The 56822-nt window shown below is 66.7% G+C and carries 50 protein-coding genes and 1 pseudogene (2 of these 51 running past the window's edge); 33 read left to right on the forward strand and 18 right to left on the reverse strand.

The annotated features are described in order from the left end of the window. The 5 genes in view from N7I30_RS14840 to N7I30_RS14860 are tightly spaced (each overlapping or abutting the next) and all read right to left on the reverse strand, a layout consistent with a single transcriptional unit that may run on beyond the window. Positions 1-218, reverse strand: partial view of a molybdopterin molybdotransferase MoeA gene (locus tag N7I30_RS14840; RefSeq protein ID WP_498639877.1) — the 5' portion only. It extends 1024 nt beyond the left edge of the window; only the first 218 of its 1242 coding nucleotides appear in the window; the start codon lies at positions 216-218; the stop codon falls past the left edge of the window. Continuing rightward, a complete protein-coding gene (moaC, locus tag N7I30_RS14845; protein WP_370192310.1) occupies positions 215-715 on the reverse strand; it encodes a cyclic pyranopterin monophosphate synthase MoaC in 501 nt (166 codons plus the stop codon). The genes N7I30_RS14840 and moaC overlap by 4 nt, the downstream gene beginning before the upstream one ends. Then, positions 712-1527 (reverse strand): indole-3-glycerol phosphate synthase TrpC, encoded by an 816-nt coding sequence (gene trpC, locus N7I30_RS14850; RefSeq protein WP_498639880.1) that lies wholly within the window; start codon positions 1525-1527, stop codon positions 712-714. The genes moaC and trpC overlap by 4 nt, the downstream gene beginning before the upstream one ends. After that, entirely contained in the window at positions 1524-2555 is a 1032-nt protein-coding gene (gene trpD / locus N7I30_RS14855) for an anthranilate phosphoribosyltransferase (protein ID WP_498639882.1), read from the reverse strand. The genes trpC and trpD overlap by 4 nt, the downstream gene beginning before the upstream one ends. Then, on the reverse strand, positions 2552-4441 hold the full coding sequence (locus N7I30_RS14860; RefSeq protein WP_498639884.1) for a peptidyl-prolyl cis-trans isomerase: 1890 nt from the start codon (positions 4439-4441) through the stop codon (positions 2552-2554). The genes trpD and N7I30_RS14860 overlap by 4 nt, the downstream gene beginning before the upstream one ends. Before the next feature lie 182 nt (positions 4442-4623). Here N7I30_RS14860 and tpiA point away from each other — a divergent pair, with 182 nt between their 5' ends. The 6 genes and pseudogenes from tpiA (at position 4624) to eno (ending at position 11172) form a co-directional block, all read left to right on the forward strand. Continuing rightward, positions 4624-5379, forward strand: a complete 756-nt coding sequence (gene tpiA, locus N7I30_RS14865; RefSeq protein ID WP_498639886.1) for a triose-phosphate isomerase — start codon at positions 4624-4626, stop codon at positions 5377-5379. A gap of 116 nt (positions 5380-5495) precedes the next feature. Next, positions 5496-5990 (forward strand): annotated as a pseudogene (secG, locus tag N7I30_RS14870) (preprotein translocase subunit SecG); the annotation flags it as partial. A gap of 287 nt (positions 5991-6277) precedes the next feature. Next, a complete protein-coding gene (gene pyrG, locus N7I30_RS14875; RefSeq protein ID WP_024350618.1) occupies positions 6278-7906 on the forward strand; it encodes a CTP synthase in 1629 nt (542 codons plus the stop codon). A gap of 158 nt (positions 7907-8064) precedes the next feature. Then, a complete protein-coding gene (locus N7I30_RS14880) occupies positions 8065-8931 on the forward strand; it encodes a VOC family protein (RefSeq protein ID WP_498639889.1) in 867 nt (288 codons plus the stop codon). Further along, complete coding sequence (kdsA, locus tag N7I30_RS14885) at positions 8928-9764, forward strand: 3-deoxy-8-phosphooctulonate synthase (RefSeq protein ID WP_024350621.1); 837 nt, start codon at positions 8928-8930, stop codon at positions 9762-9764. Before N7I30_RS14880 ends, kdsA begins: the two co-directional genes overlap by 4 nt. 127 nt (positions 9765-9891) lie before the next feature. Beyond that, positions 9892-11172, forward strand: coding sequence for a phosphopyruvate hydratase (gene eno / locus N7I30_RS14890; protein ID WP_498639891.1), 1281 nt, complete (start codon positions 9892-9894; stop codon positions 11170-11172). 81 nt (positions 11173-11253) lie between these two features. On the opposite strand, the gene N7I30_RS14895 is transcribed toward eno, so the two are convergent. Both N7I30_RS14895 and N7I30_RS14900 read right to left on the reverse strand, forming a co-directional pair. After that, the gene (locus tag N7I30_RS14895; RefSeq protein ID WP_187389734.1) at positions 11254-12162 is read right to left on the reverse strand and encodes a formate/nitrite transporter family protein; all 909 of its coding nucleotides are present in this window, start codon (positions 12160-12162) and stop codon (positions 11254-11256) included. Positions 12163-12275: 113 nt separating this feature from the next. Then, entirely contained in the window at positions 12276-13253 is a 978-nt protein-coding gene (locus N7I30_RS14900; RefSeq protein WP_498639894.1) for a formate/nitrite transporter family protein, read from the reverse strand. Between the two features lie 190 nt (positions 13254-13443). On the opposite strand from N7I30_RS14900, the gene N7I30_RS14905 reads away from it, so the two are divergent. The 10 genes from N7I30_RS14905 to N7I30_RS14950 all read left to right on the forward strand — a co-directional run bounded on the left by N7I30_RS14905 (position 13444) and on the right by N7I30_RS14950 (position 22622). Further along, the gene (locus tag N7I30_RS14905; RefSeq protein ID WP_187389733.1) at positions 13444-13752 is read left to right on the forward strand and encodes an FtsB family cell division protein; all 309 of its coding nucleotides are present in this window, start codon (positions 13444-13446) and stop codon (positions 13750-13752) included. A gap of 380 nt (positions 13753-14132) precedes the next feature. Then, positions 14133-15158, forward strand: coding sequence for a pyruvate dehydrogenase (acetyl-transferring) E1 component subunit alpha (gene pdhA, locus N7I30_RS14910; protein WP_498639980.1), 1026 nt, complete (start codon positions 14133-14135; stop codon positions 15156-15158). An 11-nt stretch (positions 15159-15169) separates the two neighbouring features. Further along, complete coding sequence (locus tag N7I30_RS14915; protein WP_498639897.1) at positions 15170-16612, forward strand: pyruvate dehydrogenase complex E1 component subunit beta; 1443 nt, start codon at positions 15170-15172, stop codon at positions 16610-16612. Between the two features lie 4 nt (positions 16613-16616). Next, positions 16617-17099 (forward strand): SRPBCC family protein, encoded by a 483-nt coding sequence (locus tag N7I30_RS14920; RefSeq protein ID WP_498639900.1) that lies wholly within the window; start codon positions 16617-16619, stop codon positions 17097-17099. A gap of 13 nt (positions 17100-17112) precedes the next feature. Further along, complete coding sequence (locus N7I30_RS14925) at positions 17113-18516, forward strand: pyruvate dehydrogenase complex dihydrolipoamide acetyltransferase (protein ID WP_498639902.1); 1404 nt, start codon at positions 17113-17115, stop codon at positions 18514-18516. Positions 18517-18525: 9 nt separating this feature from the next. Then, a complete protein-coding gene (locus N7I30_RS14930) occupies positions 18526-19173 on the forward strand; it encodes an SGNH/GDSL hydrolase family protein (protein ID WP_024350630.1) in 648 nt (215 codons plus the stop codon). Positions 19174-19296: 123 nt separating this feature from the next. Further along, the gene (lpdA, locus tag N7I30_RS14935; protein WP_498639905.1) at positions 19297-20751 is read left to right on the forward strand and encodes a dihydrolipoyl dehydrogenase; all 1455 of its coding nucleotides are present in this window, start codon (positions 19297-19299) and stop codon (positions 20749-20751) included. An 82-nt stretch (positions 20752-20833) separates the two neighbouring features. Continuing rightward, positions 20834-21088 (forward strand): GlsB/YeaQ/YmgE family stress response membrane protein, encoded by a 255-nt coding sequence (locus N7I30_RS14940; RefSeq protein ID WP_024350632.1) that lies wholly within the window; start codon positions 20834-20836, stop codon positions 21086-21088. Positions 21089-21159: 71 nt separating this feature from the next. Next, positions 21160-22134, forward strand: a complete 975-nt coding sequence (gene lipA / locus N7I30_RS14945) for a lipoyl synthase (protein ID WP_188076789.1) — start codon at positions 21160-21162, stop codon at positions 22132-22134. Positions 22135-22145: 11 nt separating this feature from the next. After that, the gene (locus tag N7I30_RS14950) at positions 22146-22622 is read left to right on the forward strand and encodes a type II toxin-antitoxin system RatA family toxin (protein ID WP_187389727.1); all 477 of its coding nucleotides are present in this window, start codon (positions 22146-22148) and stop codon (positions 22620-22622) included. Here N7I30_RS14950 and N7I30_RS14955 read toward each other — a convergent pair. Further along, complete coding sequence (locus N7I30_RS14955) at positions 22607-23116, reverse strand: CinA family protein (protein WP_498639907.1); 510 nt, start codon at positions 23114-23116, stop codon at positions 22607-22609. The genes N7I30_RS14950 and N7I30_RS14955 overlap by 16 nt on opposite strands. Further along, positions 23113-24303: a bifunctional 2-C-methyl-D-erythritol 4-phosphate cytidylyltransferase/2-C-methyl-D-erythritol 2,4-cyclodiphosphate synthase gene (locus tag N7I30_RS14960; protein ID WP_498639909.1), complete on the reverse strand. Its 1191-nt coding sequence runs from the start codon at positions 24301-24303 to the stop codon at positions 23113-23115. Before N7I30_RS14960 ends, N7I30_RS14955 begins: the two co-directional genes overlap by 4 nt. A gap of 181 nt (positions 24304-24484) precedes the next feature. On the opposite strand from N7I30_RS14960, the gene dusB reads away from it, so the two are divergent. From dusB to hflX, 8 genes are all read left to right on the forward strand, one after another. After that, positions 24485-25510 (forward strand): tRNA dihydrouridine synthase DusB, encoded by a 1026-nt coding sequence (gene dusB, locus N7I30_RS14965; protein WP_498639982.1) that lies wholly within the window; start codon positions 24485-24487, stop codon positions 25508-25510. Positions 25511-25513: 3 nt separating this feature from the next. Then, complete coding sequence (locus tag N7I30_RS14970) at positions 25514-26656, forward strand: two-component system sensor histidine kinase NtrB (RefSeq protein ID WP_498639911.1); 1143 nt, start codon at positions 25514-25516, stop codon at positions 26654-26656. Between the two features lie 9 nt (positions 26657-26665). After that, positions 26666-28111, forward strand: a complete 1446-nt coding sequence (gene ntrC / locus N7I30_RS14975) for a nitrogen regulation protein NR(I) (protein WP_024350639.1) — start codon at positions 26666-26668, stop codon at positions 28109-28111. Between the two features lie 78 nt (positions 28112-28189). After that, positions 28190-30409 carry a sensor histidine kinase NtrY-like gene (locus tag N7I30_RS14980; RefSeq protein WP_498639913.1) on the forward strand — a complete coding sequence of 740 codons (2220 nt, stop codon included), beginning with the start codon at positions 28190-28192 and terminating at the stop codon, positions 30407-30409. Between the two features lie 19 nt (positions 30410-30428). After that, complete coding sequence (gene ntrX / locus N7I30_RS14985) at positions 30429-31793, forward strand: nitrogen assimilation response regulator NtrX (protein ID WP_187389723.1); 1365 nt, start codon at positions 30429-30431, stop codon at positions 31791-31793. A 141-nt stretch (positions 31794-31934) separates the two neighbouring features. Then, on the forward strand, positions 31935-33311 hold the full coding sequence (gene trkA, locus N7I30_RS14990) for a Trk system potassium transporter TrkA (protein ID WP_498639915.1): 1377 nt from the start codon (positions 31935-31937) through the stop codon (positions 33309-33311). A gap of 307 nt (positions 33312-33618) precedes the next feature. After that, positions 33619-33867 carry an RNA chaperone Hfq gene (gene hfq, locus N7I30_RS14995; RefSeq protein ID WP_024350643.1) on the forward strand — a complete coding sequence of 83 codons (249 nt, stop codon included), beginning with the start codon at positions 33619-33621 and terminating at the stop codon, positions 33865-33867. Beyond that, positions 33868-35256 carry a GTPase HflX gene (hflX, locus tag N7I30_RS15000; protein ID WP_188076785.1) on the forward strand — a complete coding sequence of 463 codons (1389 nt, stop codon included), beginning with the start codon at positions 33868-33870 and terminating at the stop codon, positions 35254-35256. It abuts the gene before it with no gap. Between the two features lie 21 nt (positions 35257-35277). Here hflX and N7I30_RS15005 read toward each other — a convergent pair whose 3' ends face one another. Then, the gene (locus N7I30_RS15005; RefSeq protein WP_498639918.1) at positions 35278-36840 is read right to left on the reverse strand and encodes a DEAD/DEAH box helicase; all 1563 of its coding nucleotides are present in this window, start codon (positions 36838-36840) and stop codon (positions 35278-35280) included. A gap of 144 nt (positions 36841-36984) precedes the next feature. On the opposite strand from N7I30_RS15005, the gene N7I30_RS15010 reads away from it, so the two are divergent. Beyond that, positions 36985-37689, forward strand: coding sequence for an alpha/beta fold hydrolase (locus tag N7I30_RS15010; protein ID WP_498639920.1), 705 nt, complete (start codon positions 36985-36987; stop codon positions 37687-37689). A 9-nt stretch (positions 37690-37698) separates the two neighbouring features. On the opposite strand, the gene N7I30_RS15015 is transcribed toward N7I30_RS15010, so the two are convergent. From N7I30_RS15015 to N7I30_RS15030, 4 genes are all read right to left on the reverse strand, one after another. Beyond that, positions 37699-38289 carry a hypothetical protein gene (locus N7I30_RS15015; RefSeq protein ID WP_024350647.1) on the reverse strand — a complete coding sequence of 197 codons (591 nt, stop codon included), beginning with the start codon at positions 38287-38289 and terminating at the stop codon, positions 37699-37701. A gap of 50 nt (positions 38290-38339) precedes the next feature. Next, positions 38340-40364, reverse strand: coding sequence for a DNA topoisomerase IV subunit B (gene parE, locus N7I30_RS15020; RefSeq protein ID WP_029703125.1), 2025 nt, complete (start codon positions 40362-40364; stop codon positions 38340-38342). A gap of 342 nt (positions 40365-40706) precedes the next feature. Next, complete coding sequence (gene glnA / locus N7I30_RS15025; protein WP_009209532.1) at positions 40707-42116, reverse strand: type I glutamate--ammonia ligase; 1410 nt, start codon at positions 42114-42116, stop codon at positions 40707-40709. Between the two features lie 52 nt (positions 42117-42168). Further along, positions 42169-42507, reverse strand: coding sequence for a P-II family nitrogen regulator (locus tag N7I30_RS15030; RefSeq protein WP_024350649.1), 339 nt, complete (start codon positions 42505-42507; stop codon positions 42169-42171). A gap of 291 nt (positions 42508-42798) precedes the next feature. Between N7I30_RS15030 and N7I30_RS15035 the strand changes: the two genes are divergently transcribed. Next, a complete protein-coding gene (locus tag N7I30_RS15035) occupies positions 42799-44328 on the forward strand; it encodes an NAD(P)H-hydrate dehydratase (protein ID WP_498639924.1) in 1530 nt (509 codons plus the stop codon). A 54-nt stretch (positions 44329-44382) separates the two neighbouring features. On the opposite strand, the gene N7I30_RS15040 is transcribed toward N7I30_RS15035, so the two are convergent. Together N7I30_RS15040 and uvrA are read right to left on the reverse strand one after the other, a co-directional pair. Then, positions 44383-45189 (reverse strand): DUF72 domain-containing protein, encoded by an 807-nt coding sequence (locus N7I30_RS15040; RefSeq protein WP_498639926.1) that lies wholly within the window; start codon positions 45187-45189, stop codon positions 44383-44385. A gap of 23 nt (positions 45190-45212) precedes the next feature. Then, on the reverse strand, positions 45213-48095 hold the full coding sequence (gene uvrA / locus N7I30_RS15045) for an excinuclease ABC subunit UvrA (RefSeq protein ID WP_498639928.1): 2883 nt from the start codon (positions 48093-48095) through the stop codon (positions 45213-45215). A gap of 271 nt (positions 48096-48366) precedes the next feature. On the opposite strand from uvrA, the gene ssb reads away from it, so the two are divergent. Beyond that, on the forward strand, positions 48367-48888 hold the full coding sequence (ssb, locus tag N7I30_RS15050) for a single-stranded DNA-binding protein (protein WP_498639930.1): 522 nt from the start codon (positions 48367-48369) through the stop codon (positions 48886-48888). Positions 48889-49047: 159 nt separating this feature from the next. Here the strand turns inward: ssb and N7I30_RS15055 are convergent, their stop codons facing one another. Next, a complete protein-coding gene (locus N7I30_RS15055; RefSeq protein ID WP_370194878.1) occupies positions 49048-49698 on the reverse strand; it encodes a MarC family protein in 651 nt (216 codons plus the stop codon). A 350-nt stretch (positions 49699-50048) separates the two neighbouring features. On the opposite strand from N7I30_RS15055, the gene gyrA reads away from it, so the two are divergent. Beyond that, complete coding sequence (gene gyrA / locus N7I30_RS15060) at positions 50049-52820, forward strand: DNA gyrase subunit A (protein WP_498639984.1); 2772 nt, start codon at positions 50049-50051, stop codon at positions 52818-52820. Positions 52821-52968: 148 nt separating this feature from the next. On the opposite strand, the gene N7I30_RS15065 is transcribed toward gyrA, so the two are convergent. Further along, positions 52969-53097, reverse strand: coding sequence for a hypothetical protein (locus N7I30_RS15065; protein WP_266102134.1), 129 nt, complete (start codon positions 53095-53097; stop codon positions 52969-52971). A 160-nt stretch (positions 53098-53257) separates the two neighbouring features. On the opposite strand from N7I30_RS15065, the gene coaD reads away from it, so the two are divergent. From coaD to tgt, 5 genes are all read left to right on the forward strand, one after another. Further along, complete coding sequence (coaD, locus tag N7I30_RS15070; RefSeq protein WP_498639934.1) at positions 53258-53740, forward strand: pantetheine-phosphate adenylyltransferase; 483 nt, start codon at positions 53258-53260, stop codon at positions 53738-53740. A 37-nt stretch (positions 53741-53777) separates the two neighbouring features. Then, entirely contained in the window at positions 53778-54335 is a 558-nt protein-coding gene (locus N7I30_RS15075) for a peptidylprolyl isomerase (protein WP_413773327.1), read from the forward strand. Positions 54336-54461: 126 nt separating this feature from the next. Continuing rightward, entirely contained in the window at positions 54462-54932 is a 471-nt protein-coding gene (locus N7I30_RS15080) for a peptidylprolyl isomerase (RefSeq protein ID WP_024350658.1), read from the forward strand. A 20-nt stretch (positions 54933-54952) separates the two neighbouring features. Continuing rightward, positions 54953-56044, forward strand: a complete 1092-nt coding sequence (queA, locus tag N7I30_RS15085; RefSeq protein WP_498639936.1) for a tRNA preQ1(34) S-adenosylmethionine ribosyltransferase-isomerase QueA — start codon at positions 54953-54955, stop codon at positions 56042-56044. Beyond that, positions 56041-56822, forward strand: partial view of a tRNA guanosine(34) transglycosylase Tgt gene (gene tgt / locus N7I30_RS15090; protein WP_498639938.1) — the 5' portion only. The gene runs 352 nt beyond the window's last position; the window shows 782 of its 1134 coding nt (coding positions 1-782); it begins with the start codon at positions 56041-56043; the stop codon falls past the right edge of the window. The genes queA and tgt overlap by 4 nt, the downstream gene beginning before the upstream one ends.

A 56822-nucleotide genomic window follows, 5' to 3' on the forward strand; every position in this document is an offset into this window, starting at 1 on the left:
AGGGAGGGGAAGGGCGCTTTGTCGCCAAGGTCGGCGGCGCGGACCGCGTAGCCGTCCATGGCGGAGGCGTCGAAGGCCGGCTGGGTGCGCAGCGAGGCAAGGTCCGCCGCCAGAATGCGGCCCGACGCGTCGCGCAGAGGGAGCGTCTCGGTGCGGACGAGGGGGCGGGCGTCCTCAACGAGGAGACGGTAGGCCTCCTCGACGGGTATGAGACTCACGACGCGGCGTCCGCCGACCAGTCGCCGGAGCGGCCGCCGGATTTTGCCAGGAGGCGGATGCCGCTGATGGTCATGGAGCGGTCGACCGCCTTGGCCATGTCGTAGATGGTGAGGCAGGCGACCGAGACGGCCGTCAGCGCCTCCATCTCGACGCCGGTCTTGCCGCCGACGCGCGCCGTCGCGGTGACCCGCAGGCCGGGCAGCGCAGGCTCGGCGGTGATCTCCACGCCGATCTTCTCCAGCATCAGCGGATGGCAGAGCGGGATCAGCTCGTGGGTCTTCTTGGCGCCCATGATGCCGGCAATGCGGGCAATGCCGATGACGTCGCCCTTCTTGGCCTCGCCGGCCAGGATCAGATCGAGCGTCGCCGGCTCCATCATCACGAAGCCTTCGGCCTCGGCGACGCGGCGCGTCCGCTCCTTGTCGCCGACATCGACCATGGACGCGGCGCCGGTGGCGTCGAGATGGGTCAGCGTGGCGTCGCGCGGATCGCTCATGCGGGCACCGTGACGGCGGGATCGCCGCCGATCAGCGCACGGGTCGCGGCCTCGACGTCGTCCTGACGCATCAGGCTCTCGCCGACGAGAAAGGTGCGGATGCCGTGCCCGGCAAGGCGCAGGCAATCGGCATGGGTGAAGATGCCGCTCTCGCCGACCAGGACGCGATCGTCGGGCACGAGGGCGGCGAGCCGCTCGGCGGTGTCCAGCGAGGTCTCGAAGGTCCGCAGATTGCGGTTGTTGATGCCCAGCAGCGGCGAGGCGAGGGCGAGCGCCCGCTCGGTCTCGGCCTCGTCATGCACCTCGACCAGCACGTCCAGGCCATAGGCGACGGCCGCGGCTTCGAGGTCGCGGGCGAGGGCATTGTCGACTGCGGCCATGATGATCAGGATCGCATCCGCGCCCCAGGCCCGGGCCTCGGCCACCTGATAAGTGTCGTAGAGAAAATCCTTGCGCAGCGCAGGCAGGCTCGTCGCCGCGCGCGCCGCCGTCAGAAAGGACGGATCGCCCTGGAAGGACGGGGTGTCGGTGAGGACGCTGAGACAGGCGGCGCCACCGCGCTCATAAGCGGCTGCGAGGGCGGGCGGGTCAAAATCCTCGCGGATCAGGCCCTTGGACGGGCTCGCCTTCTTCACTTCGGCGATAAGCGCAAACTCGCCGGCGCGGTGCCGCGCGCCGAGCGCCGCCGCAAAGCCGCGCGGCGGCTCGACGGCAGTGAATTGGCCTTCGAGATCGGCCTGCGAGATCCGCTGCTTGGCGGCGGCGATCTCCTCGCGCTTGTAGGCCTCGATCCGCTGCAGGATGTCGCTCATTTGGTTTCCCCCGCAATCGCCTGGGTGACCGCGGCCAGCCGCTCCAGCGCGGCGCGGGCGCGGCCGCTGTCGATAGCGTCGGCCGCCTTGGCGATGCCCTCGCGCAGATCGGCCGAATGGCCAGACATGACCAGGGCGCCGGCCGCGTTCAGGAGGACGATCTCGCGATAGGCATTGTCGGCCCCGTCGAGAACGGCGCGCAAGGCGGTTGCGTTGGTCGCGGCGTCGCCGCCCTTGATGTCGGCCAGCGGCCAGCGGCGCAGGCCGACATCCTCCGGCTCGATGGCGAACTGGCGGATTTCGCCATTCTCCAGCGCCGCGACTTCGGTCGTGCCGCAGACCGTCATCTCGTCGAGACCGTCGCCATGGACGAGCCATGCGGATTCGGTGCCGAGCGCGCGCAGCGTCTCGGCCATCGGCACCAGCCATTCACGCGAGAACGAGCCCAGAAGCAGCTTGCCGACGCCGGCGGGGTTGGACATCGGTCCGAGCAGGTTGAAGATCGTGCGGGTGCCGAGCTCGACGCGGCTCGGGCCGACGAACCGCATGGCGGCGTGGTGGGTCGGCGCGAACATGAAGCAGATGCCGGCGTCCGCGAGAGCCCGCGCAATGGCATCTGGCTTCAGGTCGACATTGACGCCGAGCGCCATCAGGACGTCGGCCGCGCCGGATTTCGACGACAGGGCGCGGTTGCCGTGCTTGGCGACGACAAGGCCGCAGCCGGCCAGAACGAAGGCGGAGCAGGTGGAGACGTTCAGCGTGCCGGCGTGATCGCCGCCGGTGCCGACGATGTCGACGGCTCCCGCCGGCGCCTCGACCCGCAGCATGTTGGCGCGCATGACGTCCACCGCGCCGGCCATCTCGTCGACGGTCTCGCCGCGCACGCGCAGCGCCATCAGGAAGCCGCCGATCTGCGACGGCGTCGCTTCGCCGGACATCATGACCGAAAAGGCCTCGCCGGCCTCGGCGCGGTCCAGCGTCTCGCCCGCCGCGACCTTGGCGATGTAGGGTTTCAGGCTCTGGCTCAACGGATCAGGGCCTTTGCCCGCTCGATGCCCGCCGGGTGAACGGCGATGGCGGTGTCGTTCTGGAGCAGCGACACGTAGGTCTTCAGAATGTCGTTCTCCAGCATGCCGGTCATCTGTCCGCGCTCGTTGGCGGCGACGTTGGCCGCAGGGTCTGCCGGCGGCGCAACCTCGACGACGCGCAGGACGATCTGCGAGCCGGCCTCGCGACCAGCGGCCGTGGCGACCGTGCCGGTTCCGCCGGAGAACGCCGCATTGACGCCCGCCTGGCCGAGTTCCGACACGCCGGACTGGCGCGAGATCGCCGCTGCCGTTCGGGCTTCGGCGTCGACCGCGGCCGCGGCATCCGCCATGCTCTGGCCGGCCTGCAGCTCAGTCTTCATCTGCTCGGCACGCTCGGCGAGCTGCCGGTCCGTCTCGGCGGCCTTCCAGTCGGCCACAACCCGGTCGCGCACCTCGTCGAGGGTGCGGTCGCGGGCCGGGTCGATGCTGATCACGTCATAGAAGACGTAGCCATTGGACTGGAAGTTGATCGGGACATTGTCGAGGCCGGGCTCGGTCTCGAAGACGCCGGGCAGGAATTCCTGCGCCGATGGCTGTTCGGCGACGGGCTGGCCGTCCGGGCCGTTGCCCTCGCGGTCGACGGCCGGGATCGTCTGCACCGTCAGGCCGGCACTCTGTGCCGCTTCGGCGAAGGTCGCGCCGCCGGCGCGGGCATCCTCGAAGGCGTTGTAGGCGCTGTTGGCCGTATCGCTGGCCGCCACGAGTGCCAGTGCCGAGCGAATCTCGTCGGAGACCTCTTCCAGCGTCCGCACGGTTTCCGGCTGGATTTCGGTAATCTGCAGGAGCACCGGGCCGAAGGCGCCGCTGACCACGTCCGATACTTCGCCCTCGGCGAGCGAGAAGGCCGCCTCGGCGACGGTCGCATCGGGGATCTGCGACCGGGTGACGAGGCCGAGATCGATATCGGCCGGGCTGCGACCGGCATCCCGCGCGACGTCGGCAAAGCTGGTGCCCGCCTCGAGCTTGGCCTTGGCCGCTTGCGCAGCCGCTTCGTCGGGGAAGGCGATCTGCTGCACCCGGCGCTGCTCGGCCGTGGTGTAGCGCTCCTTGTACTGCTCGTAATCCGCTGCGACCGCCTCGTCGGTGATCGTCGTCGGGTCGGCCATCGCCTCGGGCGTCAGCACCGCGTAGGCCACCGAGCGATATTCTGGCGCGGCGTAGGTCTCGCTGTTTTCCTGGAAATAGGTCGCCAGAACCTCGTCCGACGGGTCGGCGACGGGAGGAATGGTGGCGGGGGTCAGCGTCACATATTCGATCGTGCGCCGCTCGCCATTGTAGAGGCCGAGCGCCGTGGAGAAGGCGTCGGGAATGGCGATGCCTTCCGAGACCGCGTCGACGATCTGGCTGCGCACCGCCTGGTTCTCCTGGCCGCGAATGTAGTCGGCCTCGCTGATCCGGGCGTTGTAGAGCGCATTCTGGAACTGGGCGCGGGAGAAATTGCCGGAGGCATCCTGGAAGGTCGGGTCCTCGGCGATCACCTGGGCGAGGCGGTCCTGCGACAGGCCGAGATCGATGCGGCGGCCCTGCTCGTCGAGGACGGCGCCGGCGACGAGCTGGCTGATGACGGACTGGCCGATGCCGAACATCTCGGCTTCCTCGGCGGTGGGCCGCCGACCGATCTGCTGGGCGAGACGGGATTGAGCCCGGTTGTAGGCCAGCGCATAGTCCTGCAGCGACACTTCGGTCTCGCCGGCGGTCAGCACGGCATTTGCCACCCCGCCGCGAAAGACGTCGCCGATGCCCCAGACGGCAAAGCTGAGCACGAGAAGGCCGAGCAGGATCTTGGCCGTCCAGCCGGAAATGCTGCCGCGGAGCGTGTTGAGCATGATGGTCTCCCGTTCGCCCGACAAGGATCGTCGCGCGCGAGGCGATCCTGGGCATTCTGTTCCATGCCTTTTAGGAAACCGGGCCCATCGGACGCAAGCGACCCGCACGATTGATTTACGCCCTTCGATGCGTAAGGTCCGCGCGGGGCCGTGGGCACCTGACAAAGAGCTGAGGAAACACGATGGCACCGACGCCGCTGATTGCCGGAAACTGGAAGATGAACGGGCTCCTGAAGCAGCTGGGTGAGCTGCAGACGCTGGCCGAAGCCGCTGGCGCCGGCCTCAACCAGGGCCGCGACATCCTGATCTGCCCGCCGGCCACCATGCTGTCGGCGAGCTTCGGCATTCTCGGCAACCATGTCGCCGTGGGCGGCCAGGACTGCCATCCGGCCGAAAGCGGCGCCCATACAGGCGACATTTCCGCTGCGATGCTGAAGGATGTCGGCGCGCGCTACGTGATCGTCGGCCATTCCGAGCGCCGCGCCGATCATGGCGAGAGCGACGAACTGGTCCGCGCCAAGGCCGAGGCGGCGATGGCCGCGGGCCTGATTGCGGTGATCTGCATCGGCGAGACCGAGGCGGAACGCGATGCCGACGCGACGACGGACGTCCTGGCGCGGCAACTGGCCGGTTCGCTGCCGGACGACATGGACGGCGACCGGGTCGTCGTCGCCTATGAGCCGGTCTGGGCGATCGGCACCGGCAAGACGCCGACGGCGGACGATGTGCGGCACATCCACGACTTCATCCGGCGGACGCTGGTCGAGCGTTTTGGCGACACCGGAAACGGGGTCCGCATTCTCTATGGCGGGTCGGTGAAACCGGGCAATGCGGCCGAACTCCTGGCGATCGACAATGTCGATGGAGCCCTTGTCGGCGGGGCCAGCTTGAAGGCGTCGGACTTCATCGCGATATGTCAGGCGTCGCCGACAGCCTGACCGGAACGATACGGGCCGCGCGCCCAATCGCCCGCAAATGCCGAATACGGTTGGAAAGCGGGCGTCGCTTCTGTAGAAGGCGCGCAATTATCGAATAGACGCGTTGCGAAAGTTCCATGGAAACCATTCTCATCATCATCCACTTGATGATCGTCGTGACGCTCGTCGTCGTCGTTCTGTTGCAGCGTTCCGAAGGCGGTGCGCTCGGCATCGGTGGCGGTGGCGGCGGCATGATGTCGGCCCGCGGTGCCGCCAATGCGCTGACGCGCACGACCGGCATCCTGGCAGCGGCGTTCTTCGTGACCTCCCTGTCCCTCGGCATCCTGGCGCGCTACGGCGCCCAGCCGACCGACATCCTGGACCGCCTGCCGGTCAATCAGAGCGGCCAGAGCGCGCCGGCCGGCGACGGCAGCGATCAGGGCGGCAGCCTTCTGGATCAGCTGGGCGGTCTTCCCGAGCAGCCGCAGGCTCCCGCTGGCGGCGCCGCGACCGAGACGGCACCGGTCGCCGCCGACGCACCGAGCGCGGCTCCGTCGCTGCCCGACGAGGCGCCGGCAGCCCCGACCGGCGAGACCACCGCAGCTCCGGCGCAGCCGGCACCGGCGGCCGAGGCAGCTCCTGCACCGGCGACCGATGCAGCACCTGTCGAGGAAATTCCTGCCAATCCGGCCGAGGATGCACCGGGCGTCGAAGACGCGCCGACCGTGCCGCCCGTCGAGGAGCCGGCCGCAGGCACGACGCGTCCGTCCGACGAGCCGGCGACGCCGCAGAACGGCCAGTAGCGCTTCGTTCGCCCATTGAACGTCATCGGCGGGGCACCTTCGGGTGCCCCGCTGGTTTTTCGCATGTGTAAAAAGTGACTGGCGGAATCATCTCCGCCGCGATATCGGGAAGGCCCATGGCGCGATATATCTTCATCACCGGCGGCGTGGTCTCTTCTCTCGGCAAGGGCATTGCATCGGCCGCACTCGGTGCACTCCTGCAGGCACGCGGTTATCGCGTGCGGCTGCGGAAGCTCGACCCCTATCTCAACGTCGATCCGGGCACGATGAGCCCGACGCAGCACGGCGAGGTGTTCGTCACCGACGACGGCGCCGAGACCGATCTGGACCTCGGCCATTACGAGCGCTTCACCGGCCGCTCGGCCAACCGGATGGACAACATCACCACCGGGCGGATTTACCAGGAGATCATCGCCAAGGAGCGCCGCGGCGACTATCTCGGCGCAACGGTCCAAGTCATTCCGCACGTCACCGACGCCATCAAGGAATTCGTTCTCGACGGGAACGAGGATTTCGATTTCGTCCTCTGCGAGATCGGCGGCACGGTCGGCGACATCGAGGCGCTGCCGTTCTTCGAGGCGATCCGCCAGCTCGGCAACGACCTGCCGCGGGGCGGCGCGATCTACGTTCATCTGACGCTGATGCCGTACATTCCGACGGCCGGCGAGCTGAAGACCAAGCCCACCCAGCATTCGGTGCGCGAACTGCGCGCCATCGGCATCCAGCCGGACATCCTGCTGGTGCGCGCCGACCGGCAGGTGCCGGCGGAGGAGCGCCGCAAGATGAGCCTGTTCTGCAATGTACGGGAAACGGCGGTCATCCAGGCGTTGGACGTCGCGACGATCTACGATGTGCCGATCGCCTATCACCACGAAGGTCTCGACACCGAAGTGCTGGCCGCCTTCGGCATCGATCCGGCGCCCAAGCCGCAGCTGCAGCTCTGGCACCAGGTGACGGACGGAATCCGCCATCCCGAGGGCGAGGTGACCATCGCCATCGTCGGCAAATATACTGGCCTCAAGGACGCCTACAAATCGCTGATCGAGGCGCTGCAGCATGGCGGCATCGCCAACAAGGTGCGCGTCAAGCTCGACTGGATCGAATCGGAGGTCTTCGAGCAGGAGGACCCGACGCCGTATCTGGAGCGGGTGAACGGCATCCTGGTGCCCGGTGGCTTCGGCGAGCGCGGCTCGGAAGGCAAGATCCTCGCGGCCAAGTTCGCCCGTGAGCGCAACGTGCCGTATTTCGGCATCTGCTTCGGCATGCAGATGGCGGTGATCGAGGCGGCCCGTTCGCTGGCCGGCATCCAGAACGCCGGCTCGACCGAATTCGGCGATCCCGAGGAAGCCGTCGTCGGCCTGATGACCGAATGGCTGAAGGGCAACGAGCTGGAGCAGCGCGCCAAGAAGGGCGACCTCGGCGGCACCATGCGCCTCGGCGCCTATGCGGCGAGCCTCAAGGAAGGCTCGAAAATCGCCGAGATTTACGGCGATACGACCATCGAGGAACGGCATCGCCACCGCTACGAGGTCAACCGCGCCTATCGCGAGCCGCTGGAGGCCGTCGGCATGAGCTTCGCCGGCATGTCGCCGGACGGGCTGCTGCCGGAGACGGTCGAACTGGCCGACCATCCGTGGTTCATCGGCGTGCAGTACCATCCGGAGCTGAAGTCGCGCCCGTTCGAGCCGCATCCGCTGTTCGCCAGCTTCATCGCCGCCGCCGTCGAGCGTTCGCGGCTGGTCTAGGCCTCTGCAGCCGTGCCGACCCGGTGCGGCTGCGTCCCCGTGACGAGCAAGCCGTCCTTGGGCGAATGCCGGTCGCCGGCGATGTCCGGCATGCGGGCTCGGCCGGGCCGGGCGCCATGCATCTGGAATTGCCGGGGGAGATCGAATAGGCCGTGACCATGCGCGCGATCGATCATCTCGTCCTGTCCTTCGATGACCTCGCCACGGCCCGCGAACGGCTGGGCGCGCTCGGCTTCACCGTCGCACCGGATGCCGTCCATCCCTTCGGCACCGGCAATGCCTGCGTGTTCCTTGCAGACGGCGTCTATCTCGAACCGCTGGCGGTCGCGGACGCGGCAGCGCAGGCCGAAGCGCTCGCAGCCGGGAATGTCTTCGTCGCGCGGGACGCGGCGTTCCGGTCCGAACACAATCTGCCGGGCTTTTCGGGCCTGGCGTTCCGGTCTGCCGATGCGCTGGCCGACCGCGAAGCGCTGACGGCGCAGGATCTCGCCGAACCGGCGACCGTCGATTTCTCCCGTACGTTCCGACAGGGCGACGGCGCCGAGGCGACCTTGTCGTTTCGCCTGGCCTTCGCCCGCCTGCTGCCCGATTTCGTCGCGTCGCTGTTCTTCTGCGAGGCCCGCCACAGCGTCGTGCCGGATCGCTCGGCCTTGTCGCGCCATGCCAATGGGGCCAAGGGTCTCGAGCGCATCGTCCTCGTCGGGACGGTGGATGAGGAGACGCGACGGCTTCTGGAGACCATCGCCGGATCGGTGCTGACAAGCGACGGCAGCGGCGGCGCGACACTCGCCTTGGCAAATGTCGATCTTGAGTTCCTCACGCCGTCCCTTGCCCAGGCACGCTACGGCGTCGCGGCCGTTGACGATCGGCTGCGGCTCGCCGGGATGGTCCTGGCGGTCGCGAATATCGAGCAGGCCCGCGCCGCGCTTGCGCCGGATGTCGTGACGGAGCGGGACGGACGGATCGTCGCCACGCTCGGTCCCGCCAGCACACCCTTCATCGCCTTCGAGGAGAGACCATCATGACAGCGCCCAACGGCACCGTCGCGGCTCGCAACACCGTGTTCGACAATTCCCGGCCCTTCGCGCTGATCGCCGGCCCATGCCAGATGGAGAGCCGCGACCACGCGATGATGATCGCGGAGAAGATGAAGCGGATCACCGACGATCTGGGCATCGGCTACGTCTTCAAGGCAAGCTTCGACAAGGCCAACCGCACCAGCCTGAAGGGCCGGCGCGGCATCGGCCTGGCCGACGCGCTGCCGGTCTTCGAGGAAGTGGCGCGGACCTTCGACCTGCCGGTGCTGACCGACGTCCACACCGAGGAGCAGTGCCGCGAAGCAGGAACGGTCTGCGACATCCTGCAGATCCCGGCGTTTCTTTGCCGGCAAACCGACCTTCTGATCGCGGCAGCCGGGACCGGCCGGGTGGTCAACATCAAGAAGGGTCAGTTCCTGGCACCCTGGGACATGAGCAATGTGCTCGCCAAGGTCACCGAGAGCGGCAATCCCAACGTGCTCCTGACCGAGCGGGGAGCGTCCTTCGGCTACAACACGCTGGTCTCGGATTTCCGCGCCTTGCCGATCATGGCCGGGATGGGCGCGCCGGTGGTCTTCGACGCCACCCACTCGGTGCAGCAGCCGGGCGGGCAGGGCGGCTCGTCGGGCGGCGAGCGCCGCTTCGTCGAGACGCTGTCGCGGGCCGCCGTCGCGGTCGGCGTCGCCGGCCTGTTCATCGAGACCCACGAGGATCCGGACAACGCGCCGTCGGACGGCCCCAACATGGTGCCGCTGGACCGCATGCCCGAGCTCCTGAAGCGCCTGCAGGCGCTGGATGCGGTGGCCAAGGGCTTCGACTGAACCACTCCATGCCGGGCGTCGGCGGGGGCGCTCAGCGCCATCGCCGGCCGACCCCGACCAGAATCAGTTCAATCCGTCACATGCCTGGTCTAGAAGGCTGGCAGAACCACATTTGGAGGCACCCCGCATGACCGCGATCATCGACATCATCGGACGCGAAATTCTCGACAGCCGGGGCAATCCCACGGTCGAGGTCGACGTCATCCTGGAAGACGGCACGCTGGCCCGCGCGGCGGTCCCGTCCGGCGCCTCGACGGGCGCCCATGAGGCGGTCGAGCTGCGCGACGGCGGCAGCCGCTACATGGGCAAGGGCGTCCAGAAGGCGGTCGACGCGGTCAATGGCGAGATCCTCGAGGCGATCGGCGGCTTCGAGGCCGAGGACCAGATCCGCATCGACGCCGCCATGCGCGAGCTGGACGGCACCCCGAACAAGAGCCGGCTCGGCGCGAACGCGATCCTCGGCGTGTCGCTGGCCGTCGCCAAGGCCGCGGCCGATGCCTCGGCGCTGCCGCTCTACCGCTATGTCGGCGGCGCCTCGGCGCATGTGCTGCCCGTGCCGATGATGAACATCATCAATGGCGGTGCCCATGCCGACAACCCGATCGACTTCCAGGAATTCATGATCATGCCGGTCGGCGCCGAGCGCTTCTCGGACGCGCTGCGGATGGGCGCGGAAGTCTTCCACACGCTGAAGAAGATGCTGAAGGACGCCGGCCACAACACCAATGTCGGCGACGAGGGCGGCTTCGCGCCGGGTCTGGCATCGGCCAAGGACGGCCTCGACTTCGTCATGCGGGCGATCGAGAAGGCCGGCTACAAGCCCGGCGAGGACATGTTCCTGGCACTCGACTGCGCCTCGACCGAGTTCTTCAAGAACGACGTCTACGACCTGGAAGGCGAGGGGCGGAAGCTGTCGCCGGACGACATGGCCGGCTATCTGGCCGAGCTCGCCGGCGCCTATCCGATCATCTCGATCGAGGACGGCATGGCCGAGGACGACTGGGCCGGCTGGAAGACACTGACCGAAAAGACCGGCGCCACCGTGCAGCTCGTCGGCGACGATCTCTTCGTGACCAATTCGGAGCGCTTGCGCGACGGCATCGCCAAGGGCGTTGCCAATTCGATCCTCGTCAAGGTCAACCAGATCGGCACGCTCACCGAGACGCTGGACGCGGTCAATGTCGCGCACCGGGCCGGCTACACCGCCGTGATGTCGCACCGCTCGGGCGAGACCGAGGATTCGACCATCGCCGATCTCGCGGTCGCGACCAATTGCGGGCAGATCAAGACCGGTTCGCTCGCCCGTTCGGACCGGCTCGCCAAGTACAACCAGCTTCTGCGGATCGAAGAGGAACTGGGCGACCAGGCCGTCTATGCCGGCCGCTCGATCCTGCGCGCGCGGGGCTGACAAGCCTGCCGCTTCGGCGGCGCACGGAACGAACCAGAAAGGGCGCCAGCGAAAGCCGGCGCCCTTTTTCATGTCCGGTGGTCAGTTGCCGCGCTGATCGAGTTCGTTGACGACCTGGCCGTAGCTGATCAGCGAGAACAGCGCAGACCCGCCGAGAACGTTGCCGAGCAGGGCCGGCAGGTAGAAGCCGACAAGCGCGTCCTCCACCGACATCCGGCCCGCGAACATCAGCGCCATCGCCTCCACCGAACCGGCGACCACATGGGCGAGGTGGAAGAGGGCGATCAGATAGGTCAGGAGCGCGATGACCAGGAAGCCCGAGCGGTCGGCCGAGGGCAGCAGCCAGACGACCGTCGCCATCAGCCAGCCCGCCGCGATACCGCGCAGCAGCATGTAGTGGAAGGCCGGCTCCATCGCCTCGGCGGAGAGGGTGAGCGCCGCCTCGCGAATCTCCGGCGCATTGAGGACATCGTAGGCGATGCCGGCGCCGAACACCGCGGTTCCCACCATGTTGGCGGCCAGAACCACCGCCCACAGCCGCACCAGGGCCACGACGCCCTTCCAGCGTCGCCGCGCCAGGACGGGCAGGGTGGCGCTGAGGGTGATCTCGGTGAAGAGCTGCTGGCGGCCGAGAATGACGATCAGGAAGCCGACAGTATAGCCCCAGGATTCCAGCAGCGGCCGCCAGGGCGCATCGGGCAGATACGCCCTGAGCGCCGCCATGGTGTAGACCGAAAAGCCGATCGACAGGCCGGCGGCAAGGCCCGACCACCAGAGGCTGGCCGTCGGCCGGGTCAGTTCGTCCTCGCCCTCCTGGCGGACGATCTCGTAGACCGCCAGCGGGCGCAGCTTCAGCCGATCGTCGATCTGGTGCAGTTCGCCCTCGGTGAGGGTGGAGCCTTCCTTCTCGATCCGCTGTTCGGTGACGTCATTCGAATGCCGGCGCTTGCCGGCATCATGGACGGCTTTCGCCGATGTCTGTTCATCCATGTCCATCTTCGCGTTCGGTGATGCCGCCGCGGGACGGCCATTGTCCCCAACATGGGGCCGAGCGCCCGCGACGACAGAGCCGGGCGGTGAACAGCGGGTCACCGCCCTTTGCGTCAGCTCACCTTGGGACGCTCGCCGGGCGGCCGTCCCTTGGCGCCTAGCATCCATTCGCGCCAGGACAGGCGCTCGCCATAACGCTCGAACAGCGCCGAATCCTCGTGGGCGGCGAACTGGGAGTAGTTCAGGACGGCCACGAAGGTGACGCCGCCGATGGTGTTGCCGAGCAGGACCGGCAAAACGAACATCGGGAACAGCGGCAGGAACGCGACTTCCTCCAGCCGGAAGCTGAGGAAGAACACCTCCACCGAGGAGGTGATGACGTGGAAGAAGCCGCCAACGCCGACGAAATACATCAGCAGCCAGACGAACAGGATCTTCGACACCGTGTCGCGACCGCCATGGACCAGCCAGACCATGGCCGCGACGATCCAGCCGGCGATGACGCCCTTGGAAAACAGCGAGAACCAGCCTGTCTCGTAGGCCTCGTGGCCCATCTCCAGCGCTCTTTCCAGCCGCTCCGGCGTCATCACGTCGAAATAGGCAAGCAGCCCGGCGGCGCCGACGGCGCCGATCATGTTGGCGATTAGCACCACACCCCACAGCCGCAGGAGGTTGCGCAGGCTGGCGAGCTTGGTGAGGACCAGGACGACCGGCGTCAGCGTATTCTCCGTGAAGAGCTGGTAGCGGCCGAGAACGATGATCAGGAAGCCGACCGGGTAGAGCAGATTGCCCAACAGGCCGGGTGTCGCCTCGCCGGAGGCCTCGGTGAAGACGACGCGGGCGAGGAAGGTCAGGCCGAGGGCGCCACCGGCGCCGATCCCGCTCCAGAAGAGATAACGGTTGTTGGCATCGAGTTCGTCATCGGCGGTGGACAGCACCCGCGCGAAGATTTCCTCGAAGGCGAAGAAGTCCGACAGGGTCTCGCCTTCGGACGGCGCGTTGTCGAGCGAATCCTCCGGATCGGCCCGGCGCATCGCCTCCTCTTCTTCCTGGTGGCGGCGCGCCTTCGGGTCGTCCTCTTCGTGAGCCATGCATGTATCCTCGGTAGGGTCGCGGCGGATGGGCGCCGGTGCGGCTCATCTAGCGTCGGCGCGCGATTGCGGAAGATCGTCTGGCGGCGCCTGCGTTCGATTCCGCTGGGCAGAGCGGATTGCACCGCGCGTGCCGTGGTTTACGCGGCCTTAAGCGGAACATGCGAAGGGTCGGGAAAAGGAGGGCACGATGCGCACCATCCAGAAACGCCAAAGCCGGATCGGCGGCCTCATCGTGCCGGCGATCACCGTCAGCTTCCTCGCCTATTTCGCGATCCACGCCCATAGCGGCAAATACGGCATCGAGGCGAAGGCCGAACTGACACGCGACCTCGCGGTGAAGAGCGCGCGTCTCGACGAACTCGAGAACCGCCGCGAACGTCTCGAACGCCGGGTGCAGCTGCTGCATGACGGGACGCTGGAACGCGACATGATCGACGAGCGGGCGCGGCGCGCGCTGAACGTGACGACGCCCGAAGAGATCGTCATCCTGCGATAGGCAGGACGCCAGCCGATATTGCACCTGCACAGTGATGGCGGGTTTGACCGGCGGCAGTGCCGCCGAACGGTGTATTCCGACCCGAATTCGCACGCCAAACCACCGCCTGCGCGCACGAAAACGACTCATCATAGACTTAAACGCAATCTCGGTTGATTTTGCTGCAATGCAGCAAGTAAACCCAAATCCGATTAAAGCGCGCGGCGTCGCTTGATGGGCGGTGCGGAGCATCTATACTCGGGGTGAATTGTAGCCGCGAATTGGCGGATCAAGACCCGGAGGCAGCATTGGCGGCCAGGCAGAGCAAGACACCCGCATCCAAGAAGGCCGCAGGCCCCTCGGGCGACGGCGCGGTTTCCACGGCGGATTCGTCCGCGGAGATCGTCAAGACGCTCGAGCATTTCGACGCGCCCGCGCCCGCAACCTTTTCCAAGGACGAGGAGATTCGCGCCTATCGCGACATGCTCCTCATCCGGCGCTTCGAGGAAAAGGCCGGCCAGCTTTACGGCATGGGCTTCATCGGCGGCTTCTGCCACCTCTATATCGGCCAGGAAGCGGTCGTCGTCGGCATGCAGATGGCGATGAAGGAGGGCGACGAGGTCGTCACCGGCTATCGCGATCACGGTCACATGCTGGCCACCGGCATGGAAGCGCGCGGCGTGATGGCCGAGCTGACCGGCCGCCGCTCGGGCTATTCCAAGGGCAAGGGCGGCTCGATGCACATGTTCTCGAAGGAGAAGAAATTCTTCGGCGGGCACGGCATCGTCGGTGCGCAGGTGCCGATCGGCACCGGGCTCGCCTTCTCCAATCGCTACAAGGGCAATGATTCGATCTCGATCACCTATTTCGGTGACGGCGCGGCCAACCAGGGCCAGGTCTATGAGAGCTTCAACATGGCCTCGCTGTGGAAGCTGCCGGTCGTCTACGTGATCGAGAACAACCGCTACGCCATGGGCACCTCGGTGAACCGGGCCTCGGCGGAGACGAATTTCGCCCATCGCGGCCTGTCGTTCAAGATTCCGGGCATCCAGGTCGACGGCATGGATGTGCGGGCGGTCAAGGCCGCCGGCGATCTGGCCGCCGAGCATTGCCGCTCGGGCGAGGGGCCGATCATCCTCGAGATGATGACCTATCGCTATCGCGGCCATTCCATGTCCGATCCGGCCAAGTATCGCAGCCGCGACGAAGTCCAGAAGATGCGGTCGGAGTCCGACCCGATCGAACAGGTCAAGCGCCGGCTCATGGAAGAGCAGGGCATGTCCGAGGACGACGTCAAGGACATCGACAAGAAGATCCGCGAGATCGTCGCCGACTCGGCCGATTTCGCCCAGAATGATCCCGAGCCGGACGTCTCCGAGCTGTGGACCGACATCTATGCGGACGTGCTTCCGCAGGCGGCCGAGTAGGGGAACCGACCATGCCGATTCAAATCCTGATGCCCGCCCTGTCCCCGACCATGGAGGAGGGCAACCTCTCCAAATGGATCAAGCAGGAAGGCGATACCGTATCGCCCGGCGACGTGATCGCCGAGATCGAGACCGACAAGGCGACGATGGAAGTTGAAGCCGTCGAGGAAGGCACGCTGGGCAAGATCCTGGTCCCGGCCGGCACCGAAGGCGTGCGGGTGAATGCCCCGATCGCCCTGCTGCTGGCCGAGGGCGAGGACGAAAGCGCGCTGGAAGACGGTGCCGCGACCGCGGCGAAGTCCGCGTCCGAGGAGCCGGCGAAGAGCGCCGAGGCGCCGGCGGCGGCCGAGACGTCCGCGTCTTCGGGCGATGACATGGAAGCGCGCCGGGTGCCCGCCGAGGGCAAGGTTCACCCCGAGCCCGAGGACGAGGTCGGCGCGTTCGGCCAGGAGATCCCCGAGGGCACCGAGATGGTGTCGACCACGGTCCGCGAGGCGCTGCGCAGCGCCATGGCCGAGGAACTGCGCCGCGACGACGACGTCTTCGTCATGGGCGAGGAGGTCGCCGAGTACGAAGGCGCCTACAAGATCACCCAGGGCCTGCTGGCCGAATTCGGTGCCCGCCGCATCGTCGATACGCCGATCACCGAGCACGGCTTTGCCGGTCTGGGCGTCGGCGCGGCCTTCGGTGGCCTGAAGCCGATCGTCGAGTTCATGACCTTCAACTTCGCCATGCAGGCGATCGACCAGATCATCAATTCGGCGGCCAAGACGCTGTACATGGCCGGCGGCCAGATGGGCTGCCCGATCGTGTTCCGCGGTCCGAACGGCGCCGCGGCGCGCGTCGCGGCGCAGCACAGCCAGGACTACGCCGCGTGGTACAGCCACATTCCGGGTCTGAAGGTGGTGCAGCCCTATACGGCGGCTGACGCCAAGGGTCTGCTGAAGTCGGCGATCCGTGACCCGAACCCGGTCATCTTCCTCGAAAACGAGATCCTCTACGGCCAGAGCTTCGACGTTCCGGCGATCGACGACTGGACCGTGCCGATCGGCAAGGCCCGCATCCACCGCAAGGGCAAGGACGTCACCATCGTCTCCTTCGGCATCGGCATGACCTATGCGGTCAAGGCGGCCGAGGAACTTGCGGCCGAGGGCATCGACGCGGAGGTCATCGACCTGCGCACGATCCGTCCGATGGACATCGACAGCGTCGTGCGGTCGGTCAAGAAGACCAATCGTTGCGTCACCGTCGAGGAAGGCTGGCCGCAGGGCTCGGTCGGCGAGCATATCGCCTCCGAACTGATGGTCCGCGCCTTCGATCATCTCGATGCGCCGGTCCTCAAGGTCTGCGGCAAGGACGTGCCGATGCCCTATGCTGCCAATCTCGAGAAGCTGGCGCTGCCGTCGGTCAAGGACGTGATCGATGCGGTCAAGGCAGTGACCTATCGGGACTGATGCCATGGCGAGCGGTACGGCTCATCCCGGTGCGGCAGGCGACGATGCGGGCCTTGTCCTGGTTCAGGATATCGACGCGTCGCCGGCAGCCGTCTGGGAGTGCCTGACCGAACCCGTCTGTTTCAGGAGCTGGTGGCGCGAGACCGTGGAGTTCGAGCCGCGGCTCGGCGGCCATCTCTTGGAGCCGTGGACGGATCCCGACGGCGTCGAGCATCTGACCCGGGCCGAAGTCACCGCCTACCACCCGCCGCACGGACTGGTGATGGTCTGGGCCGACGCGGACTGGGGCTTCGACACCGTCGTCTCGGTGTCGCTGGAGCCTCTGGCGGACGGCACGCGGGTGACGATCGAACATCAGGGCTGGCAGGCTGCGCCCGAAGCGGATCGCGCGGCCCTTCTGCTCGACCACAGGAATGGCTGGTCGCATCACCTGTCCAGGTTGACCGACCACGCACACGAACATGATGCCCGGCGCAAGGGCCATTGAGGAGACGTTCCGGATGCCCATCAATGTGACGATGCCCGCGCTCTCGCCGACGATGGAGGAGGGCAACCTCGCCAAGTGGCTGGTGGCCGAGGGCGACACGGTTTCGGCCGGTGACATCATCGCCGAGATCGAGACCGACAAGGCGACCATGGAAGTCGAGGCCGTCGACGAGGGCAAAATTGCCAAGATCGTCGTCCCCGCCGGTACCGAGGGCGTGAAGGTCAACGCCGTCATCGCCATTCTGGCCGCCGACGGCGAGAGCGTCGAGGATGCGGCCAAGGGGCGCGGTTCGGCTGAGGGGTCGGACGACAAGGGCGGCGCGATGGTCGCCGATCCAAAGGCCGACGCGGCCGTGACCGGTTCGGAAGCCGACGCGAAGGATGCCGAAAAGCGTGGCGACAGCCGTCCGGCGGCCGATACCACGAGCGCGTCGTCCGGGCAGGGCGGTTCGGGCGATCGCGTCTTCGCATCGCCGCTGGCGCGCCGCCTGGCCAAGGATGCCGGGCTCGATCTCGGCGCGGTGCAGGGCTCCGGTCCGCATGGCCGGATCGTCAAGGCCGACATCGAGAATGCGAAGGCTTCGGGCGGAACTCGCAAGGCGGCCGATGCGCCGGCTGCCAAGAGCGAGGCCGCGCCGGCCCCGGCAGCGGCCCCTGTCGCCAAGGGCACCAGCGACGAGGCCGTTCTCAAGCTGTTCGAAGAGGGCTCCTACGAGAAGATCCCGCATGACGGCATGCGCAAGACCATCGCCAAGCGCCTGGTCGAGGCCAAGTCCACGGTCCCGCATTTCTACCTGACGCTCGACTGCGAGCTCGACGCGCTCTTGGCGCTGCGCAAGCAGCTCAACGAGGCGGCGCCGATGATCAAGACCGATGCGGGCGACAAGCCGGCCTACAAGCTGTCGGTCAACGACATGATCATCAAGGCGATGGCGCTGGCGCTGAAGGCGGTGCCGACGGCCAACGTGTCGTGGACCGAATCGGCCATGCTGCAGCACAAGCATGCCGATGTCGGCGTCGCGGTGTCGATCGAGGGCGGCCTGATCACCCCGATCATCCGGCGCGCCGAGGAGAAGACGCTCTCGGCGATCTCCAACGAGATGAAGGACCTGGCCAAGCGCGCCCGGGCCCGCAAGCTGAAGCCCGAGGAATATCAGGGCGGCACCACGGCCGTCTCCAATCTCGGCATGTTCGGCATCAAGGACTTCGCCGCGGTGATCAATCCGCCCCATGCGACGATCCTGGCGGTCGGCGCGGGCGAGCAGCGCGCGGTGGTCAAGAACGGCGCCGTGACGGTCGCCACCATGATGAGCGTGACCCTGTCGACCGACCACCGGGCGGTGGACGGCGCGCTGGGCGCCGAACTGGCGGTGGCGTTCAAGCAGCTGATCGAAAACCCGATGTCGATGCTGGTCTAGGGCGGGGCGATGAAAACCGTCCTGTGCTACGGCGACTCGCTGACCTGGGGCTACAACCCCGAGACCGGGCTGCGCCATGATTACGACAGCCGCTGGCCGAACGTCTTGGCCAGGGCGCTGGGCGAGGACGTGGTGGTCATCACCGACGCGCTGAACGGGCGGACCACCGTCTTCGACGACCAGATGGTGATGGCGGAGCGCAACGGGGTGAAGACCCTGCCGACGGCGCTCGGCGCCCATCAGCCGCTCGACCTCGTCGTCCTGATGCTGGGTACCAACGATCTGAAGCGGCACACCGGCGGCGGCCGGGTCTTCGAGTCGCGTCAGGGCATGGAGCGGCTGGTCGAGATCATCCTGACCTTCCCCTACCAGCGGGGCTATGACGCACCGAAGATCCTGATCGTCGCGCCGCCGATGTTCTGCGCGACCACGGAGCCGGACTTCACGCTGCTGTTCGGGCATGCGCTCGAGGAATCCCAGCATTTCCGCTCGGCCTGCACGAAGGTCGCGGAGGAATATGGATGCGCCATGTTCGACGCGTCCGAGGTCTGCGAAACGACGCCGCTCGACGGCATCCATCTGTCGGCGGAGCATACCCGCGCGCTCGGCGAGGCGCTGATCGCGCCGGTCAAGGCATTGCTCGACGAGACGGCATGAGCCGGCCGCGGCTGCCTCGCCTTCGGCGCAGGGCGGCGGCGGCCGCACCCATCCGGCCTGGTGACGCACGGTTTGCGCCCGCACACCCGGCCCACGAAGTTCCGGCGTCCCAGGAGACCACCCATGGCTGACACCTACGACATCCTCATCATCGGCGGCGGCCCCGGCGGCTATGTCGCGGCGATCCGCGCCGCGCAGCTCGGCTTCAAAACTGCCGTCGTGGAACGCGAGCATCTCGGCGGCATCTGCCTCAACTGGGGCTGCATCCCGACCAAGGCGCTGCTGCGCTCGGCCGAGATCTTCCACTATGCCGAGAATGCGACGGCCTACGGCCTGAAGATCGCCAAGCCGGACTTCGACATGGAAGCGGTGGTGAAGCGTTCGCGCGGCGTCTCGGCGCAGCTGAACGGCGGCGTCGGCTACCTGATGAAGAAGAACAAGATCGACGTCATCTGGGGTGAGGCGAAGATCACCAAGGCCGGCAAGGGCGGCCCGGTAGAGGTCTCGGTCGGCAAGATGAAGAAGCCCGTTGTCGAGCCGCAGAACCCGGTTCCGAAGGGCGTTCTCGGCGAGGGCAACTACAAGGCCAAGCATGTGATCGTCGCCACCGGCGCCCGTCCGCGGGTGCTGCCGGGGATCGAGCCGGACGGCGACCGGATCTGGACCTATTTCGAGGCGATGAAGCCGAAGGCGATGCCCAAGAGCCTCATCGTCATGGGCTCCGGCGCCATCGGCATCGAGTTCGCCTCCTTCTACCGCACCATGGGCGCCGATGTGACGGTGGTCGAGCTTCTGCCGCAGATCATGCCGGTCGAGGATGCCGAGATCGCCGCCGTCGCCCGCAAGCAGTTCGAGAAGCAGGGCCTGAAGATCCTCACCGACGCCAAGGTGGCGAAGGTCGAGAAGGGCGGCGACGGCGTCTCCGTCACCGTCGAGACCAAGGACGGCAAGTCGCAGGTCCTGAAGGCCGAACGGCTGATCTCAGCCGTGGGCGTGCAGGGCAACACCGAAGGGCTGGGCCTCGAGGATGTCGGCGTCGCCATCGAGCGCGGCATCGTCAAGATCGACGGCTACGGCAAGACGAATGTCGAGGGCGTCTACGCCATCGGCGATGTCGCCGGCCCGCCGATGCTGGCGCACAAGGCCGAGCATGAGGGCACGATCTGCGTCGAGAAGATCAAGGGTCTCGACGTCCACCCGATGAAGAAGACCGAGATCCCCGGCTGCACCTATTGCCAGCCGCAGGTCGCCAGCGTCGGCCTGACCGAAGCCAAGGCCAAGGAAGCCGGGCACGCAGTCAAGGTCGGCCGGTTCAACTTCAAGGGCAACGGAAAGGCGATCGCGCTCGGCGAGCCGGAGGGGCTGGTGAAGACCGTCTTCGACGCCAAGACCGGCGAACTGCTCGGCGCCCACATGGTCGGCGCCGAAGTCACCGAACTGATCCAGGGCTTCGTCATCGCCATGGGGCTGGAGACGACCGAGGAAGAGCTCATGCACACGGTCTTCCCGCATCCGACCCTGTCGGAAATGATGCATGAGAGCGTTCTCGACGCCTATGGCCGCGTCATCCACATGTAGATTCCGCCCGCTGCCCTCTTGCCTCGTTTTCGCCCGCGCTAGCTACCGTCCGAGAAGTCAAACGCGACAAGGAGTCTCAGGAATGATCGGTAGTTTTCTCGCAGCCATTATCGTTGGCGGCATTGCAGGTTGGCTGGCAGAAAAAGTCATGAAGAGCGACATGGGCGTTCTCATGAACATCATCCTCGGCGTGGTTGGCGCCATCGTGCTGAGCCTCATCCTGCGTCTGACAGGGCTGGGCTCCGGCGCAAGCGCCTCCTTCTCCTGGGAATACCTCATCGTCGGATTTGTGGGCGCCTGCCTGCTGATCTTCATCGTGCGTCTGTTCCGGCGCTAGTCACCGGTCCCGCACGAATGACTGCGTCGCGGTGGATTGCACCGGGGCGCCCGGGAGCTTAATTGAGGCCCATGGTCACCGTGCTCGATAACCGCCTTGCGGTCGAGGCCAAGCCTCGACCGCGGCATCCCGAAAAAGCCCATCGTCCGGATCAGGCGACGACCCTGCGCAAACCGGACTGGTTGCGCGTCAAGGCGCCGGTCTCGAAGGGCTACCAGGAAACGCGCGAGATCGCGCGGTCCAACAACCTCATCACCGTGTGCGAAGAGGCCGGCTGCCCCAATATCGGCGGCTGCTGGGAGAAGAAGCACGCGACCTTCATGATCATGGGCGGGATCTGCACCCGCGCCTGCGCCTTCTGCAACGTGGCGACCGGCATGCCGAAGCCGCTCGACGAGAGCGAGCCGGAGAGCGTCGGCCGGGCCGTTGCGGCCATGGGGCTGAACCATGTGGTCATCACCTCGGTCGATCGTGACGATCTGGCCGATGGCGGCGCCCAGCATTTCGTCGAGACGATCCGCGCCATTCGCGCCGCGGCGCCCGGCACCACCATCGAGATCCTGACGCCGGACTTCCTGCGCAAGCCGGGCGCGCTCGAGGCCGTGGTCGCGGCCCGGCCCGACGTCTTCAACCACAATCTGGAAACCGTGCCGTCGAAATATCTGACGGTGCGCCCGGGCGCCCGCTACTTCCACTCGATCCGGCTGCTGCAGCGGGTGAAGGAGCTCGATCCGACGATCTTCACCAAGTCCGGCATCATGGTCGGCCTCGGCGAGGAGCGGAACGAGGTGCTGCAGCTCATGGATGATCTGCGCTCGGCCGATGTCGATTTCCTGACCATCGGGCAGTACCTGCAGCCGACCAAGAAGCACCATGCGGTGATGCGGTTCGTGACGCCCGAGGAGTTTAAGTCCTTCGAGACCGTGGCACTGTCCAAGGGCTTCCTGGTCGTGTCGGCCAGTCCGCTGACCCGTTCGTCGCATCACGCCGGCGAGGATTTCGAACGGCTGAAGGCGGCGCGTCTCGCCCGTCGCGCGGCCGCCTGACAGCGACGATCATGGCTCATTTCCAGACCACCCGGCGCGTGCACCACTCCGCCGACGAGATGTTCGCGCTCGTCGCCGACGTGGAGAAATATCCGGAATTCCTGCCGCTCTGCCAGCAACTGAACGTGCGCTCACGCCGCGAGCGCGACGGCAAGACGCTGCTCGTGGCCGACATGACGGTCGCCTACAAGATGGTCCGCGAGACCTTCTCGACGCAGGTGCTGCTGAAGCCGGACGAGCGCCGCATCGACGTGAAATATGTCGAGGGCCCGTTCCGCTATCTCGACAATCGCTGGGATTTCGTGCCGGTCGGCGAGGATGCCTGCGACGTCAAGTTCGACATCGAGTACGAGTTCAAGAGCCGTACGCTGGGGCTCTTGATGGGCTCGATGTTCGACTACGCCTTCCGGCGCTTCGCCGAAGCCTTCGAGGCGCGCGCGGATGTCATCTATGGCGACGGTGCCCGGAGCGCTCAGAGCGCCGGTTGATCCGCGAGCGCATCGAGCAGCATATCCAGCGCGATGCCGACGCTGGCGCTTCTGATGTCCGCCCGATCGAGCGGGCCGAAGCGGCATTCCCGATGGCGAGTGGTCACCGGCCCGGCGCAGGCGAAGTGGACGAGGCCCACCGGCTTCTCGGCCGAGCCGCCGCCCGGGCCCGCAATCCCCGTGACGGAGACGGCGACGCTTGCGCCGGACGCACGGCGGGCGCCCTCGGCCATCTCGCGGGCCACCGGTTCGGACACCGCACCATGTTCCGCCAGGGTCGCGGCATCGACGCCGATCATCTCGACCTTTGCGGCGTTGGAATAGGTTACATAGCCCCGGTCGAGCACGGCGGACGAGCCGGCAATGTCGGTGAGGGCGGCCGCGATCAGTCCGCCGGTGCAGGACTCTGCCGTCGCAATGGTCAGCCCAGCCTTCGCGTAGGCCTCGATGACGCCGCGTGCCTGAGCTGCGATCACCCTCGCATCGGCGCTCACAGGGTCTCTCCGTAGGAGACGCTGGCCGTCGCGATCGCGGCGATGCCCTCGCGGCGGCCGACGAAGCCGATGGTCTCGTTGGTCGTGGCCTTCACCGAGACCCGCTCCGCGTCGAGCCCGGTCATCGCGGCGATCGCCGCACACATGGCGGCGCGATGCGGGGCGATCTTCGGCGCCTCGCAGATCAGCGAGATATCCGCATTCATGATCCGTCCGCCTTTGGCCCGGACGATCTCGACGGCCTTCTCGACGAAGATGCGCGACGGCGCCCCGCGCCATTGCGGATCGCTTGGCGGGAAATGGTCGCCGATATCGCCGGCGCCGCAAGTCGCCAGCAACGCGTCTGTCAGGGCATGCAGGCCCACATCGGCGTCGGAATGGCCGTCCAGTGCCTGGTCGTGCGGAATGGCAATCCCGCAGAGGGTGACGTGGTCACCCGGCACGAGCCGGTGCACGTCGTAGCCATTGCCTGTCCTGACATCGATCATCGGCCGTATTCCCCGCATCCGTTCGTCGGCCAGCGCGATATCACGGGCCGTCGTCAGTTTCACGTTCTCGGCCAGCCCTTCGACGAGACGAACGGGAAGGCCGGCCCATTCGGCAATGGACGCGTCGTCGGTGAAATCGTCGCGCCCGGATGCGGCGGCAGCCTCGTGGGCCGCGCAGATGGCAGCAAAGGGAAAGCCCTGCGGCGTCTGCGCCGCGTACAGGTCGCGCCGGTCGACCGTGGCGGCGATCTGCCCATTGGGGTCCGCCTTTTTCAGCGTGTCGGGGACGGCAATGGCCGGGATGGCTCCTTCGGTGTCGCCAATGGCGGCAAGCGTGCGGTCGATCAGACCGGCGTCGACGAAGGGCCGGACGGCGTCGTGAATCAGCACCACATCGGGGGCAGGGTCCGCCAGCGCCGTCAGGCCCCGGCGCACCGATTCCTGGCGAGTCGCGCCACCGAGGGTGACTTGGACGCGGTTGAGGGTGGTTTCGAGGGCTGCGGCGAGCAGCGCGCGATCATCCCTGTGGATGACGATCACGATGCGGTCGATGCCGGGATGGTCGAGAAAGACGCGGACGGTATGCGCGATCACCGCCCGGGAGGCCAGCGAACGGTACTGCTTGGGGCCTTCCACCGACTGGCCCGCGCGTTCGCCGCGTCCGGCCGCTACGATGACCGCAGCCACGCTCCGCTTCATCGTTCGATCCCCGTCACATTTGCCTCGCCCGCGTGAACCATAGAGGGAAGCAGCTATGCAAGGCACGTGCTTGTCTTTTGTGCATGCCCGGATAAGTTACAGCCAAATGGCGAAAGAAACGACACATTCAGTAGACGCCCAAACATTGGGCGATTCCGGCCCGGCCCAGTCCTACGTCCGGATGCCGATGCATGTCGGTGGCCACAGGCTGGCGAACCGCGTGTTCCTCGCGCCGCTGTCGGGAATCTCCGACGTGCCGTTCCGGCGGCTGGCGCGGCGCTTCGGCGCCGGCATGGTGGTGTCGGAGATGGTCGCCAGCGGCGAGTTCGTCAAAGGCTGCGACGAGAGCGCGCTGCGGGCCATGCGCGACGGGCCGGGACTGCACGTCGTGCAGCTCGCCGGGCGCGATCCCGCCTGGATGCAGCGCGCCGCGGCGCAACTGGCCGCCAACGGCACGGATATCATCGATATCAACATGGGGTGCCCCGCCAAGAAGGTCGTGGGCGGGCTGTCGGGTTCGGCGCTGATGCGCGAGCCGGACCTCGCCCTGCGGATCGTCGAGGCGACCGTGGCCGGGGCCGGCAGCGTGCCGGTGACTCTCAAGATGCGGCTCGGTTGGGACCGTGAGTCGATCAATGCGCCGGAACTGGCGGCCGCGGCCGAGGCCGCCGGTGTCGGCATGATCACGGTTCACGGGCGCACCCGCAGCGACTTCTACGAAGGCCAGGCGGACTGGCCCGCGATTGCCGCCGTACGGGCCGCCGTGTCAGTGCCGCTGGTCGCCAATGGCGATCTCGTTTCGCCTGAACAGATCGCGGCGATGCTCGCCCAAAGCGGGGCCGATGCGGTGATGGTCGGCCGCGGGTCGCAGGGGCGTCCGTGGCTGCCGGGCCTGATGGCCGGTGCGATCGGCGCGGACGAGCTGGCCCGCTTGTCGCTCGGCGACCTCGTGGCCGAGCACTATGCGGCGATGCTCGATCATTACGGCGCCCGGGTCGGCGTGCGCCATGCCCGCAAGCATCTGGGCTGGTATCTCGACCGCTTCATCGCCGCTGCCGGCCCCGTGCCGGAAGCCGACCGGATGGCGGTCATGGCCGGCCAGGACCCGCAGGCCGTGCTGAGCGTTCTGCGCCGCCTTTTCGCCGAGACCCGCCTTCTGGACGTCGAGCCGAGCCTCGCGCCCTCCGCCATGCAGGAAGCAGCCTGAACCATGAACGATGAAGCGGCCCCCATGGATCTGGCGGCGACACAGACACGCATTCTCAACGCCCTGCCGCACCCGGTGGTGGTTATCGACAAAAGCGGCCGGTTCCGCTTCGCCAATTCCGATGCCGAGCAGTTCTTCTCTGCCGGCATGTCCTATCTCGCCAAGCGGCGCCTGCAGGATTTCGTGCCGGCCGACAGCCCGCTCTTTGCGCTGATCGACCAGGTCCGCGAGCAGCAGGGGCGGATCAGCGAGTACCGGGTGGACGTGTCGTCGCCGCGACTGGGCGGCGAGCGGCTGGTCGATCTCTATGTCTCGAACCTGCCGGACGATCCCGAGCTCGTTGTGGTGATGATCCAGCTGCGATCCATCGCCGAGAAGATGGACCGCCAGCTCACCCACCGGTCGGCGGCGCGCTCGGTCACGGGGCTTGCCGCGATGCTTGCCCATGAGATTCGCAACCCTCTGTCGGGGATCAAGGGCGCGGCGCAATTGCTGGCGACCTCGGCCAGCGACGAGGATCGCAGCCTGACGCGGCTGATCCAGGAAGAGAGCGACCGGATCGTCAAGCTCGTCGACCGGATGGAGGTATTCTCCGACCAGCGGCCGATCGAGCGCTCGGCCGTGAACATCCATTCGGTCCTCGAACATGTGAAGACGCTGGCGCGTTCGGGCGTTGCCCGGAAGATCAAGATCATCGAGCTCTACGATCCATCGCTGCCGCCGGTCTTCGCCAATCGCGACCAGCTGGTGCAGATCTTCCTGAACCTCGTGAAGAACGCCGCCGAAGCGGTCGGCGACCGCGAGGGCGGCGAAATCCGGCTGATCACCGCCTTCAAGCCGGGCGTGCGCCTGTCGGTTCCGGGCACCCGCGATCGCGTGACGCTGCCGCTGGAATTCACCGTCGAGGACAATGGCGCGGGCATCCCCGACGACATCCGCGAGCACATCTTCGACCCCTTCGTGACCACCAAGCCGAGCGGCTCGGGACTGGGCCTCGCCCTCGTCGCGAAGATCGTCGGCGACCATGGCGGCGTCATCGAGTGCGAGTCCCACGAAGGGCATACGAGCTTCCGCATTCTCATGCCGGCCTGGCGCGAGATCGCGGAAACGCCAGCGGACGCGCCCCATCCGGCATCGGAAGTCTGAGGAATTGGAATGAGCATGCAGATTCTCGTTGCCGACGATGACTCCGCCATCCGCACGGTCGTCTCACAGGCCCTGATGCGGGCGGGCTTCGAAGTGCGGGTCACTTCGAACATCGCGACGCTATGGCGCTGGATCGCGGCGGGCGAGGGCGATCTCGTCATCACCGACGTGCTGATGCCCGACGGCAATGCCTTCGACACGCTGCCGAAGATCAAGAACTCGCGGCCCGATCTGCCGGTCATCGTGATGAGCGCGCAGAACACCTTCATGACCGCCATCAAGGCGTCGGAGAAGGGCGCCTACGACTACATTCCCAAGCCCTTCGACCTGACCGAGCTCGTCGCCATCGTCCGCCGGGCGCTGTCGGAGCCGAAAGAGAGCCGGCGCCCGGACGCGCCGGACGAACTGCATGATTCCATGCCGCTGGTCGGTCGCTCGCCGGCCATGCAGGATATCTACCGGGCGCTCGCCCGGATGATGCAGACCGACCTGACGGTGACCATCACCGGCGAATCCGGCACCGGCAAGGAGCTGGTGGCCCGGGCGCTGCACGATTACGGCCGCCGGCGAAAAGGCCCGTTCGTGGCCATCAACATGGCGGCAATCCCGCGCGAGCTGATCGAGTCCGAGCTCTTCGGCCACGAAAAGGGCGCCTTCACCGGCGCGCAGGCCCGCACCAGCGGCCGCTTCGAGCAGGCCGAAGGCGGTACGCTGTTCCTGGACGAGATCGGCGACATGCCGATGGAGGCCCAGACCCGGCTACTGCGGGTGCTGCAGCAGGGCGAATACACCGTCGTCGGCGGGCGCACGCCCATCGCCACCGACGTGCGCATCGTCGCGGCGACCAACAAGGACCTGCGCCAGCTCATCGCCCGCGGCCTGTTCCGCGAGGATCTGTTCTACCGCCTGAACGTGGTGCCGCTCCGCCTGCCGCCGCTGCGCGAACGCATCGAGGATCTGGCCGATCTCGCGCGCCACTTCTTCACCGAGGCCGAGAAGCAGGGGCTGCCGCGCAAAGTGTTGAGCCAGGGCGCACTGGACGTGATGCGGCGCTATCCGTGGCCCGGCAATGTCCGCGAATTGGAAAACCTCATCCGGCGTCTGTCGGCGCTCTATCCGCAGGACGAGATTTCCGCCGAGCTGGTCGAGCACGAGCTGTCGAACGACGTGGCCAAGACACCGGGTCTCGACGGCGACGGCGGCAAGCCCATCGACCTGAGTGCCGCGGTCGAGCGCTATCTGTCCGACTATTTCGCCTCCTTCGGCGACGATCTTCCGCCGCCCGGGCTGCACGGGCGGATTCTGCGCGAGGTCGAGTATCCGCTGATCGCTGCGGCGCTGGCGGCCACGCGCGGCAATCAGGTGAAGGCGGCCGATCTCCTGGGGGTCAACCGCAACACCTTGCGCAAGAAGATCCGCGATCTCGACATCTCGGTGATTCGCGCGATCCGCTGAGCGGCATTTTCCAGCCTCGTTGCACTTTGGCCACATTCCGTTGCATTGTAGCAACGTGATGACCGGTTGCAGTGATTCATGAGCTCGACACCCCAACAGAGCGCGCCCGAGGTTCCGTTCCTCATGGAGCGCCGTCGCTTCATGCTGGTTCCGGGGCTGATCGCCGTGGTCGGCGCGCTGATCACCGGCGCGATCTCCTTCGTCGTCCTGATGGGACTGACGCCGATCGCGCCGACCGATACGATCGTCACCATCGCCACCATCGTCAACGGCGCCTTTGTCGTGCTGCTCTGCGTTCTGATCGGGCGCGAGGTGCTGCGCATGGTCCGGGCGCGTCGCCAGGGCAGGGCGGCCTCCCGCCTGCATGTGCGCATCGTCGCCCTGTTCTCGATCGTCGCGGCGCTGCCGGCGTTGCTGGTGGCCATCGTCGCCGGCGTGACGCTCGATCTCGGGCTGGATCGCTGGTTCGAGATCCGCACGCGCACCATTGTGGAATCGTCGATCAGCGTCGCCCGGGCCTATGTGAACGAGAACGCCCGCAATCTGCAGGGCTCGACCCTGTCGATGGCCTACGATCTCGACCAGCAGCGGCGACTGTTCGATCTCGATCAGAACGGCTTCGAGAACCTGATGACCGATCAGGCCAAGGGGCGCTCGCTGCTTGGCGCGCAGATCCTGCGGGCCGACGGCACGCCCTTCCTGCGCGCCGATGTGGCGGTCGAGCGGCCGCTGCCGGTCCCACCGGAGGACGCGCTGCAGCGCGCGGCGGATGGCAATCTGGTGTTCATCCCGCCCGGCGTGACCAATCTCGTCGGTGCGATCATCAAGCTGCGGCAATTGCCCAACAGCTATCTCTACACGGTGCGGGCGGTCGATCCGGAAGTGCTCGACGCGTTGCGGCTGATGGAGGAGCGTTCGGCCGAATATTCCAGCCTCCAGGCCAATAGACTGGGCCTGCAGGTGGCCTTCGCGCTGCTCTATCTCGGCATCATGCTGATCGTGCTCCTGTCGGCGATCTGGACCGGCATCGGCGTCGCCGACCGGCTGGTGCGACCGATCCGGCTGCTGATGGGCGCCGCGGACGAGGTGTCGAGCGGCAACCTCGCCGTCTCGGTCCCGGTGCGGACCTCGGACGGTGATGTCGGCTCCCTGTCCAACACCTTCAACAACATGATCCTGCAGCTGCGCAGCCAGCGCTCCGAGCTGGTCCATGCCAAGGACGTCATCGACGAACGCCGTCGTTTCACCGAGGCGGTGCTGTCCGGCGTGACGGTGGGGGTGATCGGTGTCGAACGCGACGGCTCGGTGTCGATGCTGAACCCGTCCGCCGAGCGGATCCTGCATGTCGACGCCAAGGCCGTCGTCGGCCGGTCACTCACCGAGACGTTCCCGACGATCGGCCAGGTCTTCGAGGCCGCAACGGCTTCGTCGCGCCCCGAATTCCAGGAGCAGGTGAAGCTGCGCATCCGCGATCGCGAGCGCGTCCTGGCCATCCGCATCACCTCGTCGGAAGAGAGCGAGGGCGCGCGTTCCAGCGTCGTGACGATCGACGACATCACCGATCTCGTCGACGCGCAGCGATCCTCCGCCTGGGCCGATGTCGCACGGCGCATCGCGCATGAGATCAAGAACCCGCTGACCCCGATCCAGCTTTCGGCCGAGCGCATCCGGCGGCGCTACGGCAAGCGCATCGAGGACGACCGCGAGGTTTTCGACCGGTGCATCGAGACGATCATCCGGCAGGTCTCCGACATCGGCCGGATGGTCGACGAATTCTCCACCTTCGCCCGGATGCCGAAGCCGCGCATGGAACCAAAGGACCTGCGCGAAGCGTTGCGGGAAGCGGTGTTCATGCGGGAAATGGGGGATCACGGTATTTCGTTTGTTGCCGATATTCCCGACGAGCCGCTGCTGGGCTCCTTCGACATTCGCCTGCTCTCCCAGGCCTTCGGAAATCTCGTCAAGAATGCGGTGGAATCGCTCGAGACCGCCGAGGTCGCCGACGGCCGGATCCGCATCCGCGCCGTGCCGGGCCCGGAGCGGCATCTGGTCGAGATCAGCGACAATGGCCGGGGATTTCCCCGGGAGGATCGAGATCGGCTTCTGGAGCCCTACATGACCACGCGCGAGAAGGGGACCGGGCTGGGCCTCGCCATCGTGCGGAAGATCATCGAGGAACACGGCGGGACGATCGAACTCGACGACGCGCCCGATCAGCCGCAGGGGGCGATGGTCCGCATCACCCTGCCGGCGGATGGCTTTGCAGACGCGGACATCCGGGAGAATGCCGGGAAATGAGAAAGGATTGGTGAGATCGATGGCATCGGACATCCTGATCGTCGACGACGAAGCCGACATCCGCGAACTGGTGGCGGGAATCCTCGAGGACGAGGGGCACGAGACCCGGACCGCGGGGGGATCGGACGCCGCATTGCAGTCGATCGCCGAGCGCGTTCCGCGCCTGGTCTTCCTCGACATCTGGCTGCAGGGCAGCCGCCTCGACGGCCTCGACCTGCTCGACGCCATCAAGGCGCAGCATCCCGAAGTGCCGGTGGTGATGATTTCCGGTCACGGCAATATCGAGACCGCCGTGTCGGCGATCCGGCGCGGTGCCTATGATTACATCGAGAAGCCGTTCAAGGCCGATCGCCTGATCCTGGTGGCCGAGCGGGCGCTGGAGAATTCCAAGCTCAAGCGTGAGGTTTCCGAGCTGCGCCGGCGCTCGTCCGACTTCGCCGAACTGATCGGCAAGTCGCATCCGATGAACCAGCTGCGCACGCTGATCGAGCGCGTCGCTCCGACCAACAGCCGCGTGATGATCCTCGGCGCGTCGGGGTCCGGCAAGGAAATGGTCGCGCGGGCGATCCATGCCGGGTCGGCCCGGGCGGATGCGCCCTTCGTGGCACTGAACGCCGCGGCGATCACGCCCGACCGCATGGAGGTCGAACTCTTCGGCACCGAGGCGCCTCCCGGCGTCGAGCGCAAGGTCGGCGCGCTGGAGGAGGCCCATGGCGGCGTCCTGTTCCTCGACGAGGTCGGGGACATGCCGCGCGAAACCCAGAACAAGATCCTGCGCGTGCTGACCGAACAGACCTTCGAGCGGGTCGGCGGATCGAAGCGCGTGAAGGTCGATGTCCGCATCGTCTCGTCGACGGCTCAGAACCTGGAATCGATGATCGCCGAGGGCGCATTCCGCGAGGATCTGTACCATCGCCTCGCCGTGGTCCCGGTGCAGGTTCCGCCGCTTGCCGAACGGCGCCAGGACATCCCGCTGCTGATCGAAGCCTTCATGACGCAGATCAGCGAGCAGACCGGCATCAAGCCGCGGGCGATCAGCCCGGAGGCGATGGCGGTGCTGCAATCCAGCGAATGGCCCGGCAACGTCCGCCAGCTCCGCAACAATGTCGAGCGGCTGATGATCCTGTCGCGCGAAGGCGACGCCGAGACGACGATCTCGGCCGACATGCTGCCGCGCGAGGTCGGCGAGATGCTGCCGCAGACGCCGAGCCAGTCGGACGGGCAGATCCTGGCCCTGCCGCTGCGCGACGCGCGCGAAGTGTTCGAGAAGGAATATCTGGTGGCGCAGATCAATCGCTTCGGCGGCAATATCTCGCGCACCGCGGAATTCGTCGGCATGGAGCGCTCGGCACTGCATCGCAAGCTGAAGTCGCTCGGCATCTAGGTTCTCCGCTGAACCGACCGGCCCCACCAGGCCCGTCAATGAGGGACGCGCGGGCAGGGGCCGCGAGCGGCCTTTGCGCTCGTCCTCGCGAAGCATTAGGAACGCGGCTCTGAAGAGTTCGGCGTTTGAAGGGCGGAACGGATGAGAGTCGTGATCTGTGGTGCAGGCCAGGTCGGGTACGGCATTGCCGAACGGCTGGCGTCCGAGCGCAACGACGTCTCGGTGATCGACACCTCCCGTTCGCTTGTCCAGAACATCCGCGACAATCTCGACGCAAGGGGCTTCGTCGGCCACGGCGCCCATCCGGACGTGCTGGCCGAAGCGGGCGCCGAGCAGGCGGACATGATCATCGCCGTGACGCTGCACGACGAGGTCAACATGGTCGCCTGCCAGGTGGCCCACTCGCTGTTCAACGTGCCCACCAAGATCGCCCGCATCCGCTCGCAGAGCTATCTGCGCTCGCACTGGCAGGATCTGTTCTCGACCGACAACATGCCGATCGACGTGATCATTTCGCCGGAAGTCGAGGTCGGCGAGATGGCACTGCGCCGGATCGCGCTGCCGGGCGCCATGGATGTCGTGCGGTTCGCAGACGACAGCATCGCCATGGTCGCCATCGAGTGCCGGGACGACTGCCCGGTGGTCGACACGCCGCTTGCCCAGCTCACCGATCTGTTTCCCGACCTGAAGGCGACCGTCGTCGGCATCCTGCGCGGCGACAAGCTGTTCGTGCCGGCCTCGTCGGACCAGATGGTGGCCGGCGACATCGCCTATGTCGTCGCGGAACGCAGCCACGTGAAGCGGACGCTGGGCCTGTTCGGCCACGAGGAGCCGGAAGCCGGACGGATCGTCATCGTCGGCGGCGGCAATATCGGCTTCTACGTCGCCCAGCAGATGGAAAAGCGCAGCCTCGGCGCGAAGATCCGCGTGCTCGAGACCCAGCACGAGCGGGCGGTGACCATCGCCGACAGTCTGAAGCGCACCATCGTCCTGCACGGCAGCGGCCTCGACCAGACGATCCTCAACGAGGCCGACATCGCCGAGGCCGATCTCCTCGTCGCGCTGACCAATGACGACAAGGTGAACATCCTCTCCAGCGTCATGGCCAAGCGGCTGGGCTGCAAGGGCAATCTCGCCCTGCTGAACGATCCCGACTACCAGACCTTCACTCGCACGCTGGGCATCGACGCCTTCATCAATCCGCGCTCGGTGACGATCTCGCGGGTGCTGCAGCATGTGCGCCGCGGACGCATCCGCGCCGTGCATTCGATCCAGAACGGGCTCGCCGAGGCGATCGAGGCCGAAGCGCTGGAAACCTCGCCCCTGGTCGGCACGCCGCTGCGCGATCTGAACCTTCCGCACAATCTGCGGGTCGGTGCGATCTATCGCAACGGCCAGTTCGTGCGCCCGGATGGCCAGACCAAGATCAAGGCGAAGGATCGGGTGGTGATCTTCGCAGCGGCCGGTGCCGTGCGCCATGTCGAACAGCTCTTCCGGGTCAGCCTCGAATTCTTCTGATCGGCGCGGGACGCCCCCTGTTGCGCGCAGCCGCGCCGACATAAATGTCGGCGTGAGAGCCTGACTGCGCTTGATGTCCGGCCTGCGCCGGTGTCATGTCCGAAGGGAGTTCTCCTTGCGGCAGAGCCGGCCATTGCCGGCTTGTCAGATTCTGCGCGCAGGAGAGGTGAGCATCCGCAGGTCCGGCGGCGAGACCTGCGGGAGACGACGAAGCCGTATTGCCCGGGTCGACGGGTGCAGGACAATGCGCGGAACGACCGGCAAAGACCGGTTCAGCCGACGCCAATAAGAACAGGACAAGGACCACATGGCCGAACGCACGCAGAACCTTCAGGATCTCTTTCTCAACACCGTCCGCAAGCAGAAGATTTCGCTGACGATCTTCCTGGTCAACGGCGTCAAGCTGACCGGCGTCGTCACCTCCTTCGACAATTTCTGCGTGCTGCTGCGCCGCGACGGGCATTCCCAGCTGGTCTACAAGCACGCCATCTCCACCATCATGCCGTCCCAGCCCGTGCACATGTACGATGGCAGCGACGAAGACAGGAAAGACTGATTGGCCGAACATAGAGAAGTGGGGCCGCGAGGCCCGATCGAACACAAGACCGTCCCGACGCGGGCGGCGGTCTATGTCCCCGTGTTCAAGCAATACCCCGTGCAGGACGATGTGGCGGGCGCAGCCGAGGCGCCGCGCCGGAGCCACGATGCGCGCCTGGCCGAGGCCATGGGCCTTGCCGCGGCCATCGGGCTCGACATCGTCGCCAGCGGTATCGTCAGCGGCCAGCGGCCGCGTCCGGCGACGCTGATTGGTACCGGCAAGGTCGAGGAGATGAAGGGCGTGATCGCCGGCGAGGAGATCGGGCTGGTCGTCTTCGACCATCCGCTCACCCCGGTGCAGCAGCGCAACCTGGAACGGGAGCTGAACGTCAAGGTTCTCGACCGGACCGGTCTCATTCTCGAGATCTTTGGCGAGCGGGCGCGCACCAAGGAAGGCCGTCTGCAGGTCGAGCTCGCGCATCTGAACTATCAGCGCGGCCGGCTCGTGCGCAGCTGGACCCATCTGGAGCGTCAGCGCGGTGGCGCCGGCTTCCTCGGCGGTCCGGGCGAGACCCAGATCGAATCCGACCGGCGCCAGCTTCAGGAGAAGATCAAGCGGCTGGAAAAGGACCTGGAACAGGTCCGGCGGACCCGGCAGTTGCACCGCGCCCAGCGCAAGAAGGCGCCGCATCCGGTCGTCGCTCTCGTCGGCTATACCAATGCCGGCAAGTCGACGCTGTTCAACCGCCTGACCGGCGCCGACGTGATGGCGAAGGATCTGCTCTTCGCCACGCTCGATCCGACCCTGCGTCGCACGACGCTGCCGCACGGCACCGAGATCCTGTTCTCGGACACGGTGGGCTTCGTCTCGGACCTGCCGACGCATCTGGTGGCGGCCTTCCGGGCGACGCTGGAAGAGGTGATCGAGGCCGACATCGTTTTACATGTGCGCGACGTGGCCGATCCCGACACGCTGGCCCAGGCCGAGGACGTGCGCAAGATCTTGCGCGACCTCGACATCGACGTGGACGACAGCGATCACGTGGTCGAGATCTGGAACAAGGTGGACCTGCTCGACGAGGCCGGCCTTCAGCATCTGGCGACGATGCGCGAGAGCCTGCCGGATACCGACGCCGTGCATGTGGTGTCGGCTGTGACCGGCTTCGGCGTGGACACGCTGCTGGTGGATATCGAGCGGCGGATCGGCGGCGGCACGGTGACGCTGACCGTGGACGTGGCGCCCGATGCCATGGGCTTCGTGCCGTGGATCTACGAGAACGCCACGGTGACGGCGCGCGACGACCGCGAGGACGGCGCCGTGTCGCTGACGATGGACATCACCAAGCAGGCCCGGACAGAATTACGCCGGATGAGCGAGCACGCATCCGGCGTTTCGTTTCAGCGCTGAGAGCGGGTCAGGCCGGCACCGTCAGGTGCCGGTCCCGATCAGCATGAAGGCGGGAATATCGTCGCCGAAACCGACCGGCGACTTGCCGTTGTCGTCGTTGCGGCCGCCACGCGGCGCGGCGGGCTTGGCCCCACGGGTCCGCGACGACGATGCGGCGGGACGCGCCCGATCGCTGGAGGCTGCACGGCTGCGGCTCGGCTTCTGCACCGGTGCCACATCCTCTTCGACGGTTTCGACCGGTGCGTCGCGTGCGATTGCCTCGACGGGCACATCCAGCTCGCCGGCTTCGGCGCGAACCACTGCCGGTTCTGCTTCGACCGCCTGTTCCGGCGCCGTCTCGCTTGCCGGCTCCGCTGCAGCAGCAGCACCGCGACGACGTGTCGAGGACCCCGAGCGACGGCCACTGCCGCTGCGACGGGCCGGCTTCTCGCTGGTCTCGTCGTCGGAAACGGCGCTCACCGGCTCGCCGAGCCACTCGATCTCGTTGCCGATCAGCTTCTCGATGGCGTCGAGATGCTTCTTGTCGGCCTTGGTCGCCAGGGTGAAGGCTGCGCCCGAACGTCCGGCCCGGCCGGTGCGGCCGATGCGATGGACATAGTCCTCGGCATGGATCGGCACGTCGAAATTGAAGACGTGGCTGACGGCCGGGATGTCGAGGCCGCGCGCGGCAACGTCGGAGGCGACCAGCAACTGGATCTTGTTGTCGCGGAAGCCCTGGAGCATCGCGGTGCGCGAACGCTGGTCCATGTCGCCATGCAGCGCGCCGGCGGAGAAGCCGTGGCGCTCCAGCGAACGGAACAATGTCGCCACGTCCCGCTTGCGGTTGCAGAAGATGATGGCGTTGGTCAGTTCGGTCTGGTCGCGGATGACCCGGCGCAACGTATCGCGCTTCTCGAAGTCGTCCTTCTTGGTGGCGACCAGGCGCTGCGTCACGGTGAGCGCGGCCGAGGCCGGCTTGGCGACCTCGACGCGAACCGGGTTCTGCAGGAACTGTTCGGTCAGGCGGGTGATCTCCGGCGGCATGGTGGCCGAGAAGAACAGGGTCTGACGCGAGACCGGCAGGAGCTTGCAGATGCGCTCGATATCCGGGATGAAGCCCATGTCCAGCATGCGGTCGGCTTCGTCGATGACGAGCACTTCCACCGCGGTCATCAGCAGCTTGCCGCGCTCGAAATGGTCGAGCAGGCGGCCCGGCGTGGCGATCAGGACGTCGGCGCCGCGGTCGATCTTGCGATCCTGATCCGCGAAGGAGACGCCACCGATCAGCAGCGCGACATTAAGCTTCTGGTCGAGACCGTAGCGGGTAAAGGATTCGGCGACCTGTGCGGCGAGTTCGCGCGTCGGCTCGATGATCAGGGTGCGGGGCATGCGGGCCCGCGCGCGACCCTTCTCGAGCATGGTCAACATCGGCAGGACGAAGGACGCGGTCTTGCCGGTTCCCGTCTGCGCAATTCCCAGGACATCGCGGCGCTCAAGCGCATGCGGAATGGCCTGTTCCTGAATCGGCGTCGGTTCATTGTATCCGGCTGCATGTACGGCAGCCAGAACCTTGGCGCTCAGGCCGAGTTCGGAAAAGAGTTTCAAGCTAGCTGTTCTCTTGGGTAAATGGGAGGTTGCGTTCGGTAGCGTTTGAAAGCCCATCTCATGGGGCGATAGGGCGAGCACGAGCGCGAGTCAACCGATACGCCCCAAATGGGGCTTTTCACCGGGATTTACAGGGCAGAAATCATGAATTTCGTATCAATTGTCATGATTCCGGGCCTGTTGTGCACCGACGACCTGTATCGCGATCAGATCGCGGCGCTGGCCGGACATCCGATCCGGATTGCCGATACTACCAGCGACGCGTCGGTCACCGCCATGGCGGAGCGGCTCCTGGCCGATGCACCCGACAAGTTCGCGCTCTGCGGTCTCTCCATGGGCGGCTACGTCGCGCTGGAGGTGCTGCGACTGGCGCCGGAGCGCGTGCTGGCCGCGGCGCTGATGGCGACGAGCCACCGCGCCGACACGCCCGAGCAGACTGCCATGCGCCACCAGCTCATCGCGACGGCACGGGAAGAGGGGATCGAGCCGGTCGCGCGTCTGCTCTGTGAGCGCCTCGTCGCGCCGGAGACGGCGAGTGCGACGCTCAGGGAGCGCATCGTTCAAATGGCCACGGCGATCGGTGTCGAGGGTTTCGTTCGCCAGCAGCAGGCGATCATCGACCGGCCGGACCAGAGCGACCGGCTTCCGACGATCCATGTTCCGGTGACGATCGTCGCCGGGGAGGCGGATGCGATCATCCCGCCGGAGCGTGCGCTCGAAATGGCCGCGGCGATCCCGGGCGCGCGGCTGGAGATGCTGCCGGCGACCGGGCACATGGTGACGATGGAGCGGCCGGGCCGCACCAGCGAAATCCTGCGGCGCAGCCTCGCCGAGGCCGCCGCAGGCTGAGCAGTCGGCTCAGTTGGTCGCCGGGCCGAACATGTAGGGCTGGTCCGGGAAGAAGTGCAGCTCGTAGGTCTCGGCGATCTCGCCGTCCGAGGGCAGGAGATCGAAGAACAGCGACAGGCTGTTGGGCTCGGTCTCGCTGGGCTCGTCGGCGCGGTAGCCGACGACGGCGCCCTCGATCTGGTTGAGTTCCCGGATCTCGGTGCTGGAGCGCAGCGTCAGGTTGGTGCCGCTTCCTTCGAGCTGCTGGACGAAGAAATGATAGTCCGTCTCGTCGGCCGGGGACTGGACCATGATCGTGCGCCAGACGCCCTGAACGTCGCCGTCCGACCACGGGCCGACGATCTGCACGTCCTCGATGAGCGGCGAGAGCGCTTCGGCAGCTGCCGCCGGATCGCCCGCGCCGCCGGCCGCCGGTGCAGCGGTCGCGGGTGCTGAGGGGGCGGCTTCATTCGTGGCAGCCGGGGAGGCGGGGGCCGCCTGTTCGGCAACCGGGGCCGCGGCAGGCGCAGCGTCGGTCGCCTGCGCCAGAGCCGCGTTCTGGACCATCATGAGGGCCGCCAGGCTGACGCCGGCGAAGGTGCTTGCGGAACGAATGACCATCTTCGGACTCCCTGTGCCGGATCTGGTCGCTCTCTTACGGGGCGTGCCCGTCAGATGTCCAGATCCTCGACGAAGGCGGCGCGGTCCTGCAGGAAGCGGAAGCGCGCCTCTGGCTTGTTGCCCATCAGCGCGTTGACCGCACCGGAGGTGCCGGCCTCAGGCGTTTCGTCCATGTGGACGCGCAGCAGCGTGCGCTTGCGCGGGTCCATGGTGGTTTCCTTGAGCTGCGCGGGCAGCATCTCGCCGAGACCCTTGAAGCGCGAGATCTCGACCTTGCCGCGGCCCTTGAAGTCGCGGGCGATCAGGCGTTCGCGGTCGGCGTCGTCGCGGGCATAGGCGGTCTTGCCGCCCTGGGTCAGCTTGTAGAGCGGCGGCACCGCGAGGAAGAGGTGACCGCCCCGGATGAGTTCCGGCATCTCCTGGTAGAAGAAGGTGATCAGCAGCGAGGCGATATGCGCGCCGTCGACGTCGGCGTCGGTCATGATGATCACGCGCTCGTAGCGCAGGTCCTCTTCGCGGTATTTCGACCGCGTGCCGCAGCCCAGCGCCTGGATGAGATCGGCGAGCTGCTGGTTGGCGCCGAACTTCTCGCGTCCCGCCGAGGCGACGTTCAGGATCTTGCCGCGCAAAGGCAGGATCGCCTGCACCTTGCGGTCGCGGGCCTGCTTGGCGGAGCCGCCGGCGGAATCGCCCTCGACGATGAAGATCTCGGCATTGACCGAACCGCTCTGGGAGCAGTCGGCCAGCTTGCCGGGCAGGCGCAGCTTGCGCGTCGCGCTCTTGCGGCTGACTTCCTTTTCCTGGCGGCGACGCAGCCGTTCGTCCGCGCGCTCGACGACCCAGTCGATCAGCCGCGCGGCGTCCTGCGGCGAAGAGGCGAGCCAGATGTCGAAGGAATCGCGCATCGACTGCTCGACGATGCGCTGGGCCTCGGCCGTGGCCAGCCGGTCCTTGGTCTGGCCGACGAATTCCGGCTCGCGGATGAAGACCGAGAGCATGGCCGAGGCCGTCAGCATGATGTCGTCGCCGGTGATCACGGCGGCACGCTTGTTGCCGGACACCTCGGCGAAGGCCTTGAGGCCGCGCAGCAGTACCGAACGGAGGCCCGCTTCGTGGGTGCCGCCTTCCGGCGTCGGGATGGTGTTGCAGTAGGAGCGGACGAAGCCGTCGTCGGCGGTCCAGCTCACCGCCCATTCGACCGCGCCGTGGCCGGAGACCTTCTCGGTGCGACCGGCGAAGATCTGCGAGGTGACGCGGCCCTGCTTGTCGAGCGTGCCGTCGAGATAGTCCTTCAGGCCGCCCGGGAAATGGAACGTGTCGCGGGACGGCACGCTGCCGTCGGCGGGTAGCAGCGAGGGGTCGCAGGCCCAGCGGATCTCGACGCCGCCGAAGAGATAGGCCTTGGACCGCGCCATCGCGAGCAGCCGTTCGGGACGGAAGCGGGCACCTGCGCCGAAGATCTCCGGATCGGGCCGGAACCGGATCCGCGTGCCGCGGCGGTTCTGGACGTCGCCGATCTCTTCCAGACCGGTCTGGGCGTGGCCGCGCGAATAGGTCTGGCGGTAGAGCCTGCGGTTGCGGGCGACCTCGACCTCGAGCGTCTCGGATAGGGCGTTGACGACGGACACGCCAACGCCGTGCAGGCCGCCTGAGGTCTCGTAGACCTTGGAATCGAACTTACCGCCGGCATGCAGCGTCGTCATGATGACTTCGAGGGCCGACTTGTCGCGGTACTTGGGGTGCGGATCGATGGGGATGCCGCGCCCGTTGTCGGCGACCGACAGGGTGCCGTCGGCTTCCAGCGCCACCTCGATGAAATTGGCGTGCCCCGCGGTCGCCTCGTCCATCGAATTGTCGATGACCTCGGCGAAGAGGTGATGCAGCGCCTTTTCGTCGGTGCCGCCGATATACATGCCGGGACGCCGCCGGACCGGCTCGAGCCCTTCGAGGACCTCGATGTCCGCCGCGGTGTATTCGGCCGGTTCCTGGAGATTGGCTGCCGGGCGCGGCTTGGCGCTGGGCTTCGGCGCTCGCGGCTGGCGCGCGGCGTTGCCGGAAAACAGATCGTCGCTCATCGCGCGGCGAACTCCCTGGCGGATCGCCACATGACGCGCGTCGTTGGGGTCGAGCGCTCGTAAACCATGCCGAGATGCCTATACTTTCACGAAATGTTCTTCAAGCGCCCGGTCCTGCGGGGGGCAGGGAAAGCGCCGATTGTCGGATTTATCCACGGTTTCCGGCGCTGCGACCGGGACAGGTGAGCTGGCCGCCGCCCGAATGGTTCCGGGGCAGCATCTCCGGCGCCCCGCATGACCAGCGTCTTCACTGCAATAAAAAAGGGGGCGCCGATGGCACCCCCTCCCGTTCGGTCCGTGAAGACCCGATGGTCGCCGCCGGCAGCCGGCGACCGGTTCGGATCAGACCGAGTAGTACATGTCGAACTCGACCGGATGCGGGGTCATCTCGAAACGCAGGACCTCGGCCATCTTCAGGTCGATGAAGGCGTCGATCTGGTCGTCGTCGAAGACGCCGCCGGCCTTAAGGAAGTCGCGGTCGGTATCCAGCGCTTCCATCGCCTCGCGCAGCGAGCGGCAGACTGTCGGGATTTCCTTCAGCTCTTCCGGCGGCAGGTCGTACAGATCCTTGTCCATGGCGGAGCCCGGATGGATCTTGTTCTTGATGCCGTCGAGGCCGGCCATCAGCATCGCCGCGAAGGCGAGATACGGATTGGCGGTCGGATCGGGGAAGCGGACCTCGACGCGCTTGGCCTTCGGCGACTGGCCGAACGGGATGCGGCAGGACGCCGAGCGGTTGCGTGCCGAATAGGCCAGCAGCACCGGAGCCTCGTAGCCCGGGACCAGGCGCTTGAACGAGTTGGTCGACGGGTTGGTGAAGGCGTTCAGGGCCTTGGCGTGCTTGATGATGCCGCCGATGTAGAACAGCGCGCTCTCCGACAGACCGGCATATTCGTCGCCGGCGAAGGTCGGCTTGCCGTTCTTCCAGATCGACTGGTGCACGTGCATGCCCGAGCCGTTGTCGCCGAAGACCGGCTTCGGCATGAAGGTCGCCGTCTTGCCGTAGGCGTTCGCCACCTGGTGGATGACATATTTGTAGATCTGCATCTTGTCGGCGTTGCGGGTCAGCGTGTCGAACTTGATGCCAAGCTCGTGCTGGGCCGCGGCGACCTCGTGGTGATGCTTCTCGACCGCGACGCCCATCTCGGCCATGACGGTGAGCATTTCCGAGCGCATGTCCTGGCAGGAATCGATCGGGGGCAGCGGGAAGTAGCCGCCCTTGATGCGCGGACGGTGGCCGAGATTGCCGGTCTCGTATTCGGCGTCGTCATTCGACGGCAGCTCGGTGGAGTCGAGCTTGAAGCCGGTGTTGTACGGGTCGGCCTTGTAGCGGACGTCGTCGAAGATGAAGAACTCGGCTTCCGGGCCGAAGAACGCCGTGTCGCCGGTGCCCGACTGGGTCAGATAGGCTTCGGCCTTCTTGGCGGTCGAGCGCGGGTCGCGGTTGTAGGCCTCGCCGGAGACCGGGTCGAGAATGTCGCAGACGATCGCCATGGTCGACTGGGCGAAGAACGGGTCCATGTAGGCCGTCTCGGGATCCGGCATGAGAACCATGTCGGACTCGTTGATCGCCTTCCAGCCGGCGATCGACGAACCGTCGAACATCGTGCCCTCGGAGAACAGGTCCTCGTCGACCAGGGTGACGTCCATGGTCACGTGCTGGGACTTGCCCTTGGGGTCGGTGAAGCGCAGGTCGACGAATTTCACGTCGTTGTCCTTGACCTGCTTCAGGATGTCGTTGGCGCTCGTCATGGCGGTCCTTCCTATTATCGAACTCTGAGACTGTGTGTGGGAAGCTGCTGGATCAGATCGCGTCGGTGCCGGCTTCGCCGGTCCGGATGCGGATCGCTTCCTCGATGTTGGAGACGAAGATCTTGCCATCGCCGATGCGGCCGGTCTGGGCCGCCTTGCGGATGGCTTCCACGGCGGCAGCGACGGTCTCGTCCGCGAGGACGATCTCGACCTTCACCTTGGGGAGAAAATCGACGACGTATTCGGCCCCGCGGTAGAGTTCCGTATGACCCTTCTGCCGCCCGAATCCCTTGGCCTCTGTGACGGTGATGCCCTGAAGCCCCACTTCCTGCAGGGCCTCCTTCACCTCATCCAGCTTGAAGGGCTTGATGATGGCCTCAACCTTCTTCATCGACATTCCTTCTCGACGTTGTCCCCGTCACGGGCCGCCGGCCCGTCGAACCCGCTGTAGCAGGTCGCGTGCCAAAAACGACCTCCTACGGTGAACGCTTCGAAATAGTCCACCGGAACGATCGGGAAAGCGGAAATTTCGGTTACCGGCGCCTTCCTGTCCTATGATCCACGGCAGATGGCCCGAGGAGCGCCGATTGCTCTGTGCTCGAAATGGCTACACGAGGGCACCTGCCATGTCACCCAGACTGCACATCCCGTGATCAGAATGTCCATTTATTAGGCACACTCCATGACGAAATTTGCTGCACATGATCTGGCGCTGCTCGACCCGGTGCAGATGGCCGAAGCCGACCGGCTGACGATTGCCGGGGGCATGGCCGGCATCGCATTGATGGAGCGGGCGGCGGCCGCGGTGGCGGCGACCATCCGCCGGTCGTTCCCGAACGCACGGCGCGTCGCGCTTCTGGCCGGTCCCGGCAACAATGGCGGCGATGCCTGGGCCGCCGCGCGGCTCTTGAGCGAGGCCGGCTGCGAACCGACGGTCTACAGCCACGTCGCGCCGGATGCGCTCAACGGCGATGCGGCCCTGGCGGCTGCCGGTTATGGCGGCCCGTGGCAGCCGCTCAAGGCATTCGTGCCGGATGCTGGTTTCGACCTCGTCGTCGATGGTCTGTTCGGCGCCGGGCTGGCGCGGCCCGTGGAGGGGGAAGCGGCGCGGGCGATCGCGGCAGTGAACACCGCGCGCGTACCTGTCGTCGCCATCGATCTGCCGTCGGGAATTTCCGGTGCAGGCGGCGAGCCGCTAGGCGTGGCGATCGAGGCGGATCTCACGGTGACGTTCTTCCGGCGGAAGCCGGGCCATCTGCTGGAGCCAGGGCGAAGCGCGTGCGGCCGTCTGGTCGTTGCCGACATCGGCATCTCCGACACTGTCCTCGAGGCGATCGCTCCGCAGGTCTTCGCCAACGCGCCGAGCCTGTTTCGCAACCCGGTGACATCGCCGCGCGATGCCGGCCATAAATACGATCGCGGCCATGCCGTGGTGTTTTCCGGAGGGATGTCCCGGACCGGGGCGGCCCGGCTGGCCGCCATGGCGGCGTTGCGCGGTGGGGCAGGGCTCGTCACCGTCTATGCGCCGGGCTCGGCGCTGATGGCCCATGCGGCGCATCTGACCGCAATCATGCTGGAACGCTGCAACGACGCGGCGGATCTCGACGCACTCTTAAGCGATGCGCGCACCAACGCCTTCGTGCTCGGACCCGGCTTCGGGATCGGCGAGGATGCGCGCCATTACGCCAATGCGGTTCTCGCAGCAGGGCGGCGGCTGGTGCTCGATGCCGACGGAATCACGTCGTTCCAGGACGAACCGGAAACACTGTTCGCCGCGACCAAGACGGCGACGCGCGACGACGGGACGCCACTCGTGCTGACGCCCCATGCCGGCGAGTTCAAGCGGCTGTTTCCCGACCTTGCGGGCGACAAGACTCTGTCGAAGCTGGAGCGGACGCGAAGCGCGGCCCGGCGCGCCGGCGCCGTCATCATCCTGAAGGGGCGTGATACGGTCATCGCCGCACCGGACGGGCGCGCCGCGATAAATGCCAACGGCACACCGTGGCTGGCGACCGCCGGCAGCGGCGACGTTCTGTCCGGAATCGTCGCCGCGCAGCTGGCGCAGCGCGTGCCGAGCTTCGAGGCCGCCTGCGCCGGAGTCTGGATGCATGGCCGCGCCGCCGAACATTTCGGTCCCGGGCTGATCGCCGAGGATCTGGCGCCGATGCTGCCGCGGGTCCATGCCGAACTGGCGGCGGAACCGTCAGCCTGACGGACCGGAGCGCGCGGCGCTCATGTCAACGAGAGTGGCGCAGGCCGTCATGGCTCAGTCGTTCAGGCGCTCCTGCAACGCCATCGCGGCCTGCGGTGCGCGGACTTTTCCCTCGCGGATGAAATAGACGAAGACGTCGCGCGGCGTCTCCGCCGCGACCGTCTCCGGATCGTGCCGCGGCAGGTCGGCGGGCTGGCCGCCAGATGCCCATTGCCTGGCGCGCTCCGCCCAGGCATCGAGCGCGTCGGCCGGATAGCCGGTCGCGATCCCGGCGTCGCCCTTCTGCAGCCGGGCATAGACGAAGTCGGCGGTGACGTCGGCGATCTCGGGGTAGTCGGCGCTCTCGGCGTAGACGATGGCAACGCCGGCCTCGCGACACATCTGCACTGCTTGCGGGCAGGCGAAGCTCTCGTGACGCAGTTCCACGACATTGCGCAGGGCGATGCCGCCGGCCTTGGCCGGCAGCAGTTTCAGGAAAGCGCCGAAATCGTCCGGGTCGAACTGCTTGGTGGCCGCCAGCTGCCAGAGCAGCGGCCCCAGCTTGTCGCCGAGTTCGGCAATGCCGGACTCCACGAAGCGCTGGATGGATTCGCCGCCCTCGGCCAGGACCTTGCGGTTCACCGCATAGCGCGGCGCCTTCAGTGAGAAGACGAAGCCCTCGGGCGCCTCGCTCGCCCATTTGGCGAAGGTCTCCGGCTTCTGGCTGCGGTAGAAGGTGCCATTGACCTCGATCGTCCGCAGCTTCGACGCGGCATATTCGAGCTGCCGCTTCTTCGGCAGGTCGCCCGGATAGAAGCTTCTTTCCCAGGGCTCGAAGGTCCAACCGCCGATGCCCGTGCGGATCGTGCCGCGTCCTGCCATGTCGGTCCCCTCCGCCGCGGTCGCTACTCGGCCGCCTCGCGCTTGATGCCCGGCCGCCGCTCCAGCAGCTCGCGCAGGAAATGGCCGGTATAGGAGCGCTCGACCTTGACCACGTACTCGGGCGTACCGGTGGCGACGATCTCGCCGCCGCCATCGCCGCCTTCGGGACCGATGTCGACGACCCAGTCGGCGGTCTTGATGACCTCGAGATTGTGCTCGATGACGACGATTGTGTTGCCGCGATCGACGAGGTCGTGCAGCACTTCCAGAAGCTTGGCGACATCGTGGAAATGCAGGCCGGTGGTCGGCTCGTCGAGGATATAGAGCGTGCGGCCGGTCGCCTTGCGCGACAACTCCTTGGCCAGCTTGACGCGCTGCGCCTCGCCGCCCGACAGGGTGGTCGCCTGCTGGCCGACCTTGATGTAGCCGAGCCCGACCTCCTTCAGTGTCGCCAGCTTGTCGCGCACGACCGGGACGGCCGCGAAGAAGTCGACGCCTTCCTCGACCGTCATGTCGAGAACGTCGGCGATCGACTTCTCCTTGAAGGTGACCTCCAGCGTCTCGCGATTGTAGCGCTTGCCGTGGCAGACGTCGCAGGTGACGTAGACGTCGGGCAGGAAGTGCATCTCGATCTTGATGACACCGTCGCCCTGGCACGCCTCGCAGCGGCCGCCCTTGACGTTGAAGGAGAACCGGCCGGGCTGGTAGCCGCGGGCCTTGGCCTCGGGGAGGCCGGCGAACCAGTCGCGGATCGGCGTGAAGGCACCGGTATAGGTCGCAGGGTTCGAGCGCGGCGTGCGGCCGATGGGCGACTGGTCGATGTCGATGACCTTGTCGAGATGCTCCAGCCCCTCGACCCGGTCGTGTTCGGCGGGAATATCGCGGCCGTTGGAGATGCGCCGCGAGGCCGCCTTGTAGAGCGTCTCGATCAGGAAGGTGGACTTGCCGCCGCCCGACACGCCGGTGACGCAGTTGAACAGGCCCAGCGGGATCTCGGCCGAGACGTTCTTGAGATTGTTGCCGCGCGCGCCGACGACCTTGAGCTGCTTGCCCTTCTGCGGCTTGCGGCGCTTCTCCGGCACCGGCACGCCGAGGTCGCCCGACAGATAGCGACCGGTCAGCGAGCGCGGATTGGCCATGACCTCGCCGGGCGTGCCGGCGGCGATGATCTCGCCGCCATGGACGCCGGCAGCCGGGCCGATATCGACGACATGGTCGGCGGTGAGGATCGCGTCCTCGTCATGCTCGACGACGATCACGGTATTGCCGATGTCGCGCAGATGCTTGAGCGTTTCCAGAAGCCGCGCATTGTCGCGCTGGTGCAGTCCGATCGAGGGCTCGTCCAGGACATAGAGAACGCCGGTCAGTCCCGAGCCGATCTGCGAAGCGAGCCGGATGCGCTGGCTCTCGCCGCCCGACAGCGTGCCCGACGCCCGCGACAGGGTCAGATAGTCGAGGCCGACATCGTTGAGGAAGCGCAGCCGTTCGCGGATCTCCTTGAGGATGCGGACGGCGATCTCGTTCTGCTTGTCGGTGAGCTTTGACGGCAGTTCCTCGAACCAGCCGGCGGCCGCGCGGATCGACTGCTCGGTAATCTCGCCGACATGACAGCCGGCGATCTTCACCGCCAGCGCCTCGGGCTTCAGCCGGTAGCCGTTGCAGGCCGGACAGGGGGTCGCCGACATGAAGCGCTCGATCTCCTCGCGCATCCATGCCGATTCCGTCTCTTTCCAGCGACGCGCCAGATTGGTGACGACGCCCTCGAAGACCTTGGTGGTCTTGTAGGAGCGCAGACCGTCATTGTAGCGGAACTCGATCTTCTGCTTGCCGGTGCCGTGGAGGATGGCGTTGCGGGCCTCCTCCGACAGGTCGGTCCAGCGATCGGTCTGCTTGAAGCCGTATTGCCGACCGAGCGCATCGAGGGTCTGGCCGTAATAGGGCGAGGAGGATTTCGCCCAGGGCGCGATGGCGCCGCCCTTCAGGGTCAGGGCGTCATTGGGCACGACCAGCTTGGGGTCGACGGCCTGCTGCGAGCCGATGCCGTCGCAGCGCGGGCAGGCGCCGAAGGGATTGTTGAAGGAGAACAGCCGCGGCTCGATCTCGGGGATGGTGAAGCCGGAGACCGGGCAGGCGAATTTTTCCGAGAAGACGAGCTGTTTGGCATGGCCATTCTCGTCGACGCCGTCGGCGAATTCGGCGATCGCCAGACCGTCCGCCAGGCCCAGCGCGGTTTCGATGGAATCGGCCAGCCGCGCCGACAGGTCGTCACGCACGACGATGCGGTCGACGACCACGTCGATGTCGTGCTTGTACTTCTTGTCCAGCGCCGGGGCGTCGGCGATGTCGTGGAACTCGCCGTCGATGCGGACGCGCTGGAAACCCTTCTTCTGCAGCTCGGCCAGTTCCTTGCGGTACTCACCCTTGCGGCCGCGCACGATCGGCGCCAGCAGATAGAGCCGCGTGCCTTCCTCCAGCGCCATGACCCGGTCGACCATCTGGCTAACGGTCTGGCTCTCGATCGGCAGGCCGGTGGCCGGCGAATAGGGCACGCCGACACGGGCGAAGAGCAGGCGCAGGTAATCGTAGATCTCGGTGACCGTGCCGACGGTCGAGCGCGGGTTCTTCGAGGTCGTCTTCTGCTCGATGGAGATGGCCGGCGACAGGCCCTCGATCTGGTCGACATCGGGCTTCTGCATCATCTCGAGGAACTGCCGCGCATAGGCGGACAGGCTCTCGACATAGCGGCGCTGGCCTTCGGCATAGATGGTGTCGAAAGCGAGCGACGACTTTCCCGAACCCGACAGGCCGGTCATCACGATCAGCTTGTCGCGCGGAATCTCCAGGTCGACATTCTTGAGATTGTGTTCGCGCGCGCCGCGAATGGAGATCGTCTTGAGTTCGGCCATGACGCGAAATGCAGTCCTTGCGGGTGGGAAACGGACCCTACTTAGGTGCGGGACCGGACTCTTCCAAGGCGGGGTCCGAACCGTTCTGCTTGACTCCGGTCAGATGATGTTCTTTTTTTGTTCCAGTCAAGGCCGAGCCGGCGCAATGGCGCCACCCGAAGATCGCGGTTCAGCGGCGGCGGACAAGGCGGTGGACGACGGGGCCGGGCTGCTTTCGTCCGGCGGCGCGGTCGGATAGGGTCGCGCCGATTTTCAGATTTGGAGTTTCGTCATGGCAGGCAGTGTCAACAAGGTCATTCTGGTGGGCAATCTCGGGGCCGATCCCGAGATCCGCCGCCTGAATTCCGGCGACGCCGTCGTCAATCTGCGGATCGCGACCTCGGAATCCTGGCGCGACCGCCAGTCGGGCGAGCGTCGCGAACGCACCGAATGGCACAACGTCGTGATCTTCAACGAGAACCTGGTGAAGGTCGCCGAGCAGTTCCTGAAGAAGGGCTCGAAGATCTATATCGAGGGTGCGCTGCAGACCCGCAGCTGGGAAGACCAGTCGGGCCAGAAGCGCTACACCACCGAGGTCGTGCTGCAGAAGTTCCGCGGCGAGCTGCAGATGCTCGATGGCCGCAACGAAGGCGGCGGTGGCGGTGCTGGCGGTGGCGGCGGTTATGACCGCGGCGGCGGCGGCGGCGGCGGTGGCCGTATCGAGCAGGGCGGCGGTGGCGGCGGCGACCGGGGCTATGGCGGCGGCGGCGGTGGCGGCTCGTCCCGTGACCTCGACGACGAAATCCCGTTCTGATCGCCAAACCGATCGCAGAATGAGAGGGCATCCGGCGAAAGCCGGGTGCCCTTTTTCGTTGTGAGGATGGGGCGAACGGGACGTGGCGACGGACTGCGGAGCGCTCCGCCCGACGTGACGCGCCGAGGCCCATGGTGCCCTGCCGGCGTCGCGTCGCGATCAGCTCAGGGCCGTCGCGCCTTGCTGGCTGGTGCGGATGAGCTCCGCGGCGCCGTCGGCGACGAACTGCACCGCGAGGGCGGCCAGGAGAACGCCGAGCAGCCGTGAGATCACCGCGCGCCCGGTAACGCCGAGGAACCGGTCGACCCGGTGGGCGAGGGCAAGGAAGGCGAAGCTGACGGTGAGCGCCGTGAAGATCACCCCGACCAGCGCCGCCTGACCACCGAGGCTGGGCAGCGAGCCCGACAGCAGGATCACCGCCGAGATGGCGCCCGGACCGGCAATCAGCGGGATCGCCATCGGGAAGGCGGCGACGTCGGCGGCGTCGGGATCGTCCACGGCCTTGTTGGCGCTGCGTTGCTTGCGCTCATTGCGCTTCTCGAACACCAGCTCGAAGGCGATCCAGAACAGGAACAGGCCACCGGCGACCCGGAAGGCGCCGAGGGTGATGCCGAGCGTGCGCAGGATGCCGAGGCCGAAGAGGGCGAAGACCGTCAGGATCGCGAAGGCGATCAGGCAGGCGCGCAGCGCGGTCCGCTGGCGCTCCTTCTCGTTCATCTCCGGCGTCAGGGCGAGGAACAGCGGCACCAACCCGAGCGGGTCGATGATGACGAAGAGGGTGACGAACCCCGACAGGAGAAGATCGAACATGGGTTCCGCGATCCCGTGAAGCCTTGGCCATCGGTAACAGGTGGCGCCAGCCGGTCAAAGGCCGTCGGCCGCAAAACCACCGAATCGGCTGATTCCCGCCGCGCAGCCGGGTTTTCGGCACCTGGCCGCCGGGCGCCTGTCGCGGTTTCTTTTGGATAGCGCGTAAGCGGCTGGCAACATTGGCCTTTCGAGGCCGCGCAAATGGGCGCTGCAATTGCTCCGGCGGGCTGTTCGGGCTATAGGCAGAACACGAATTTTGAGTCAATCGGGACACAGTCTTGGCCGAAGACGACATCACGACGCCGCCGGAGCGACCCACCGGTATCGATTCCATCTCGATCATCGAGGAAATGCAGCGCAGCTATCTCGATTACGCCATGAGCGTGATCGTCAGCCGTGCGCTTCCCGATGTGCGCGACGGACTGAAGCCGGTGCATCGGCGCATCCTCTACGCGATGCACGGCATGGGCCTGACCTTCAACCGACCGTACCGCAAGTCTGCCGGTGTCGTCGGTGAGGTGATGGGTAAGTACCATCCGCACGGCGATTCCTCGATCTACGACGCCTTGGTCCGCATGGCGCAGGACTGGTCGCTGCGCGCGCCGCTCATCGAGGGGCAGGGCAATTTCGGCTCGATCGACGGCGATCCGCCGGCCGCCATGCGCTACACCGAGACGCGTCTCTACAAGGTGTCGGAGGCGCTGCTCGCCGACATCGACAAGGAAACCGTCAACTTCCAGGACAATTACGACGGTCGCGAGCAGGAGCCGGTGGTCCTGCCGGCGCGGTTCCCGAACCTCCTGGTGAACGGCTCCGGCGGCATCGCCGTCGGCATGGCGACGAACATCCCGCCGCACAATCTCGGCGAGATCGTCGATGGCTGCGTGGCGATGATCGACAATCCGGCGATCACGCTGGAAGAGCTGATGGGCTTCATTCCGGGGCCTGACTTCCCGACCGGGGCCATCGTCCTGGGCCGTGCGGGCATCCTGTCGGCCTATTCGACCGGCCGCGGCTCGATCCTGATGCGCGGCAAGGCGCATGTCGAACCGATGCGCAACGATCGCGAGGCGATCGTCATCACCGAGGTGCCGTTCCAGGTCAACAAGTCGACGATGATCGAGAAGATGGCCGATCTGGTCCGCGAGAAGCGGATCGAGGGCATCTCCGACATTCGCGACGAGAGTGACCGCGACGGCTACCGCGTCGTTGTCGAGTTGAAGCGCGATGCGTCGTCCGACGTCATCCTCAACCAGCTCTACCGCTTCACGCCGTTGCAGACGACCTTCGGCGCCAACATGGTCGCACTGAATGGCGGCCGGCCCGAGCAGATGACGCTGCCCGACATGCTGTCGGCCTTCATCTCGTTCCGCGAGGAAGTGGTCAACCGGCGCACCAAGTACCTGCTGCGCAAGGCGCGCGAGCGCGCCCATGTCCTCGTTGGCCTGGCCATCGCCGTCGCCAATATCGACGAGGTGATCAAGCTGATCCGGGCTGCGCCCGATCCGGCGACCGCCCGCGAGCAGTTGATGACCCGCGCCTGGGAAGCCAAGGACGTGGCGCCGCTGATCCGGCTGATCGACGATCCGCGCCACCGCATCACCGAAGAGGGCACCTATCGTCTGTCCGAGGCACAGGCGCGCGCCATTCTCGACCTGCGCTTGCAGCGCCTGACGGCGCTTGGCCGCGACGAGATCGGCGACGAGCTGAACAAGATCGGCGAGGAGATCCGGGAATATCTGGAGATCCTGTCGTCGCGCGTCCGCGTGCGCGAGATCATCAAGGAAGAGCTGATCGCGGTCCGCGACGAATTCGCGACGCCGCGCCGTACCGAGCTCTCCGAGGGCGCGGCGGACATGGACGACGAGGACCTGATCCCGCGCGAGGATATGGTCGTCACCGTGAGCCATGGCGGCTACATCAAGCGCGTACCGCTGGCGACCTACCGGTCGCAACGTCGCGGCGGCAAGGGCCGCGCCGGCATGTCGCTGAAGAACGACGAGGATTCGGTCACCCGGCTGTTCGTCGCCAACACCCATACGCCGGTGCTGTTCTTCTCGTCGCGCGGCATCGTCTACAAGGAGAAGGTCTGGCGGCTGCCGCTGGCCTCGCCGCAGTCGCGCGGCAAGGCGCTGATCAACATGCTGCCGCTGGAAAAGGGCGAGCGGATCACCTCGATCCTGCCGCTGCCGAGCGATCCGGACGCGGCCGCCGAGCTGAACGTCATGTTCGCCACGACCCGCGGCACGGTGCGCCGGAACAAGCTGTCCGACTTCACCCAGGTCAACCGCAACGGCAAGATCGCCATGAAGCTCGACGAGGACGGCGACGAGATCCTCGCCGTCGCGACGTGCTCGGAGGACGACGACGTTCTTCTGACCGCGGCGTCGGGCCAGTGCATCCGCTTCCAGGCGACAGACGTGCGCGTCTTCGCCGGCCGTAACTCGGTCGGCGTGCGCGGCATCTCGCTGGGCGAGGGCGACCGGGTCATCTCCATGGCGATCCTGCGCCATGTCGATGCGACCCCGGCCGAACGCGCCTCGTATCTGAAGATGCGCCGTGCCGTCGAAGGCGCGTCCGACGCCGATCTCACCGCCGAGCCGACGGTCGAGGAAGAGGGCGCCGGCGACGTCGCCATCGATCAGGAGCGCTACGCCTATCTGAGCGCCGCCGAGGAGATGATCCTCACGGTCAGCGAGTTCGGCTACGGCAAGCGGTCGTCGTCCTACGAGTTCCGGGTGATCGGCCGTGGCGGCAAGGGCATCCGTGCCACCGACACGAGCCGGGCCTCCGAGATCGGCCAGCTCATGGCCGGCTTCCCGGTGGAAAGCGGCGACCAGATCCTGCTGGTCACCGATCGCGGCCAACTCATCCGCGTACCGGTCGAGGGCATTCGTACCGCCGGCCGCGCCACCCGCGGCGTCACCATCTTCAAGACAGCCGATGGCGAACGCGTCGTTTCGGTCGAGCGCATACCCGATCAGGGTGCCGACGAGGCGGGCGAAGCCGAGGCGGACACGATCGATGGGGACATCGAAGACGGTGGCGTAGACGGTTCGACGCCGGACGGGGCAGGGCCGGACGACGCCGCTCCCGACGGTGATGTTCCGCCGCAGGAATAGCGCCGCCACCCACGCAACGAAAAAAGGACTGCCGCGATCGTGTCGCGGCAGTCCTTTTCGCATCAGGGCTCGGCTGCAGGCCGGCCCGTTCGTCGCCTATTCCGGAACCGGTGCTTCGAGACGCGGCTCCGTCAACGGCCGAACCGGCTCAGCGCATGGTGCGGGTGCGATTGGCGGTCACGCGGAGGCGCTGCGCCTGGGATTCATTGTGCAGGGTGATCGCGGTCGCCGTTGCGAGGGTGACGACCATGGCGATGGACAGGGCGAAGACCAGCATCGTGTTTCTCCATTATTCGACTTGACAACGGACCGCGTTGCAATTCGTTCCAGATAGCAGCGTTTCGCTGAACGATGCCGGAAGCTGCGGTTCATCATCCGTTCATCGGCGGGCGGTCCGCGGCGTCTCACCGATGCCGCATGCGAGGGGACAGGACGACATGACACGCGCCTTCTATCCGGGGTCGTTCGACCCGATGACCAACGGCCATCTCGACATTCTCCGCCAGGCGCTGGCGGTCTTCGACACGGTCGTCGTCGGCATCGGGGTGCATCCGGGCAAGACGCCGATGTTCAGCTTCGACGAGCGGGCCCGGCTGATTGCCGATTGCGTTGGCGGCAAGTCGAAGGCCGAGCTGCGCGTCGTCGCGTTCGACAACCTGGCCGTCGATGCGGCGGTCGATGCCGGCGCGACGGCGATCGTGCGCGGCCTGCGTGACGGCACCGACCTGAATTACGAGATGCAGATGTCGGGCATGAACGGCGTCATGCGACCGGAGGTGACGACGGTGTTCTTTCCCGCGTCGCCTGCGACGAGGCCCATAACCGCCACATTGGTTCGGCAGATCGCCCGCATGGGAGGGGACGTGACTGCGTTCGTTCCTGCCAATGTCGCCGAGGCGATACGAGGAAAGACCGCCTGACGCCGAGCGCAGGCGCGAGAGCTGGAGTAAGTCCGACATGAAGATTTTCGCATCGCTGGGACTGGCCGTTTCCCTGGCCGCCACCGCCTTTGCCATGCCTGCCACCGCCCAGTCGTCCGATCCGGACAACATGCTGGTGATCACCACCAAGAATGGCGACATCGACATCCAGCTGCGGCCCGACCTCGCCCCCAGCCATGTCGAGCGGATCAAGGAACTCGCCAAGGAAGGCTTCTATGACGGCGTCGTCTTCCACCGCGTCATCGAGGGCTTCATGGCCCAGACCGGCGACCCGACGGGCACCGGCATGGGCGGTTCCGACAAGCCGGACCTGAAGGCGGAGTTCTCGGACGAGACCTTCGACCGCGGCACCGTCGGCATGGCGCGCTCGCAGGACCCGAACTCGGCCAATTCGCAGTTCTTCATCATGCTCGCCGACGGCGACTTCCTCGATGGCCAGTACACCGTGGTCGGCGACGTCGTCTCGGGCATGGAGACCGTCGACGCGATCAAGAAGGGCGATCCGGCCCAGAACGGCTCGGTCGACGAGCCTGATGCGATGGTCAAGGTCACCGTCGGCGGCGACGCCGGCTGAGGTTGACGCTCCCGCGGTTCGCCCGAGGCTTGTGCCCACAGGCGAATCCGCCCAAGTAAGGGCATGAATGGCGGTTCCGGTGATCGGAGCCGCCTGTTTTGCATGTTTGAATCGAAGGAGAACGAGATGGCCTACGACAATCCGGAAGATACGCTGGTCCTCGAGACGACCAAGGGCCAGGTGGTCATCAAGCTGCGGCCCGATCTGGCTCCGAACCATGTCGCCCGCGTCAAGGAACTGGCCCGCGAGGGCTTCTACGACGGCGTCGTCTTCCACCGCGTCATTGACGGCTTCATGGCCCAGACCGGCGACCCGACGGGCACCGGTGCCGGCGGCTCCGACAAGCCGGACCTGCGCGCCGAGTTCTCCGCCGAGCCGCACAAGCGTGGAACGGTGTCCGCCGCCCGCACCGCGAACCCGAACTCCGCCAACTCGCAGTTCTACATCTGCTTCGACCGCGCACCGTGGCTCGACCGCCAGTACAGTGTCTGGGGCGAGGTCATCGAGGGCATGGACAACGTCGACAAGATCAAGAAGGGCGAGCCGGTCCAGGATCCGGACTCCATCACCACCATGCGCGTCGCGGCCGACCTCTAGGCCCGGCGACACGATCCGGCATGCGCGTCGACCTGTTCGATTTCGAGCTGCCGCCGGAGCGGATCGCGCTCCGGCCGGTCTCTCCGCGTGAGAGCGCGCGCCTGCTCTGCGTCGATCCGGTCGGTGCGCTGGCCGATCAGACGGTCGGCGACCTGCCGTCGCTGCTGACGCCGGGCGACGTCCTGGTCTTCAACGACACCAAGGTGATCCCGGCGCAGCTCGAAGGGCTGCGCCGGCGCCCGGGCTCGGTGGACGGTGAGGGCGTCGCCCAGATTTCCGCCACCCTGCATATGCGCGAGGCGCCGGATCGCTGGCTGGCCTTCGTGCGGCCCGGCAAGCGCGTCAAGGTCGGCGACCGCATCGCCTTCGGCCATGGCGGCAATGCCTGCCTCGCCGGCACGCTGGAAGCCACCGTCGAAACCCGCGGCGAAGGCGGGGAAGCCTCGCTGCGTTTCGACCTGTCCGGCCCGGCGCTGGACGAGGCGATCGCCGCCGTCGGGCATATTCCGCTGCCGCCCTATATTGCCTCGAAGCGTCCCGACGATTCCCAGGACCGCACCGATTACCAGACCGTCTACGCCCGCGAGGACGGCGCCGTCGCAGCGCCGACGGCGGGACTGCATTTCACCCCCGATCTGTTCGCGCGCCTTGCCGCCCGCGATATCGCCACCGAATATCTGACGCTGCATGTCGGCGCGGGCACGTTCCTGCCGGTCAAGGCCGAAGACACGGCCGACCACCGCATGCACAGCGAGATCGGCCGCGTCACCGAGGAGAGCGCCGAACGGCTGAACGCGGCGCGCCGCGCGGGCCGGCGCATCGTGTCCGTCGGCACGACGTCGCTGCGGCTCCTGGAGAGCGCGGCCGACGCCGATGGCACGATCCGGCCCTTCTCCGGCCCCACCGACATCTTCATCACACCGGGCTACCGCTTCCGGGCCGTCGACCGGCTGATGACCAATTTCCACCTGCCGCGCTCGACCCTGTTCATGCTGGTCAGCGCATTCAGCGGGATCGACACGATGAAATCCGCCTACGCCCACGCCATCGCCAATGAGTATCGCTTCTATTCGTATGGCGACGCCTGCCTGCTCGACCGGGCCGCGGCATGAGCGAGACCTTCCAGTTCAAGCTCATCGCCACCGACGGCAAGGCCCGGCGCGGCGTGATCACCATGCCGCGCGGCGAGGTGCGCACGCCGGCCTTCATGCCGGTCGGCACCGCCGGCACGGTCAAGGCGATGTATCTCGACCAGGTGCGGGAGCTCGGCTCCGACATCATCCTCGGCAATGTCTACCATCTGATGCTGCGACCGGGCGCGGAGCGCGTCGCCCGGCTGGGTGGTCTGCATGACTTCGCGCTCTGGCCGCATCCGATCCTGACCGATTCGGGCGGCTTCCAGGTGATGTCGCTCGCCAGCCTGCGCGAGCTCGACGAGACGGGCGTGCGGTTCCGTTCACATATCGACGGCTCGAAGCATGAGCTGACGCCCGAACGCTCCATCGAGATCCAGGGGCTTCTGGATTCGGACATCCAGATGCAGCTCGACGAATGCATCCGCCTGCCGGCCGAGCGCGCGGAGATCGAGCGCGCCATGGAAATGTCGCTGCGCTGGGCCGAGCGATCGGCAAAGGCTTTCGGCGACCAGCCTGGCAAGGCGATGTTCGGCATCGTCCAGGGCGGTGACCTGATCGACCTGCGGGTCCGTTCGGCCGAACGGCTGGCCGCGATGGATCTCAAGGGCTACGCGGTCGGGGGGCTGGCGGTCGGCGAGCCACAGGACGTCATGCTGGCGACCCTCGACGAGACGCTGCCGGTGATGCCGACGGAAAAGCCGCGCTACCTGATGGGCGTCGGCACGCCGGACGACATTCTGCAATCGGTGGCACG

The sequence above is a fragment of the Aurantimonas litoralis genome (assembly GCF_026153195.1).
GTDB lineage: Bacteria > Pseudomonadota > Alphaproteobacteria > Rhizobiales > Rhizobiaceae > Aurantimonas > Aurantimonas coralicida.

What these genes read in the sequence shown, in the direction of transcription:
- moaC (WP_370192310.1), bottom strand. Translation starts at nt 715, where the DNA reads ATGAGCGATCCGCGCGACGCCACGCTGACCCATCTCGACGCCACCGGC.
- trpC (WP_498639880.1), bottom strand. Translation starts at nt 1,527, where the DNA reads ATGAGCGACATCCTGCAGCGGATCGAGGCCTACAAGCGCGAGGAGATC.
- N7I30_RS14860 (WP_498639884.1), bottom strand. Translation starts at nt 4,441, where the DNA reads ATGCTCAACACGCTCCGCGGCAGCATTTCCGGCTGGACGGCCAAGATC.
- tpiA (WP_498639886.1), top strand. Translation starts at nt 4,624, where the DNA reads ATGGCACCGACGCCGCTGATTGCCGGAAACTGGAAGATGAACGGGCTC.
- pyrG (WP_024350618.1), top strand. Translation starts at nt 6,278, where the DNA reads ATGGCGCGATATATCTTCATCACCGGCGGCGTGGTCTCTTCTCTCGGC.
- N7I30_RS14880 (WP_498639889.1), top strand. Translation starts at nt 8,065, where the DNA reads ATGCGCGCGATCGATCATCTCGTCCTGTCCTTCGATGACCTCGCCACG.
- kdsA (WP_024350621.1), top strand. Translation starts at nt 8,928, where the DNA reads ATGACAGCGCCCAACGGCACCGTCGCGGCTCGCAACACCGTGTTCGAC.
- eno (WP_498639891.1), top strand. Translation starts at nt 9,892, where the DNA reads ATGACCGCGATCATCGACATCATCGGACGCGAAATTCTCGACAGCCGG.
- N7I30_RS14895 (WP_187389734.1), bottom strand. Translation starts at nt 12,162, where the DNA reads ATGGATGAACAGACATCGGCGAAAGCCGTCCATGATGCCGGCAAGCGC.
- N7I30_RS14900 (WP_498639894.1), bottom strand. Translation starts at nt 13,253, where the DNA reads ATGGCTCACGAAGAGGACGACCCGAAGGCGCGCCGCCACCAGGAAGAA.
- N7I30_RS14905 (WP_187389733.1), top strand. Translation starts at nt 13,444, where the DNA reads ATGCGCACCATCCAGAAACGCCAAAGCCGGATCGGCGGCCTCATCGTG.
- N7I30_RS14915 (WP_498639897.1), top strand. Translation starts at nt 15,170, where the DNA reads ATGCCGATTCAAATCCTGATGCCCGCCCTGTCCCCGACCATGGAGGAG.
- N7I30_RS14920 (WP_498639900.1), top strand. Translation starts at nt 16,617, where the DNA reads ATGGCGAGCGGTACGGCTCATCCCGGTGCGGCAGGCGACGATGCGGGC.
- N7I30_RS14925 (WP_498639902.1), top strand. Translation starts at nt 17,113, where the DNA reads ATGCCCATCAATGTGACGATGCCCGCGCTCTCGCCGACGATGGAGGAG.
- N7I30_RS14930 (WP_024350630.1), top strand. Translation starts at nt 18,526, where the DNA reads ATGAAAACCGTCCTGTGCTACGGCGACTCGCTGACCTGGGGCTACAAC.
- lpdA (WP_498639905.1), top strand. Translation starts at nt 19,297, where the DNA reads ATGGCTGACACCTACGACATCCTCATCATCGGCGGCGGCCCCGGCGGC.
- N7I30_RS14940 (WP_024350632.1), top strand. Translation starts at nt 20,834, where the DNA reads ATGATCGGTAGTTTTCTCGCAGCCATTATCGTTGGCGGCATTGCAGGT.
- lipA (WP_188076789.1), top strand. Translation starts at nt 21,160, where the DNA reads ATGGTCACCGTGCTCGATAACCGCCTTGCGGTCGAGGCCAAGCCTCGA.
- N7I30_RS14950 (WP_187389727.1), top strand. Translation starts at nt 22,146, where the DNA reads ATGGCTCATTTCCAGACCACCCGGCGCGTGCACCACTCCGCCGACGAG.
- N7I30_RS14960 (WP_498639909.1), bottom strand. Translation starts at nt 24,303, where the DNA reads ATGAAGCGGAGCGTGGCTGCGGTCATCGTAGCGGCCGGACGCGGCGAA.
- dusB (WP_498639982.1), top strand. Translation starts at nt 24,485, where the DNA reads ATGCCGATGCATGTCGGTGGCCACAGGCTGGCGAACCGCGTGTTCCTC.
- N7I30_RS14970 (WP_498639911.1), top strand. Translation starts at nt 25,514, where the DNA reads ATGAACGATGAAGCGGCCCCCATGGATCTGGCGGCGACACAGACACGC.
- ntrC (WP_024350639.1), top strand. Translation starts at nt 26,666, where the DNA reads ATGAGCATGCAGATTCTCGTTGCCGACGATGACTCCGCCATCCGCACG.
- N7I30_RS14980 (WP_498639913.1), top strand. Translation starts at nt 28,190, where the DNA reads ATGAGCTCGACACCCCAACAGAGCGCGCCCGAGGTTCCGTTCCTCATG.
- ntrX (WP_187389723.1), top strand. Translation starts at nt 30,429, where the DNA reads ATGGCATCGGACATCCTGATCGTCGACGACGAAGCCGACATCCGCGAA.
- trkA (WP_498639915.1), top strand. Translation starts at nt 31,935, where the DNA reads ATGAGAGTCGTGATCTGTGGTGCAGGCCAGGTCGGGTACGGCATTGCC.
- hfq (WP_024350643.1), top strand. Translation starts at nt 33,619, where the DNA reads ATGGCCGAACGCACGCAGAACCTTCAGGATCTCTTTCTCAACACCGTC.
- N7I30_RS15010 (WP_498639920.1), top strand. Translation starts at nt 36,985, where the DNA reads ATGAATTTCGTATCAATTGTCATGATTCCGGGCCTGTTGTGCACCGAC.
- N7I30_RS15015 (WP_024350647.1), bottom strand. Translation starts at nt 38,289, where the DNA reads ATGGTCATTCGTTCCGCAAGCACCTTCGCCGGCGTCAGCCTGGCGGCC.
- parE (WP_029703125.1), bottom strand. Translation starts at nt 40,364, where the DNA reads ATGAGCGACGATCTGTTTTCCGGCAACGCCGCGCGCCAGCCGCGAGCG.
- glnA (WP_009209532.1), bottom strand. Translation starts at nt 42,116, where the DNA reads ATGACGAGCGCCAACGACATCCTGAAGCAGGTCAAGGACAACGACGTG.
- N7I30_RS15030 (WP_024350649.1), bottom strand. Translation starts at nt 42,507, where the DNA reads ATGAAGAAGGTTGAGGCCATCATCAAGCCCTTCAAGCTGGATGAGGTG.
- N7I30_RS15035 (WP_498639924.1), top strand. Translation starts at nt 42,799, where the DNA reads ATGACGAAATTTGCTGCACATGATCTGGCGCTGCTCGACCCGGTGCAG.
- N7I30_RS15040 (WP_498639926.1), bottom strand. Translation starts at nt 45,189, where the DNA reads ATGGCAGGACGCGGCACGATCCGCACGGGCATCGGCGGTTGGACCTTC.
- uvrA (WP_498639928.1), bottom strand. Translation starts at nt 48,095, where the DNA reads ATGGCCGAACTCAAGACGATCTCCATTCGCGGCGCGCGCGAACACAAT.
- ssb (WP_498639930.1), top strand. Translation starts at nt 48,367, where the DNA reads ATGGCAGGCAGTGTCAACAAGGTCATTCTGGTGGGCAATCTCGGGGCC.
- N7I30_RS15055 (WP_370194878.1), bottom strand. Translation starts at nt 49,698, where the DNA reads ATGTTCGATCTTCTCCTGTCGGGGTTCGTCACCCTCTTCGTCATCATC.
- gyrA (WP_498639984.1), top strand. Translation starts at nt 50,049, where the DNA reads ATGCAGCGCAGCTATCTCGATTACGCCATGAGCGTGATCGTCAGCCGT.
- N7I30_RS15065 (WP_266102134.1), bottom strand. Translation starts at nt 53,097, where the DNA reads ATGCTGGTCTTCGCCCTGTCCATCGCCATGGTCGTCACCCTCGCAACG.
- coaD (WP_498639934.1), top strand. Translation starts at nt 53,258, where the DNA reads ATGACACGCGCCTTCTATCCGGGGTCGTTCGACCCGATGACCAACGGC.
- N7I30_RS15075 (WP_413773327.1), top strand. Translation starts at nt 53,778, where the DNA reads ATGAAGATTTTCGCATCGCTGGGACTGGCCGTTTCCCTGGCCGCCACC.
- N7I30_RS15080 (WP_024350658.1), top strand. Translation starts at nt 54,462, where the DNA reads ATGGCCTACGACAATCCGGAAGATACGCTGGTCCTCGAGACGACCAAG.
- queA (WP_498639936.1), top strand. Translation starts at nt 54,953, where the DNA reads ATGCGCGTCGACCTGTTCGATTTCGAGCTGCCGCCGGAGCGGATCGCG.